At 35.5% G+C, this 57671-nt stretch carries 58 protein-coding genes and 1 pseudogene (1 of these 59 only partly in view); 40 read left to right on the plus strand and 19 right to left on the minus strand.

The features are described 5' to 3' along the window. The 10 genes from PQF83_RS00330 to PQF83_RS00375 all read left to right on the plus strand — a co-directional run. Window positions 1-591: the 3' portion of a lipoate--protein ligase gene (locus PQF83_RS00330; protein WP_000897258.1), read on the plus strand. It extends 399 nt beyond the left edge of the window; 591 of the gene's 990 nt are visible here — the last part of the coding sequence; the start codon falls outside the window, past its left edge; its stop codon occupies window positions 589-591. A 254-nt stretch (window positions 592-845) separates the two neighbouring features. After that, window positions 846-1274, plus strand: a complete 429-nt coding sequence (locus PQF83_RS00335; protein WP_000832616.1) for a hypothetical protein — start codon at window positions 846-848, stop codon at window positions 1272-1274. A gap of 161 nt (window positions 1275-1435) precedes the next feature. Further along, window positions 1436-2968 (plus strand): fatty acid--CoA ligase family protein, encoded by a 1533-nt coding sequence (locus tag PQF83_RS00340; RefSeq protein ID WP_001055184.1) that lies wholly within the window; start codon window positions 1436-1438, stop codon window positions 2966-2968. A 112-nt stretch (window positions 2969-3080) separates the two neighbouring features. Next, complete coding sequence (locus tag PQF83_RS00345; RefSeq protein ID WP_000435472.1) at window positions 3081-3332, plus strand: hypothetical protein; 252 nt, start codon at window positions 3081-3083, stop codon at window positions 3330-3332. A gap of 89 nt (window positions 3333-3421) precedes the next feature. Further along, window positions 3422-4447 carry an S-layer homology domain-containing protein gene (locus PQF83_RS00350; protein ID WP_000592110.1) on the plus strand — a complete coding sequence of 342 codons (1026 nt, stop codon included), beginning with the start codon at window positions 3422-3424 and terminating at the stop codon, window positions 4445-4447. 263 nt (window positions 4448-4710) lie between these two features. After that, on the plus strand, window positions 4711-5196 hold the full coding sequence (locus tag PQF83_RS00355) for a barstar family protein (protein ID WP_001217227.1): 486 nt from the start codon (window positions 4711-4713) through the stop codon (window positions 5194-5196). A gap of 181 nt (window positions 5197-5377) precedes the next feature. Then, window positions 5378-5623: a hypothetical protein gene (locus PQF83_RS00360; protein ID WP_000282232.1), complete on the plus strand. Its 246-nt coding sequence runs from the start codon at window positions 5378-5380 to the stop codon at window positions 5621-5623. A 43-nt stretch (window positions 5624-5666) separates the two neighbouring features. Then, window positions 5667-6191: a hypothetical protein gene (locus PQF83_RS00365; RefSeq protein WP_001008519.1), complete on the plus strand. Its 525-nt coding sequence runs from the start codon at window positions 5667-5669 to the stop codon at window positions 6189-6191. Between the two features lie 115 nt (window positions 6192-6306). Next, a complete protein-coding gene (locus PQF83_RS00370; RefSeq protein ID WP_000382051.1) occupies window positions 6307-6909 on the plus strand; it encodes a hypothetical protein in 603 nt (200 codons plus the stop codon). A 168-nt stretch (window positions 6910-7077) separates the two neighbouring features. Next, on the plus strand, window positions 7078-7728 hold the full coding sequence (locus PQF83_RS00375) for a hypothetical protein (RefSeq protein ID WP_001037221.1): 651 nt from the start codon (window positions 7078-7080) through the stop codon (window positions 7726-7728). 101 nt (window positions 7729-7829) lie between these two features. On the opposite strand, the gene cytK2 is transcribed toward PQF83_RS00375, so the two are convergent. Next, window positions 7830-8840, minus strand: coding sequence for a beta-channel forming cytolysin CytK2 (gene cytK2 / locus PQF83_RS00380; protein ID WP_000830619.1), 1011 nt, complete (start codon window positions 8838-8840; stop codon window positions 7830-7832). 315 nt (window positions 8841-9155) lie between these two features. Between cytK2 and PQF83_RS00385 the strand changes: the two genes are divergently transcribed. Both PQF83_RS00385 and PQF83_RS00390 read left to right on the plus strand, forming a co-directional pair. Beyond that, window positions 9156-10262, plus strand: coding sequence for a metallophosphoesterase (locus PQF83_RS00385; protein WP_000793754.1), 1107 nt, complete (start codon window positions 9156-9158; stop codon window positions 10260-10262). 213 nt (window positions 10263-10475) lie between these two features. Further along, window positions 10476-11453, plus strand: a complete 978-nt coding sequence (locus tag PQF83_RS00390) for an HD domain-containing protein (protein WP_000587044.1) — start codon at window positions 10476-10478, stop codon at window positions 11451-11453. A 40-nt stretch (window positions 11454-11493) separates the two neighbouring features. Here PQF83_RS00390 and PQF83_RS00395 read toward each other — a convergent pair whose 3' ends face one another. Both PQF83_RS00395 and PQF83_RS00400 read right to left on the minus strand, forming a co-directional pair. Further along, the gene (locus PQF83_RS00395; RefSeq protein ID WP_000501930.1) at window positions 11494-12612 is read right to left on the minus strand and encodes an anti-sigma factor; all 1119 of its coding nucleotides are present in this window, start codon (window positions 12610-12612) and stop codon (window positions 11494-11496) included. Window positions 12613-12617: 5 nt separating this feature from the next. Then, window positions 12618-13103: an RNA polymerase sigma factor gene (locus tag PQF83_RS00400; RefSeq protein WP_000823993.1), complete on the minus strand. Its 486-nt coding sequence runs from the start codon at window positions 13101-13103 to the stop codon at window positions 12618-12620. Window positions 13104-13240: 137 nt separating this feature from the next. Between PQF83_RS00400 and PQF83_RS00405 the strand changes: the two genes are divergently transcribed. After that, entirely contained in the window at window positions 13241-14143 is a 903-nt protein-coding gene (locus tag PQF83_RS00405) for an AraC family transcriptional regulator (RefSeq protein WP_000446822.1), read from the plus strand. 360 nt (window positions 14144-14503) lie between these two features. Here the strand turns inward: PQF83_RS00405 and PQF83_RS00410 are convergent, their stop codons facing one another. Continuing rightward, window positions 14504-16246: a sensor histidine kinase gene (locus PQF83_RS00410; protein ID WP_001010473.1), complete on the minus strand. Its 1743-nt coding sequence runs from the start codon at window positions 16244-16246 to the stop codon at window positions 14504-14506. Between the two features lie 9 nt (window positions 16247-16255). Then, window positions 16256-16960: a response regulator transcription factor gene (locus tag PQF83_RS00415; protein WP_000272688.1), complete on the minus strand. Its 705-nt coding sequence runs from the start codon at window positions 16958-16960 to the stop codon at window positions 16256-16258. Between the two features lie 141 nt (window positions 16961-17101). Between PQF83_RS00415 and PQF83_RS00420 the strand changes: the two genes are divergently transcribed. From PQF83_RS00420 to aceA, 11 genes are all read left to right on the plus strand, one after another. Further along, complete coding sequence (locus PQF83_RS00420) at window positions 17102-17950, plus strand: CPBP family intramembrane glutamic endopeptidase (protein WP_001067975.1); 849 nt, start codon at window positions 17102-17104, stop codon at window positions 17948-17950. A gap of 24 nt (window positions 17951-17974) precedes the next feature. Then, on the plus strand, window positions 17975-18313 hold the full coding sequence (locus PQF83_RS00425; protein WP_000651701.1) for a hypothetical protein: 339 nt from the start codon (window positions 17975-17977) through the stop codon (window positions 18311-18313). A 25-nt stretch (window positions 18314-18338) separates the two neighbouring features. After that, complete coding sequence (locus tag PQF83_RS00430) at window positions 18339-18638, plus strand: hypothetical protein (RefSeq protein WP_001006054.1); 300 nt, start codon at window positions 18339-18341, stop codon at window positions 18636-18638. A gap of 11 nt (window positions 18639-18649) precedes the next feature. Then, on the plus strand, window positions 18650-18838 hold the full coding sequence (locus PQF83_RS00435; RefSeq protein ID WP_000949419.1) for a hypothetical protein: 189 nt from the start codon (window positions 18650-18652) through the stop codon (window positions 18836-18838). A 134-nt stretch (window positions 18839-18972) separates the two neighbouring features. Next, on the plus strand, window positions 18973-20238 hold the full coding sequence (locus tag PQF83_RS00440; RefSeq protein ID WP_001233284.1) for a M48 family metallopeptidase: 1266 nt from the start codon (window positions 18973-18975) through the stop codon (window positions 20236-20238). A gap of 95 nt (window positions 20239-20333) precedes the next feature. Further along, entirely contained in the window at window positions 20334-21236 is a 903-nt protein-coding gene (locus tag PQF83_RS00445; RefSeq protein WP_000469094.1) for a DMT family transporter, read from the plus strand. An 84-nt stretch (window positions 21237-21320) separates the two neighbouring features. Next, window positions 21321-21992, plus strand: coding sequence for an S-layer homology domain-containing protein (locus PQF83_RS00450; RefSeq protein ID WP_001208790.1), 672 nt, complete (start codon window positions 21321-21323; stop codon window positions 21990-21992). A gap of 411 nt (window positions 21993-22403) precedes the next feature. After that, window positions 22404-23063 carry an S-layer homology domain-containing protein gene (locus tag PQF83_RS00455; protein ID WP_000739931.1) on the plus strand — a complete coding sequence of 220 codons (660 nt, stop codon included), beginning with the start codon at window positions 22404-22406 and terminating at the stop codon, window positions 23061-23063. A gap of 339 nt (window positions 23064-23402) precedes the next feature. Continuing rightward, on the plus strand, window positions 23403-24062 hold the full coding sequence (locus PQF83_RS00460; protein ID WP_000726287.1) for an S-layer homology domain-containing protein: 660 nt from the start codon (window positions 23403-23405) through the stop codon (window positions 24060-24062). A 189-nt stretch (window positions 24063-24251) separates the two neighbouring features. Beyond that, on the plus strand, window positions 24252-25841 hold the full coding sequence (gene aceB, locus PQF83_RS00465; protein WP_000107307.1) for a malate synthase A: 1590 nt from the start codon (window positions 24252-24254) through the stop codon (window positions 25839-25841). A 23-nt stretch (window positions 25842-25864) separates the two neighbouring features. After that, entirely contained in the window at window positions 25865-27142 is a 1278-nt protein-coding gene (aceA, locus tag PQF83_RS00470; protein ID WP_000787354.1) for an isocitrate lyase, read from the plus strand. Window positions 27143-27325: 183 nt separating this feature from the next. Here the strand turns inward: aceA and PQF83_RS00475 are convergent. Then, window positions 27326-27448 (minus strand): annotated as a pseudogene (locus PQF83_RS00475) (aminoglycoside phosphotransferase); the annotation flags it as partial. Window positions 27449-27784: 336 nt separating this feature from the next. On the opposite strand from PQF83_RS00475, the gene cspA reads away from it, so the two are divergent. After that, complete coding sequence (gene cspA, locus PQF83_RS00480; RefSeq protein WP_000301522.1) at window positions 27785-27988, plus strand: RNA chaperone/antiterminator CspA; 204 nt, start codon at window positions 27785-27787, stop codon at window positions 27986-27988. A gap of 200 nt (window positions 27989-28188) precedes the next feature. On the opposite strand, the gene PQF83_RS00485 is transcribed toward cspA, so the two are convergent. After that, window positions 28189-28392 (minus strand): hypothetical protein, encoded by a 204-nt coding sequence (locus PQF83_RS00485; protein ID WP_000412673.1) that lies wholly within the window; start codon window positions 28390-28392, stop codon window positions 28189-28191. A gap of 307 nt (window positions 28393-28699) precedes the next feature. Beyond that, the gene (locus tag PQF83_RS00490) at window positions 28700-28885 is read right to left on the minus strand and encodes a hypothetical protein (RefSeq protein WP_000659565.1); all 186 of its coding nucleotides are present in this window, start codon (window positions 28883-28885) and stop codon (window positions 28700-28702) included. Window positions 28886-29169: 284 nt separating this feature from the next. Here PQF83_RS00490 and PQF83_RS00495 point away from each other — a divergent pair, with 284 nt between their 5' ends. From PQF83_RS00495 to PQF83_RS00535, 9 genes are all read left to right on the plus strand, one after another. Further along, window positions 29170-29751 carry a competence protein ComK gene (locus PQF83_RS00495; protein WP_000444431.1) on the plus strand — a complete coding sequence of 194 codons (582 nt, stop codon included), beginning with the start codon at window positions 29170-29172 and terminating at the stop codon, window positions 29749-29751. Window positions 29752-30126: 375 nt separating this feature from the next. Next, window positions 30127-32412 (plus strand): sensor histidine kinase, encoded by a 2286-nt coding sequence (locus PQF83_RS00500; RefSeq protein ID WP_000789329.1) that lies wholly within the window; start codon window positions 30127-30129, stop codon window positions 32410-32412. Window positions 32413-32456: 44 nt separating this feature from the next. Continuing rightward, the gene (locus tag PQF83_RS00505) at window positions 32457-33116 is read left to right on the plus strand and encodes a response regulator transcription factor (RefSeq protein ID WP_000573661.1); all 660 of its coding nucleotides are present in this window, start codon (window positions 32457-32459) and stop codon (window positions 33114-33116) included. Window positions 33117-33385: 269 nt separating this feature from the next. After that, window positions 33386-33967: a hypothetical protein gene (locus PQF83_RS00510; RefSeq protein ID WP_000727686.1), complete on the plus strand. Its 582-nt coding sequence runs from the start codon at window positions 33386-33388 to the stop codon at window positions 33965-33967. A gap of 603 nt (window positions 33968-34570) precedes the next feature. Then, window positions 34571-35164, plus strand: coding sequence for a TVP38/TMEM64 family protein (locus PQF83_RS00515; RefSeq protein WP_000347516.1), 594 nt, complete (start codon window positions 34571-34573; stop codon window positions 35162-35164). Window positions 35165-35220: 56 nt separating this feature from the next. Continuing rightward, the gene (lepB, locus tag PQF83_RS00520) at window positions 35221-35784 is read left to right on the plus strand and encodes a signal peptidase I (RefSeq protein WP_000751900.1); all 564 of its coding nucleotides are present in this window, start codon (window positions 35221-35223) and stop codon (window positions 35782-35784) included. Between the two features lie 116 nt (window positions 35785-35900). Continuing rightward, window positions 35901-39416: a helicase-exonuclease AddAB subunit AddB gene (addB, locus tag PQF83_RS00525; protein WP_000058573.1), complete on the plus strand. Its 3516-nt coding sequence runs from the start codon at window positions 35901-35903 to the stop codon at window positions 39414-39416. Next, a complete protein-coding gene (gene addA, locus PQF83_RS00530) occupies window positions 39413-43138 on the plus strand; it encodes a helicase-exonuclease AddAB subunit AddA (protein WP_086405318.1) in 3726 nt (1241 codons plus the stop codon). Before addB ends, addA begins: the two co-directional genes overlap by 4 nt. Window positions 43139-43150: 12 nt before the next feature. Next, window positions 43151-43438 carry an RNA polymerase alpha subunit C-terminal domain-containing protein gene (locus PQF83_RS00535; RefSeq protein WP_000255720.1) on the plus strand — a complete coding sequence of 96 codons (288 nt, stop codon included), beginning with the start codon at window positions 43151-43153 and terminating at the stop codon, window positions 43436-43438. Between the two features lie 104 nt (window positions 43439-43542). On the opposite strand, the gene gerPF is transcribed toward PQF83_RS00535, so the two are convergent. The 7 genes from gerPF to PQF83_RS00570 all read right to left on the minus strand — a co-directional run bounded on the left by gerPF (window position 43543) and on the right by PQF83_RS00570 (window position 45804). Next, window positions 43543-43758: a spore germination protein GerPF gene (gene gerPF / locus PQF83_RS00540; RefSeq protein ID WP_001141566.1), complete on the minus strand. Its 216-nt coding sequence runs from the start codon at window positions 43756-43758 to the stop codon at window positions 43543-43545. Between the two features lie 42 nt (window positions 43759-43800). Continuing rightward, a complete protein-coding gene (locus PQF83_RS00545) occupies window positions 43801-44187 on the minus strand; it encodes a spore germination protein GerPE (protein ID WP_000902335.1) in 387 nt (128 codons plus the stop codon). Between the two features lie 15 nt (window positions 44188-44202). Beyond that, window positions 44203-44397 (minus strand): spore germination protein GerPD, encoded by a 195-nt coding sequence (gene gerPD / locus PQF83_RS00550; protein ID WP_001052802.1) that lies wholly within the window; start codon window positions 44395-44397, stop codon window positions 44203-44205. A gap of 6 nt (window positions 44398-44403) precedes the next feature. After that, window positions 44404-45018 (minus strand): spore germination protein GerPC, encoded by a 615-nt coding sequence (gene gerPC / locus PQF83_RS00555; protein WP_001070747.1) that lies wholly within the window; start codon window positions 45016-45018, stop codon window positions 44404-44406. 67 nt (window positions 45019-45085) lie between these two features. Then, a complete protein-coding gene (gerPB, locus tag PQF83_RS00560) occupies window positions 45086-45292 on the minus strand; it encodes a spore germination protein GerPB (RefSeq protein WP_001012508.1) in 207 nt (68 codons plus the stop codon). 14 nt (window positions 45293-45306) lie between these two features. Further along, window positions 45307-45528: a spore germination protein GerPA gene (gene gerPA, locus PQF83_RS00565; RefSeq protein ID WP_001111188.1), complete on the minus strand. Its 222-nt coding sequence runs from the start codon at window positions 45526-45528 to the stop codon at window positions 45307-45309. A 96-nt stretch (window positions 45529-45624) separates the two neighbouring features. Further along, window positions 45625-45804, minus strand: coding sequence for an aspartyl-phosphate phosphatase Spo0E family protein (locus PQF83_RS00570; protein WP_000462840.1), 180 nt, complete (start codon window positions 45802-45804; stop codon window positions 45625-45627). Between the two features lie 244 nt (window positions 45805-46048). Between PQF83_RS00570 and PQF83_RS00575 the strand changes: the two genes are divergently transcribed. After that, window positions 46049-46951, plus strand: coding sequence for a fumarylacetoacetate hydrolase family protein (locus PQF83_RS00575; RefSeq protein WP_000945298.1), 903 nt, complete (start codon window positions 46049-46051; stop codon window positions 46949-46951). Window positions 46952-46987: 36 nt separating this feature from the next. Here the strand turns inward: PQF83_RS00575 and PQF83_RS00580 are convergent, their stop codons facing one another. After that, window positions 46988-47272 (minus strand): hypothetical protein, encoded by a 285-nt coding sequence (locus PQF83_RS00580; RefSeq protein ID WP_000926869.1) that lies wholly within the window; start codon window positions 47270-47272, stop codon window positions 46988-46990. A gap of 110 nt (window positions 47273-47382) precedes the next feature. Then, a complete protein-coding gene (gene rocD, locus PQF83_RS00585) occupies window positions 47383-48573 on the minus strand; it encodes an ornithine aminotransferase (RefSeq protein ID WP_000616655.1) in 1191 nt (396 codons plus the stop codon). Window positions 48574-48723: 150 nt separating this feature from the next. Between rocD and PQF83_RS00590 the strand changes: the two genes are divergently transcribed. Next, window positions 48724-49089, plus strand: coding sequence for a YisL family protein (locus PQF83_RS00590; protein ID WP_000233491.1), 366 nt, complete (start codon window positions 48724-48726; stop codon window positions 49087-49089). Between the two features lie 60 nt (window positions 49090-49149). On the opposite strand, the gene PQF83_RS00595 is transcribed toward PQF83_RS00590, so the two are convergent. Beyond that, a complete protein-coding gene (locus tag PQF83_RS00595; protein WP_000616053.1) occupies window positions 49150-49704 on the minus strand; it encodes a DUF2777 domain-containing protein in 555 nt (184 codons plus the stop codon). Window positions 49705-49942: 238 nt separating this feature from the next. On the opposite strand from PQF83_RS00595, the gene asnB reads away from it, so the two are divergent. The 3 genes from asnB to katB all read left to right on the plus strand — a co-directional run bounded on the left by asnB (window position 49943) and on the right by katB (window position 54464). After that, window positions 49943-51790 carry an asparagine synthase (glutamine-hydrolyzing) gene (gene asnB / locus PQF83_RS00600; RefSeq protein ID WP_000333979.1) on the plus strand — a complete coding sequence of 616 codons (1848 nt, stop codon included), beginning with the start codon at window positions 49943-49945 and terminating at the stop codon, window positions 51788-51790. Between the two features lie 188 nt (window positions 51791-51978). Then, window positions 51979-52938 (plus strand): ferrochelatase, encoded by a 960-nt coding sequence (gene hemH, locus PQF83_RS00605; protein WP_000727370.1) that lies wholly within the window; start codon window positions 51979-51981, stop codon window positions 52936-52938. Between the two features lie 59 nt (window positions 52939-52997). Beyond that, window positions 52998-54464 (plus strand): catalase KatB, encoded by a 1467-nt coding sequence (gene katB, locus PQF83_RS00610; RefSeq protein ID WP_001069173.1) that lies wholly within the window; start codon window positions 52998-53000, stop codon window positions 54462-54464. 274 nt (window positions 54465-54738) lie between these two features. Here katB and PQF83_RS00615 read toward each other — a convergent pair whose 3' ends face one another. Then, window positions 54739-55971 (minus strand): ammonium transporter, encoded by a 1233-nt coding sequence (locus PQF83_RS00615; protein ID WP_001091646.1) that lies wholly within the window; start codon window positions 55969-55971, stop codon window positions 54739-54741. Between the two features lie 213 nt (window positions 55972-56184). Between PQF83_RS00615 and PQF83_RS00620 the strand changes: the two genes are divergently transcribed. Further along, complete coding sequence (locus tag PQF83_RS00620) at window positions 56185-57486, plus strand: alpha-amylase family glycosyl hydrolase (RefSeq protein ID WP_048520013.1); 1302 nt, start codon at window positions 56185-56187, stop codon at window positions 57484-57486. Window positions 57487-57671: the final 185 nt, after the last annotated feature.

Genomic DNA, 57671 nt, shown 5'->3' on the forward strand with positions numbered 1-57671 from the left:
GGTAACGCGCAGTTCTCAACGAAAGGTCGTATGTTCAGTCACGGTACGTTACTATTTGACTCTGAAATCGATCACGTCGTATCAGCACTGAAAGTAAAAATGGATAAGATCCAATCCAAAGGAATTAAATCAATCCGTAGCCGCGTTGCGAACATTACAGAGTTCCTAAACGAAGAAATGACGACAGAAGAGTTTAGACAACTTCTTCTAGAAACAATTTTCGAAGGAGAAACAGAAATTCCAACGTATGAATTAACAGAAGAGGATTGGAAAGAAATCCATAAACTTTCTGAAGAGCGCTACCGCAATTGGGACTGGAACTACGGAAAATCTCCGAAGTTCAACTTACAACATTCACACCGCTTCCCAGTTGGACAAGTTGACGTTCGTCTTGAAGTGAAAAAAGGAACAGTAACAGAATGTAAAATTTACGGTGACTTCTTCGGTTCACTAGATGTGCATGACATTGAAGAACGTCTAACAGGCGTACAATTTGATAAAGATGCATTCACTGCAGCTTTAGAAGGCGTAGATATCGCACGTTACTTCGGTAATATTACAACAGAAGATTTCTTACATTTGTTCTTCTAAAAATAAGGGAGGCTACCGTAACTGGCAGCCTCTTTCTTTTTGCGTAGATTGTCATGTTTTGTCGGTAAGTTGATATATTTAAAAAATCGCTGATATATTCCGGGTTACGACCGATATATTTAGAAAATCGCTGATATATTTCGAGTTGCGCTGATATATCTGAAAAATCGCCGATATAATTTTATATACGATAAAATCACAGGACATCTGCCTCTTATAAAAGAATATACATATTCAAAAGGAGGCGGATCGAAATGAAAAGAGTAATGTACGTTGTATTATTGCTCAGCTTCGTTATTGGAATAGCAGCTTGTAACGATGAAACTTCCTCAAGTCGCATACTTTTATCGATCGGAAAACCAGCGAAAGATAATGTTATATATTTTACGCATACAGATAACAGACGAAAGATACAGGAAATACAAGACATGTTTCAAAATAAGAAGTGGAAAAGAAATGAAACATTCAGCACTGTTAATAAGACACCAGATGTCGTCTTTTCAATAGATGAAGACAATGCAGGGTTACCGGCACTATATGTTACGGTGTATTTTCATGAAGATGGAGCGGACGCGATTAACTTGTTTGGAGAGCATACGACGTTAAATAAAGAGGAACTTACTAAACTTAGAGAAAAGATGAGTGCATATTATCCTAAAATGATTTTTGGTCTAGTTTCATAAATTACTTGCAAATGAAATTCCCTTATCCTTCCAAAGTAAATGAAGAGGAGGTGATCTGTTTATATGCAGTTAATGGAATAACACTTGCCACTTTAATTTTCTTTTAATATAATTAATTTAGAATTTTTAAATATTCTAAATTTTATAAAGGTGGGGTTTGTGTGAATCTCGTTCAATCTTTGGCTGAAACGGCGAAAAAGAAGGGGGATAAACCGGCTTATATATTTATGGATCAGTCGGTCTCATATGACCAATTAAACAAAATGGTCACAAGGTTTTCTAGCAATTTAGCAGAAATGGGCATTGGAAAAGGGGACAATGTTGCATTAGTTGTTGGAAATTCACCACATTTTTTGGTCGGTTTATACGGAACAATGAAAGCGGGAGCAACTGTTATTCCAGTTAATCCAATTTATACAGCAGACGAAATGCATTACATTTTACAAAATGGAGATGTAAAAACAATTATCGTACTCGACGTCCTTCTACCTGTTATACAATCTCTTACAACAAGACTTCCTTCACTTGAAAACATCATCATATGCGAAACCTCATCAGATTTTAACCATACAGAAACCGAAAAAATGAAAACGTTTACTACAATGATAGGGGCTGGAGATTTAACTTACGAAGGCCCAGAACTAGATGAAGAAGATGTAGCGGTTATTCTATACACTTCGGGCACAACTGGAAAACCGAAAGGCGCTATGTTAACGCATAAAAATTTATATAGTAATGCGAGCGATGTGGCATCGTATTTACAATATACGGCTGATGATCGCGTCGTTGCGGCACTGCCAATGTTTCACGTATTCTGTTTAACAGTGGCGGTCAATGCACCGATTGTGAACGGGGCAACGATTTTAATGTTACCGAAATTTAGCCCGAAAGAAGTATTCCGTATTTGCCGCACGTACGAACCGACAATTTTTGCCGGTGTACCGACAATGTATAATTATTTATATTTATTCGAAGAAGCAAGCGCAGAAGATGTGAAGACGCTTCGCCTTTGTATTTCAGGTGGTGCTTCAATGCCTGTTGCTCTTCTGCAAAACTTTGAACAACGTTTTGACGTTATCGTTTCAGAAGGATACGGTTTATCAGAAGCATCACCAGTTACTTGTTTTAATCCACTAGATCGTCCGCGTAAGCCAGGGTCAATCGGTACAAATATTTGGCATGTAGAAAATAAAATTGTAAATGAACTTGGGGAAGAAGTACCTGTTGGTGCAGTTGGGGAATTAATTGTTCGCGGGCCTAACGTTATGAAAGGATATTATAACGCACCAGAAGATACAGCTGCGACATTAAAGGACGGCTGGTTGTATACAGGAGACTTAGCGAAAATGGATGAAGAAGGTTACTTCTATATCGTTGATCGCAAAAAGGATATCGTCTTAGTTGGCGGCTATAACGTATATCCTCGTGAAGTAGAGGAAGTATTGTACATGCACGAATCAGTGGCGGAAGTTGTCGTAATCGGTGTTCCTGATGAAAACTTAGGAGAAGCAGTGCGAGCGTACGTCGTTCTGAAACAAACGAACGTAACAGAAGAAGAACTGATGCATTACTGCACATTACATTTAGCAAAATATAAAGTACCAAAGAGTATTGAATTTTTAACAGAACTGCCGAAGAATACGACAGGCAAGTTGCTGAGAAGAGCTTTGAGAGAAAAAGCGATGCAAGTTTAAATATAGGGGCAACCATCTTTATGAAGATGGTTGCCTTTCTATTTTTTAGCATTGGTTAAGCTATGGTGCCATATATTTAAACCGTAATATGACTAATAAGGAGGAGATATAAGTGGAACAGAAGGAATTACGTTTACGGCGAGTGCAGTATCTTATTTGTGACATTATGGATGAAATGAATGCTGAAAGTGAGAAGAAAAACTTAGAGGTTTTGCAGCAAGTCATTGATCACCTTTCAGGAGCGATAGGTGATTTAGTTGATCCATCAAGCTCGTATTCTATCGATTATTTAGAACGGAAAGTTCATACAGCGCATTATTTACTTTTTAAAAATGAGCGGAAAGCGTACTTATGTAGGAAATAATAGTATTATTTTTATTTGACATTGATAATCATTATCAATATGATAGTTGTGTTAAGTATATTTATATAAAGGGAGATGTCATATTGATAATGATTAAGAAAAAATATATGAATGCATTTGTTATAGCAGCAACGTTAGCAGTTCCATTTAGCGGTATGATGGCACCGATTGCGAAAGCAGAAGCGGTAGTAGAAATGAAAGCAGCTAGCAAATTAGCAGATGACACGTATGACGTTATTTTAAAGACTTATAAAGATCAAACGAATGATACATCTGTTGCGTCTACATATTTAAAAAATGCAAAAGTAACCATTCAAGGTGATAAAAAAATCGTTACGTTAACAGTTCAAGATAGTAGCTATTTCCAGTATCTTAGAGTAGAAGATACGAATAAAGTAGGGACATTCCATGATGTAAAAGTAATTTCCGAAGATAAAGCAAATAACGGTACGAAAGTTGTTCAATTTGAAATTGATGAGTTTTCGAAAAAATATAATATGCAAATGCATATATTAATTCCAGCAATTAAATATGATCATACATATCAAGTACAGTTTGAAATCGATGCGAGTGCAATTGAACAGAAGCCTAAATTCTCTGACGTACCAGCATGGGCACAAGAATCAGTTCAATATTTAGTAGATAAAGAAGCAGTACACGGTAAGCCAGATGGTACATTTGCACCAGCTGAAAATATTGATCGTAGTTCCGCTGCAAAAATAGTAGCAACTGTTTTAGGATTAGAAATTAAGAAAGATGCAAAGCCATCATTCCCTGATGCACAAAATCACTGGGCAACGCCGTATATTGCTGCTGTTGAAAAAGCAGGTATTGTAAAAGGTGATGAGAAGGGAAACTTTAATCCGAGCGGGTTAATTAACCGTGCATCAATGGCTTCAATGTTAGTAAATGCATATAAATTAGAAAGAAATGAAAATATAAAACTACCGAAAGAATTTGCTGACTTAAACAATCATTGGGGGGCGAAGTATGCCAATATTTTAATCCAAGAAAAGATTTCAATTGGAACAGATAATGGCTGGGCTCCAAATAAAGCGGTAAGTCGTGCGGAAGCAGCACAATTTATTGCGAAGGCGGATAAGTTGAAGAAATAAATGAAATAGAATGAGAAATGAAGGCGCACAACGTTCACTTTTGTGAATGGATTGTGTGCTTTTTTATGTGTCAATTATTGATAGGATAGTGTAGAAGATAATATTAATCCGTTATTAGTGGAAATGGACCTCGGCAATATGTATACTTTACAGGTGCGTATGTCTAGCAAAGGATTGTAATTGGTCAAAATAGAAAAGCATATTATACAAAAAATCATTATAAAACTTTTGTTCAATTACCACGTAAAAAGGATGATAAGATCATGCGAATTGATAATAAAATAAAATCGTTAACTCCTCCATTTATACATTTACTATTTAATCATTCTAAACATTTAAGAATAGAAGAGAATATCCAATTAATATCTATTGATGGTAGTAAATGTATGGATATGAATGGGTTATTTAGCGAATTCTCAAAGAAAATGAATTTCCCAGATTATTTCGGTGGTAACTGGAATGCTTTTGATGAGTGTATAAACGATTTAAGTTGGTTAACATCTGAGCAATATGTAATTTTGATTAGTAAAACAGATAAATTGTTGGTGAATGACAATGAGAATTTTGAAGTGTTAATAAACATATTGTCTGATACGTGTATGGAGTGGGCAGAAGGTAGGGAATATGGGGAGTTAATAACTTTTCCAACCCCTGTTCATGTGTTTTTTTGTTGTATAGATAATAAAGAGAAACATATAATTGAGAGGTTTAAGTCCACAGGCATAATTGAATTTGATATTATAAAATAAATTTGCAGTTATAAAAAAACATTGTGGTAGTAATCACAATGCTTTTTTATAACCATCCCTCTAAATATTACAGGTTCATAATATTTTAAAATGTAGCTAGTAATTGTTGAAACGTATTATAAGATGAAAAGAGGAATCTCTTTGAGGAGTTCGCCGTTGTTTATAGAAAGGAAAAGTCAACTTGTATAATTTTAAGCAGGATACAAAAGAATTATTGCAGCAGATAGTAAGGAGAAAGGCACCTGAACTATTATGGATTGTAGATTGTAAAGACTTTCGTATGTTAGAAATTGAAATCATCCATGAGTTGAGAGACATTTTGGCAGATGAGTTAATTGAAAAAGGCTTTGATGAACAGGATAATATTAATGATTTTGGTAGAGTTTTAGAGGAATGGATTGATATATTTGGAGATTCGCTTGAATAATACTTTGCGCTTTATAGCTTAGAACTGAATAAGGAGGACTAAAATGAACTTTGAATTCAAAAAAGTTCAGTGTATAGAAGATAGTAATATATATCGGGTGAATGATTTTACTGATATATATGAAACGGATTTACATAATAATGATGATTTTAATATTGATAATTTGAATTTGCTTTTTCAACAGAGGATTCGTCAATTCATTATACATGTAAGTAAATCAGAAATATTACATTTTAAAAAGGAAGTCGATTCTAAAAAAATTTTTTATAAGATGCTAGACTTTGGCAGGGATAATGTTTTCTTTGTTTTTGAATCTATACAAAAGAAAGAAGTACTTTATATTATCAAATTATTTTATAGTGTAAGTATAGAAAACACGTTAGCTATAATTTGTTTGGGAGAAAAGGTTGATATTAAATTTAAGAAATTAAATCAAAATAAGATTATAGAGTATGTAATGGGGAATTGTTTTGTTCCGAAAATTACATTAGTCCCCTCATCGGCGTGTGCATTTATTCAATATGATGGTGCATTATTAACAATTGCTAGTAACAATTTAGAAATATAGAAAAAGAGTAAGGATGGATAAAGATATTAGAGAGAAGAGTGAATATAAGCTCTTCTCTCTTTATATATGCCAGGGTAATTTAGTCGTAAATAAAAATTGTTTTTAAGGAGAAAACATGGACACATACATCGAAATACACAAACCTGCAACAGAAAAGAACGACTATTTTCTAGTGTTAGATGAACATGATAATTTTGAAAATGATAAAATTTTAAATTTGTTATCAATAATTAATAGATATATAGTTGATGTGGATACAAGCATGGAACAATTTATGAAAACAATGATGTCGAAATTTCATTTATATATTTTAGTGAATTGTGAAGGGGTTCAAGAGGAATTAACAAAGGTACAAAATTACGTTTTTGAAAAAGAATTAAAAGAGTTAAATTGGAGAAAATCCACTGTAAAGAGCACAATTTTAATAAACCAGTATGATCCTGCAACTGATATTTTCGATGTGATTTCTCCTGTATGTATGGAAGGGAGCCTCATGTTCCTTTTCTCTGAGAAGGAAGTAAACGAAAATGAGTTAGAGAGTATCATAAAACATATAAAATTTGAGCAATCAAGAGTATATTTTAATAAAGAAACAATTGAACTGGCTGGGGAAATGGGGTATATAGTAGGGCATTTTGAAGATGAGTATTATTTAGTATCTTTACGTTCGGAAAAGCAAGTATTTGTTTGTTATGCGGAAGAACGTGTTATGGACTAAAATCAAAGCAGCAACGCATGAAACAAGTTCAGCCTTTATGTACTTCGCCTTATAAACTCTCCAACCTGGGTTGTTAGATAGTATTCACCTGTTATACAAGACGGATCATAATGAATGATTAAAAGTGAAGTAGACTTATTATGTAATTTATAAAGCGGAGGCAAATATATGAATAAATTAGGGTTTAGAGTTATTCGCGGAGAAGAGGGATATGGTCATTATTTTGGTGGAGACACTTGGAAACTTCCCATATGTCCACAATGTAATGAACAAGCGCATCAAATATTTACCTTTGATTTGAATGATTCTAGATTAGAGGAACTTAAGACAGATGAATTAAGAGAGTTGCCATTGATCACTTGTTTAAATTGTTCCTTATATGAAGATATACAAAATTTCAAAATAAATATAATGGAACGTTCTATACATACCGTTACTCAAAGTGAGATGTTTAATTGGAAGTATGAATTAATTGATAAAATACCAGTTCCTTTGCCGAAATATGATATGAAATTAATAACGATGGAGAATTATGATGTCCCTTGTGATGAAGATGAAAATGATCAAGCTTTTGATGCGATGGGAAGAGATTATATTTGTAGAATACTTGGAGCGCCCCTATACATAGACGATTTTATAGAGGCAACGTGTCCTTGTTGCTCGAAAAATATGAACTATGTGGCTATGTTGACCGGAGAAGATTATGGGAATGAAGGGGGACTTACAGGAGGAATAACTTTTCAAATAGGAGAGAGTTTTTTATACTTTTATCTATGTAAAGAATGTCTAATCATACAAACTTCCATGCAGAGCGCCTAAGTTTGTTCCGTAGTATTAAAAGTTTTATTTTAATGTGAAGAGAAAGAATTTGTTATTTAAATAAAAACCGAACCACCATCTAAATGGCGGTTCGGTTTTCTTTATTTTTTCTCTACTAACTTTTTATTCTTCCAATCTAGTGTAAACGATTTATTAAATGTTTTTTGATCAACATCTTTTACGTTGTTTCCAACCCAGTTTGCAGTTCCAAATGTGTAGCCTGGACGAAGTTGGTAGTCGTCGGCGTGTTTCGTATAAGCGACTTGTAAGTTAGATTGGTCTGTATTTTTTTCAGAGATAACAACAGCGATCATACCAGGAGAGAAACCGCTATTTGTTAATGCTGGAAGTTGATCCATCGGTATTAAATTACCTTTTGCATCAGATTCATATAGATATGTGCGAGAGTACATGAACAGTTGGTTTCCATATAAAGAATGGTAGGAATCACGTGTGTAAATCCCCCAGTTTTGATTGTTATATCCGTTAAAGAATACGTTCCATTTTACGTTTTTATTTGTTTGGTCAATTAAATTTGTTTTATAGCTTGTTTGTTTATAGCTTACAGAGTCAGACCAAGTTATTTGACCAGTTGCGCCAGCTTCAGCGCTAGGGCCATTTGGCGTTGCAGAAGCTTTAACAGAACCACCAAGTTGATATGATACACTAGATGTTACAGTCGTTTCTTCTACAGCATTTGTAGGTGCTACGTTAAAGAAACGAGCGCTATTATCTTGAAGATTAAAGGCAATATCATATTGTGAAGGATAGCGTAATGTTGCACTAGCGCCAGGGATTGGGTAGTTATCAATAGGCGCACTACTTATAGTAGGATTTGCTTTTAGAAAACTACCAGTTGTATTAATAACGGCAATCTGTTTATCAGCGCTTGGATCATCGATGAAAGTTACCTTTAAAGACATTGTCATATTATCAGTTTGATCATTATTAAATGTATTATAGCTCGTATGTGTTTTTGCATTTTGTCCGATATCTGTTACAACTTGTGACGTCGTTTGAGCGTAAGCAGCAGGTGTTGAAAGCACTAAAGCGCTACTAGCAAAAACAGCGGATAATGCTAAACATTTTAAATACGTTTTAGAACGTTTCATACAATCACTTCCTTTTATTTTTGTCGATATATGTCGTATTTCATTTATATCGTAACATGAAAATAAAGCGGAAGGCATGATTATGCATAATTGCATAGGTGAGTTTTGTATAATGAAATTTTATGAATTTTTATCAAGAGAATCGTCGCTGTATTGTTTATATATTCCTCCTCATCAACTCCCCCAACCTGCGTCGCAACAAACGCAATATCACTAAACAATTAGAGGTTTTTATTGTGAAGATCATTGTGCTTAATATTTACGCTATAAGTGCATAACAAGATATAATAGAAGAAATGAATAAGGAGGCTAGTTGTGAAGAATCTTCGTTATCTCAATATATTTACGATATTAATTATATACACACTACTTATGCTCTACATAGGCTGGAACGGCTGGGTTTGGCTTCATGCCGTATTTGGCTGGGAGTCTTGGGGATATTACGCTTTCATAGTTGGCTTCATTTCGTATGCGTACATTCTCGTGCAAGTGTTTAAGTTTTTGCCTTTCCTACGAACAATAGGTTCGATTTGGTTTGCGGTTATACAATACGCGCTTATGTTATTACCATTAGCTAATATTACAGTCTTTCTTTTACAGTTTTCAGTGGAGAAAGAAGCGGCAATTATTTGGACAGGGGCGGTTGTGTTAGCTGCATTTATTTTTATCTTTGCGTACGGAGTATTTAATGCATATAGCCCGGTAGTAAGAAAGTATGAGGTGCACATTCCGAAAAAAGTAGAGGGACGTAAAAGCTTACGCATTGCGATGGCTTCTGATATGCATTTCGGTAAATTATCTGGCGTTTCGCATTTGAAAAGGCTTGTTCGTCATGTAAATGAAATGGAGCCGGATATTATTTTACTGCCAGGTGATATTATCGATGATCATCCAGGTGTGTTCATTCAAAAAAATATGGGACATATTATGAAACAAATGACAGCTCCACTAGGCGTATATGGTGTGTTAGGAAATCACGAATATTACGGGCGAGCAGTTCCAGAATTCCTGCAAGAGATGGATAAGATCGATATTCGCATTTTATTAGATGAAGTAATTACAATTGAAGATCAGTTTTATCTCGTTGGAAGAAGAGATAAAACAGAGCGAGATCGCCAAAGTTTTGAAAATCTAATGAGTACAGTAGATAAAACGATGCCAGTTATCGCAATGGATCATCAACCATTCGAGTTAAAACAAGCAGCGGATGCTGGCGTAGATTTACTATTATCCGGTCACACGCACCGCGGACAAATGGCACCAAACCATATTGTAACGAGAAGAATGTACGAACTAGACTGGGGATACGCACAAAAAGGTGCATTTCACGCAATTGTTTCTTCAGGCTTCGGATTTTGGGGACCACCATTAAGACTTGGAAGTAGGTCGGAGATTGTGCAGGTGGAGGTTACGTTTGAATAAGTGTATGTAATAGAGAGCTAATGGCTCTCTATTTTTACAAATAAAAAAGGCTCCATATAAGGAGCACTCAATAAAAATAAATGAATTAAAACAAATAACAGACATGTATAATATACAACACTTATAATTGAAAATCAATATATTTGAATTTAATATTTTGTTGGTGTCGATTTCATAAAAGAGTTACGATTATAAGATAAAGGGGGATTATAAGTGATCATATCAGACGTGCTATACGGAGAATTTGAAGTGGATCCAGTAGTAGAAGAATTAATTGTAAGTAAGTCTGTGCAAAGGTTAAAAGGTATTCATCAAACTGGCGCAAGCTACTTAATAAATGAGGAATGGAATGTAACGCGCTTTGATCATTCAGTTGGTGTTATGTTGTTAGTGAAGAAACTCGGTGGTTCAGTAGAAGAACAAATTGCAGGTTTACTGCATGATGTATCACATACTGCTTTTTCTCATGTGATTGATTACGTTTTTGATAATAGAAATGAAAGTTATCATGAAGAGATATTTAGTTCTGTCGTGAAAAACTCAGAAATTCCAGCGATTCTTTCAAAGTATGGTTATAACTATGAAGAGATTTTGTTAGATGATTCGAAGTGGACATTACTGGAAAGGTCAGCGCCAGAATTATGCGCAGATCGAGTGGATTATACGTTACGAGATATGTATACATATGGGTATATTTCTTTAGAAGAAGCTCACAGTTTTTTAGAAGATGTAATTGAAGTAAACGGAAAAATGGTCCTTCAAAATATCGAAATAGCAGAGTGGTTTACAGAAACGTATTACAAAGAAGTCATCGATTTCTTTATGCAACCAATGAATATTTATGGAAATGATATGTTAGCAAAAACGCTAAAGTTAGCTCTACACAAAAAGGTTATTCATGCAGATGATTTTCTTCTTGAAGATGATGAGCTAATTTCGAAATTGCAGCAATGTAGTAATCCAGAAGTACATGCTTTAGTAAGCAAAGTTCATCCGAATGTAAAAGTAAAAGAAGATAAAAACGATTATGATTTGTATCAGAAAAATAAAGTACGTCTTATTGATCCACCGTTACTTTGTGAGGGGGAAGTCGTTCCATCGTCTGTTGTGTCAGAAAACATAAGACAGATGAGTGATAGCGCTTATGAAAAAGCGGTGAGAGGGATGTATGTGAAAGTGATTTCGGATTAAAAAGGAGAGCATCACTCCTAGATGCTCTCCTTTTCCCACATCACTGATCAAACCAATTCCAAACCTCAATATCTCCAAGAGTCGCATAACGAACGTGAGGCGAGTTTTGTAATTTTAATAACTCTTTCGATGGTCCGGTAATGACGATCCCGTATACTTTTACACCGTTCTCTTTTACATACTCATAACGCTTATCTAAGTTCAGCTCTTTTTCAGGAGTCCAAGTAGTTTTACTTACAGTTTCTTTATGTGTAGAAAGAATACGCATCATTTCGATTACTTCATCTTCTTTTGTCTTCGGTCGTTTTGCTTCATTATCAGGGAGATTTATATGTTCTGAAAATCCGATAACCTCTCCGCCATGTAGGATGAAATCTTCTTCATCTATTCTTTCTTGCCCTGTGTCTAAAGCGTACCATATAGGAGTGGGCGGCATTTCTTGTGCTTCAAATGTGCTATATAGAATGGATGCTAATTCTTGTAAAGTGTAAGGTTTGTCAAAAGATATCGCTACTTCTGCAACGGTGCCCTCATGTATCTTTCCGAGTGTACTCCAAACTTTTTTAGAGATTTCTTTCAAATGATCATCTTGCTTTATTTTTGGATGAACAAAGGAAAGTTTGTTGGAATAGGGTTTATTTGCCCATGATTGATTTGTGTCAGTTACAGATGATAAGAAGCTACGCGTTGTTACTGTACCAATTGGCATTTCTTTTTTACCGACCGTTTTAACTAAATTCATTTCAATTTCTGTACGGAAAAAGGGTTTAATCTTTGTACTGCCTCCAGTGGAACGACTATTTGGAATTGTTGCTTCTAGTGCGAGTGCTGGGATTTCATCTACTTCGACTAACTTTTTCATATTATAGAAGTAAAGAGAAGATGAAAAATGGCCGACAAAATAGATTGCAATACAAACGGCAAGGACAAAACTAACGGTTTGCCAACGTTGTTTCCATTTTATTTTCCAAAACGGAACTTTCAGGTTTTGTGGTGGTAGTTTTTTCTTTATTGTTTCACTTTTTGAAAGCAATTGATCTAAGTAAGCCTCGCATTCTTCACATGTCTCAATATGACTTTCCAACAGTTTCTGTTCATCATGCGTGAGCGTTCCGTTTTCGTACTTCTCCCATAGTTTTTTAAATTCTGTACAACCCATCCGTATCACTCCTTTATGCTTTTCATTTCTTTTCGACCACGGTGTAATTCAATTTTCACTTTCGCTAGTGAGAGACCGGTCATCTCTGCTATTTCTTTATATGAGAATCCGTAGTAATCTCGTAGTAACAGAACATTTCGTCTTTCAAGCGGAAGAGAAGATAAACCTTCTAACCAACTAGCAATCTCATGTTTTATGAAATAAGAGTGCTCTGTACTTGGCACGTTTGGTAAATGGAATTCTGTAATTGTCGTCGTTTTATATTTTTTCTCTTTTCGATACCAATCGATAAAGGCGTTGTAGGCAATTGTAAATAACCACGGTCTAATTTCTTCGCCTTTGTAATAGTCAATATGGACGAGCATGCGGTAAAAGGTTTCTTGCATGAGATCTTCAGCAAAATGGGAATCTCCGGTTAGGGAGAGAAGATAGCGAAATAAATCTTGCATATGTTCTGAGTAAATTTCTTCTAATGATTGTTTACGTTTCACTACATTTCCCTCCCTTCATACATAACAACGAAAAACATATAAAAAAGTTACAATTTTTTATGGAATTATAGTAAAAAACGTCAAGAATTGGATAAGATTCTCTTTTATCATAATACATATAAGGCGGGTGAACAGAGATGGAAAGCTATGAAACACAAATTCAAAGGTCCATTGATTATATCGAGGAAGATGTAATGGAAAAACAGACGCTGCGTAAGTTAGCTCGCATTGCAGGTTTTTCTGAGTCGCATTTTCATCGTGTATTCCAGGCGTTAGTAGGTGATACGGTAATGGAGTATGTTCGGAAGAGGAGGTTAGCCCGGGCAGCTTATCAACTCTCTCATACGGATGAAAAAATTATTGATATCGCATTTGAACATGGCTTTCAATCTCACGAAACGTTCACGAGAGCCTTTAAAAAATTATTTCAAATGACACCGAGTGAATATCGAAAGCAGGAAATAGAAACACCGATGTATTACAGCGTGAATGTAAAGCAAAGAAAATTAAATCCGTATTTAGGAGGCATACAAATGGAATATCGTATTGTAAATAAACCGGAATTTTTAGTGGCGGGTTATGAACTGAAGACGACAAGTAAAGAAGGGAAGAACCATCAAGACATTCCAGCATTTTGGCAAGAATATTTACAAAAAGATCTTGGAACGACAATTCCGAATCGTAAAGATACGAGCCAATGGGTAGAGCTTGGATTATGTACTGATTTTAATTTAGAAACAGGGGACTTCACTTATATTATCGGAATGGAAGTCACAGACTTTGAAAATGTACCAAATGAAATTGCAAAGCGCACGTTCCCGGCAGCAACATATGCGGTATTTACAACGCCGAAAGTTCCTCATGAAGAAATGGTATCGTCTATTCACCAAACGTGGAATGCAGTATTCTCAGAGTGGTTCCCGCATTCAGGATACGAACATTGCGGCGTTACAGAGTTTGAATTATACGATGAGCGTTGTCACGAAGATAAAAGTGAGTTCGCTCAAGTAGAGCTTTGGATACCGGTGAAGAAGAAGTAATAGAGTAAGAGCGAATCATTGGGAGGTGGTTCGCTTTTTTATTTCGTGAAATTTCAATTGGTCTGGAATCGTTGTTTTTCAGGAGCTTTGCATATAAGATGGGGTGCTATAGTTGTTGATTTTTGTCGATAAGCCGATATATTTAGAAAATCGCTGATATAATTTGAGTTGCGCCGATATATTTAGAAAATCGCTGATATAATTCGAGTTGCGCCGATATATTTGAAAAATCGCCGATATATTCGCAAAATCGCCGATATAATTTCATATACCGCTAAAACAACTCAGAAAGATGGTCTATATCATTTCATATACCGCTAAACTCTTCCAAAAAAGAAAAGACGCCACAAAGCGCCTTTTCTACGAACGAAACGGAAACACAAGTATAATCGTCGTTCCTTTTCCAAGTTCACTATCAATAGAAATCGTTCCGTTATGAGCATGAACGAGCTGTTTTGTAATGGCGAGGCCAAGTCCAGTTCCAATGTTGCTTTCTTCTGTATTTGTTCCTCTGTAATATCGCTCAAATAGAAGCTCTTTCGTTTTATCATCCATTCCTTTTCCGTTATCTGAAATAGAGAGTGTAAATGAAGTAGCGTTTTGCGAAAGTTTTACGATGACATTAGTCGTTTCATTATTATGTTTTACAGCGTTTGCGAGTAAGTTTTCAATAATACGCTGGAACCATTTTTCTTCAATGAAATATTGAATTTTATTTGAGCTTGGTACGAATTCAATATTTTGATTTTGAAGTGTCGGATTATTAATGAATTGTAATAATACTTTTTGGACGAATTGATTCATTTCAATGTTTACATGCTGCGCAGGAAGACTGTTATTTTTTAATTGATACGTTAAGCTTAAGTCATCAATTAGTGTGGTCATATATTGAGATTTCTCTTTCATAACGCTGCCAAATTGCTGAATGTCACGATCGGTCCAGTTATACTGTTTTGATTCTAGTAATAATGCGTAGCCGTATATAGAACTTAGTGGTGTTTTTAAATCGTGCGTTAGACCAGTAATCCATTCTTCACGTGTTTGCTGCAGTACTTGCCTCATCGCATCATTTTTTTTGAGTGTAATAGAAAGGTGCTCTAGTGAATTTGTAACATCACTAAATAAGCGGAATGACCATTTTTCTTTACCAGATTTCCTGAACCTGATAGGTTTTCCTTTTTTACTAACAGGCTCTTCGTACTTTCCACCAGCTATGTTTTTAAGCCAGCGCATCGCATGTAATAACGGTTTTCCAAATTTATTACCGTACCAAATAGAAAGAATGACTAAATAAACAAATACGATAAGAAGGATTAATCCGCATCCGATTAGAAACTTTTTAGCAAATACATCGTCTATTTCATCATCTGGGTAGTAGTACTCATTTTTGGCAGTTACAACGAGAAGATGATTGCTATTTGTGTCGTAAAAGCTAGACGTGTTTTCTTTATGGTTCCACGGTTCCTTTTCGCTAAGAGCAGCTTGTATGACAGAAAACGTTTTTTTCTTTCCATCTGGATAGGAGAATACTTCTTCGCCGCCACTATTAAAGATTTGAAGAGTAGCCTTTTCTTTAGAAAGTAACTGTTTTTCTTCTTCTGTTAATGCGAATGAATCTGTAGATACAGAAGGGTGCTCTTTCTGTATCGTTTTCAGTAATACATTGCTTTTTAACATACCGCCGTAAATAACAAGTACGTTTTTTTCTTCTAATTCAATTTCCCAATATGTAAATGTATAAGGACTTTCTATGTGATTCTGTATATACGAGAATAAAGATGTTTTCGTATAAGATGTCGGTACGTCATTTGGCGTATTAAAGTGATAGAGAACTTTTCCGTTTTCCTCTACAACTTGAATCCAATCATTTTTCTCTTTAATTAAGTCTTTTACTTCAGCTTTTAACGAAATATTGCCATCTTCTGAAGAGATGTATCTTGCAATCATAAAATTTTCAGCATCTGGAATGTTTGGTTCGTATGAAGTACTCGTAACAAGAAAAATTAAATACGTGAATGCAGTTACTACAGCAATCAGTAATGTAACTAAAACAAATACGTGTTGCATGATAAACTGGATAATAAGTCGTTTATTAAAGTTCATATCGTCACCCTACTTTGTAATGAACTTATAGCCAAGCCCGCGAACGGTTTTTATATATTCTGGTTTACTTGGGTCTTGTTCGATTTTTTCACGTAGTTTTCGAATGTGGACCATAACGGTATTGTCATCGCCATTATAGGCAGGTGCTCCCCAAACTTTCTCGTATATTTCTTCTTTTGAAAATACGTAGTTCGGATTCTCGCAAAAGAAGAGTAATAGCTGAAATAGCTGGGCGGAACATTCGACAACACGCCCATTTACTGTAAGCTCTGCGGAATATCGATCAATTTTAAATCTACCAAATGAACTGGATTGTGCTTTTTGTTCGTGTGGCATAACTTGCTTCATATGTCTTCGGAGTTGTGCTTTCATACGAGCTACCACTTCAAGTGGATTAAATGGCTTCGTAATATAATCATCTGCACCGTGTGAAAATCCAGATATTTTATCTAAATCAGATGTTTTAGCTGTGAGGAAGAAGATAGGACAATCTGTTTTTTGACGAATGATTGGACAAATATCAAAACCAGATTGTCCAGGAAGCATGACATCTAAAATAATTAAATCGTAATCGTTTTGCTGAGTGAGAGATAAAGCTATTTCAGCGGATGTTGCAGTTGTAATATGAGAAAAACCTTCTTTTTCAAGAATGGTAGTTAGTAATTGTAAAATTGCTGTTTCATCATCAACGAGCAAAATATTTGCTTCATACATAAAAAATCCCTCCTAATTTCCTCGAATATCATATCATCTTTCGGTAACTTATGGAATTTTTAAGGAAATTTTAAGGTTTTCTTTCTCAAAAAATTAAGAATCAAATGATATGATAAAAGTAACATAGGGGAGGAGATGAGTGTGAATCCGTTTCAAACGATGCGAGCTAGATATTTTTTAATTGTATTTGCACTATTAACTGTAGTTGCAAGAGCCAGTAATGAATTGATAGAAAATACATTTCATATGCAAAATTCTACTTTTATAAATATTCTTATATTCTATATCCTGCCGATTACGTGGATTTATTTTGAGTATAAAAAACACCGTGTTTCATTTTCATTATTTATTAATAGAAATGAAACATTTAACCTGGTGCAAGTTTTATACATTACGATCATGTTATGCGTGTTTAGTTATGGATATCTTATTTTGTACATGTATAGCTTTGCATGGATTACACCGACATTTATTATGAACGCATTACGCGAACCGATTATGGATAGCACTGGAGGATACGTTTATCAAGTTATTATGGTCGTATTCATCGCACCAATTATTGGGGAATTTGTTTTTCGCGGATTTTTACTGCAACGCTTCGCAGCAAAATGGGGAACGAGTATAGCAATCATTGTTGTAGCAATATTGTTTGCATTGTTACATGTTGATTTCCTAGGTGCAATTGTATTTAGCGTTGTACTATCAATCGTATATATTCGTACGAATAGTTTACTCATGCCAATCGCTATTCACATGTTAAACAATGCATTTGTAATCGGTGCTTCTTTTTTAATAAATAAAGAAGAGATAATGAGTTTTACAGATTTCTCAAATTATACGACGTTCTTTCCAGGACTTATTATTTTTATAACAGGATTAAACTTAGTACTCATCTTTTTATTTGTTAACCGCAAATATTGGAGTAAAGAAATGCCCGCTATATATGTAGAGCAGGAAAAAAGCTTTTCAGACGTAGTGGGGAGTAAATGAGATGAAAAAGACGATTGAAAAATATTGAAAGATATTATAGATGCTACGTCTATTACAGATATATGTGATAAAAGCGTTTGTCATTGGCTGCAACCTGTAGTAGATACGATTGTGTTTCCGGAGTATTACTTATTTTCTAGTACTCATGTAAAAGAAAATATTATTTCTCTTCTCATTGTGTTAGGGGTTTTACTACTATTTGGTCTAATTGTAGAAGAAATGATGAAGCGCATCTTCAGAAAAAATGAAGAGAAGTATATGTGGATTCATAAAATATTCGGGAAAGTAATAGTGTCTTTCCTTTTGTTTTATAGTATGAAAATAATCATTTACTTTATAGCTTTGAAACATCATTCATTCTAAATTTGAAAGGGATGTATAAAATTATATGAATGAAACAATATCATCAAATAAGTTTTTTTATTTGATTGTGCTGAGCATAGTACTAATAACGACAGTCAACGTTATTCTTCGCTGGGAGGAAGCTTATTTCTTTATGTATTTAGCGCTTCATTTGTTAGGAATTCTATGTATCAGTGGCGGCGTAGTTGCTGAAAAAAAGAGTGAAGAAAGCGTTAATTATATGTGTGTGACCGGCCTTATTTTACTTTTAGCTGTACAAGGGATTATGAAATATAGTTCTTTTTCTCTGCAAGATTTTAGCTTATTAATGGATGTACTTCCTTAAGGAGGTACGTTATGTTATCTAAGAAGCAAATAGGATATGTACTAGTTTTAATTGGATTTTTTACGCTTATTGTAACGACGTTATTTTTTCAGGACTATGAATATATACGCTATATAAAAGGCGCTGGTTTAATATGCTGGGTTGTAAGTACGTTTCTTATCCCAGATTATGAACCGAAGAAAGCGTCTAAAGGTAGGTAAAACTCTTCTATTTGTAGAAGAGTTTTTTTATGTAAATAAAAGGATCTCGAGCAATTCGCGTAATAAGCTTGTTCTAATTTAGCACGTACGAACTTACAATAATAATAGACAGGCAGCATAGAGGAGGGAATAGCGTGAGGAAGGTTATCGGGTGGTCGCTTTTTTTGTACGTTGGGTTTGCGTTATTTATATATTGGTATTTATTTGGATGGAATCATGAACTAATTCCTGACATGTACAAAGGAACGAGTGCAGATCCAGAAACGTTTATGAATGCAAGAGAGCTTACGCTAAGCCAAGATTATTCGCGCGTGAAAAATTTACTGTATTTTTTAGCGACGCCTCTTGAATGGATTATTTTATTATTTGTACTTGTGCTCGGTATTTCAAAAAAGTTTGAGAAATGGTCGAAGGAAACGACGAAAATAAGTGTCCTGCAAGTTGCGATTTATTTCTTTTATTTATCACTACTTACAACAGTTCTTGCCCTGCCGATGCAATGGATTAGCCGAAAAGTTTCTGTTGATTACGGCATTTCAACGCAAAGTACACAAAGCTGGATAAAAGATCATGTTATCGGTTTTTGGGAGAGCTATGCGACGATGTTAATTGTAGTTACGGTTCTTCTATGGCTTATTCGCAAATTCCCGAAGAGATGGTGGTTAGCAGGGTGGGCACTCTCTGTTCCGTTTACAATCTTTTTAACATTTATACAGCCTGTCGTGATTGATCCACTTTATAACGACTTTTCGACGCTGAAAAATAAAGAATTAGAAACGAAAATTTTAGCGATGGCAGACAAAGCCGATATTCCAGCGAAACATGTATATGAAGTCAATATGTCGGAAAAAACGAATGCGTTAAATGCATATGTAACAGGAATAGGACTTAACTCGCGCATTGTAATGTGGGATACAACGCTAAAGCAATTAAAAGATAAAGAGATTTTATTTATAATGGCTCATGAAATGGGGCATTATGTTATGAAACATATATATTGGGGCGTTGCGAGTTATGTGTTGCTATCGTTTATAGGGATGTACCTCATTAGTCGTATTATCAATATGTGTATTCGAAAATGGGGGGATACGCTGCAAATGTCAAAAGCAGCATGTTTCTCAATTTTACCTTTATTTTTCTTAATTTCTTCTGTCCTCTCTTTTGCATCACAGCCAGCAACAAACTATGTTTCTCGTATAGAAGAACGAGCGGCAGATCAATACGCTCTAGATATGACGAAGGACGGGAAATCTGGTGTAAAAACGTTTCAATATTTATCAAAAACGAGCTTAAGCCAAGTAAATCCGCCTGCGTTAGTAAAGTTTTTCTTATATACACACCCACCAATTTTTGAAAGAATTCATACGTTTGAACAATATGAAAAGGAAAAGAAGCGGTAGTGTACTGCTTCTTTTTTTATGCGTTATTCGAGTTTTGGAAAATTATAGTGTATAATATATGGAATATTCAGTGAAATGTTTAGGAGGTTAATATTTTGTTTCATTCAAAATCAATGCCGGCTATAAAAATGATCCTTTCGATGTCTATTTTCGGATCAATTGGATTTTTCTCTGTTCAAACAGGTTTACCGTCTTTTGAATTAGTATTCGTTCGTTGTATTTGTGCGACTATATTTTTAGCATTATGTTGGCTCGTAACAGGACAATATAAAAGTGAGCAATGGAATAAAAAAGAAGTCATGCAAATATTAGCATGCGGTGTATTTCTCGTTTTTAACTGGGTATTTCTATTTAAAGCATTTGAAGTTATGTCGATTACAATTGCGATTTCAGTTTATCATCTAGCACCCATTATCGTATTAATGATTGGTAGTATTGTATTTAAAGAGAGACTTACAATGTTTGCTGTTTTGTCCATTGTTATTTGTTTTATCGGTACAGTGTTAGTGGCTGGAGTAGATGGAAGTCTATCACTTGAAAAACTGATGTCATCTGGCATGGTATGGGCACTACTTGCGGCACTATTTTATGCTTTTACCACTTTATTAGGAAAAGGAATTCAGCATACGAGCGCCTATGCGATGACATTTTTACAAACATTTTTAGGTATATTTTTATTGCTACCATTCGTAGACTTTGGCAAGTTTCAAGGGTTAACAGAGATGAATTGGATGATGATTACAGCGACAGGTCTTATACATACGGGATTTGTATATTACTTATTTTTTGACAGTTTAAGAGATTTATCGACGAGATTAATTTCTGTATTAGTGTTCTTAGATCCTGCGGTTGCAATACTATTAGATACAGTCTTTACCGGGTTTAGACCGACTAGTATGCAAATAGTAGGAATTGTTCTTATATTTGTAGGAATGGCATTTACTTTTCGAAAAACAAAGGGTGAAAAAATAGTAGTAGAAGAAAAATTATATTCTTAATTGTAAATAATTAGTTCGAAATAAATTTATAATTTTCAGATTTATTATATAATATAATTTGCAGGGAAATAAAGGAAAAGGTAGATGAGAGAGATGAAAAAGCTAGTAAAGATAGCGACATCGTTAACACTAATGGGAGGAATATTTGTAGGTGCAAATGGTGTGTCTGCAAATACAGATGTCGTCCAAAAATCTAGTCCTGATATTATGATAAAGTTTGATGATGTAACAACAGATCATTGGGCGTATGATGAAATTACAAATTTAGTATATCATCGCATTATGTATGGCTATGGAAATGGTAAGTTTGGGACAGAAGATCATATAACACGTGAACAAGCGGCAGCAGTATTGTACCGCGCACTTCATGTAAAAAGAAGTGCGACTATTGGAAATCCATATGGAGATATTAGTACGAAATCAACCATGTTCCCTTACGAAATTTTACACTTAACAAAGATTGGCATTTTTAAAGGCGACGAAAATGGAAATTTCCGTCCGAAAGATACACTGACTCGTGCAGAATTAGCACAAATTTTAACGAAAGCATATGAGTTGAAAACAAAGCATCCGCATACATTTACAGATATACCAGAAAATCATTGGGCAAGGGATGCAATTAGCGCATTGCAGTCTAATAAAGTAGCGGTAGGAACGGGAGATGGCAAGTTCCAGCCTGAAATGCTCGTTACACGCGGACAATTTGCGAAGTTTTTACAACGATCAATTGATAATTCTCCAGGGAAAATGGAATAGATAGAGAGAAAGCTCATAATGTGTAGAAGAGGTATCTTCCGCTCATTATGAGCTTTTATTAATAGAGAGGTTACTATTGTCGTATGTTGTAGGTAAGTCGATATAATTGCATTTTTTGTCTAGAAAATGAACTCTTAAAACGTGAAGGATTTCTTTTGAAAAAAGTAGAATATTTATATTATAGAAACACCTTTACATGAATACAGGAAAGAAAATTAGTTTGCGTACAATTCGGTATAAAAATTGAAATTGAGAGCGAATTGGCTCTCCTTTAGTAGTGATTTTCACAATAATAGATTTTTTAAATGTAATATATTGCATAAATGGTGCAAAGGCAACATATGTAATATTGGAAAGGATTTCAGTCTATTATTTTCCGTTTTTTAAAATGGAGGTAAAGGGGAGAGGGCAATGAAGAAGAACATGTTACGTATAATGGCAACGATGACTATTATGGGCGGCTTGTTTGTAAGTACGAATGTTCCCAACGTAAAAGCAGAAGAATATCCAGAAATGATTGTGTTTGATGATGTTCCAGTAAACTACTGGGCATATGACGATATAATGGATGTAGTATACAATAAAGTAATGTTAGGGTATGGAAATGGTAAGTTTGGTGTAGGTGATAATGTAAAGAGAGAACAAGTAGCAGCAGTGCTGTATCGTACATTGAATTTGAAAAGGGAAGGACCTTTAAAAAATCCATACAAAGATATTTCTGAGAGAGCAACAATGTTTTTAGATGAAATTTTAGTATTAACAGAGCATGGTATTTTTAAAGGTGATGAAAAAGGAAACTTTAGACCAACTGCACCAGTAACACGCGCAGAAATGGCACAAATTCTTACGAATGCATTTACATTTGAGGTGAAGAAGAACCATACATTTAAAGATGTACCAAATAATCATTGGGCAAAAAATGCGATTAGTGCACTACAGTCTAATCATGTCATAGTAGGAACAGGAAATGGGCAATTTGAACCGAATAAAGTTGTAACACGTGAGCAATATGCAACGTTTTTAAATAGAGCTGTTTTTTATTTTCCAGTAAAAGATGAAGATTATGAATGAAAGTTAAAGTATAAGGACGTTTAAATTATATTGATATAATATATATTAAGAAAAAAGCGCGGGAATTCCACGCTTTTTTCTTATTTAAAATTATTTGTAATTATATTGATTTTCTATTCGTAATTTAATTTTCCAACTTTAGTGGATAAGAAGAGATTGAATAAAGTGACTTTTTATTGTTTAAATATACGTTTTAGTAACTTTATTGTTAATCAAGTGTAAATAAAAGCATATGAAATATAGTTCATAAATTAGACAAAAATCACATGGAAATTATATTGTTACGCTTCCATTAATTCTTTATATTAGAAAAAAATATGTTTTTAGGGAGAGAATACTGTGAAGAAAAAGTTTTTAAAAGTAGCAACAGCTTTAACAATTATGGGTGGAGTGGCATTTAGTGCTGAAGGGACAATAGCAAAAGCTGAATTAGCTGCAAAGCCACAACAAGCAAGTCAGGCATTCTTTAAAGATGTACCAGCAGGACATTGGTCTTATGAAGCAATTCAAACTTTAGCAGAACAAGAAATTATGCTTGGTTATGGAAATGGTGTGTTCGGTTTTGGACATAACGTAACACGTGAACAAGTAGCCGCTTTAATTTATCGCACAATGGATTTCAGTGAAGTATTCGAGGAAGGCGATATTCTTGAAAATCCATATAAAGATATTAATGAAAGATCAACAATGTTCTTAGAAGAAATTTTAGTATTAACAGAATTGGGTATCTTTAATGGTGATGGAACTGGAAACTTTAGACCGAAAGATACATTAACACGTGCAGAAATGGCACAAGTGCTTACAGTAGCATATGAGTTAGAAGTAAAAGAAACAAAAGGATTTAAAGATGTACCAAAAGGACATTGGGCAGAAAATGCGATTAATGCAGTAGGTTCAAATGGTATTTCGGTAGGAGATGGAAAGGGTAACTTTGCTCCAAACATGAAAGTAACACGTGAACAATATGCGCAATTCTTATTTAAAACAATTTTTGAATAAATAATAGAACAAGAAGCTGGTGTTGTATAACACTGGCTTCTTTTTTATGTGTAATACCGGTGGAAGAATACAGTTTTACAAAAAAACAATTAAATTTTCAAAAAAAACTTCCTTTTCTGAAGATTTGTTATATAATATAAAACATAAAATCAAATCTGTTATAAAACAGTTTAAGAAGGGGATGCTAATATGTCGACGCAAACTTCACGGGTTACATTGCCCGGAGAAATGTTGCCAGCGTACAACGAAATATTGACACCTGAGGCGCTTAGTTTTTTGAAGGAACTACATGGAAATTTCAATGAGCGCCGCATAGAACTTTTACAAAAGCGTGCGGAGAAACAAAAGAGGATTGATGCAGGGGAGTTTCCGAAGTTTTTAGAAGAAACGAAGCACATACGTGAAGCTGATTGGACAATTGCTAAATTGCCAAAAGATTTAGAGGATCGCCGCGTAGAGATTACTGGCCCAGTAGATAGAAAGATGGTTATTAACGCTTTAAATTCAGGAGCACATCTTTTTATGGCGGATTTTGAAGATTCGAATTCACCAACTTGGGAAAATGCGATTGAAGGTCAAATAAACTTACGAGATGCAGTAAAGGGAACGATTTCACATAAAAATGAAAACGGAAAAGAATATCGTTTAAATAGTAAAACAGCAGTATTAATTGTGCGTCCAAGAGGATGGCATTTAGAAGAAAAACATATGCAAGTTGACGGAAAGAATATGTCTGGTAGCTTAGTAGATTTTGGACTTTATTTTTTCCATAATGCGAAAGCTCTTTTAGCAAAAGGCAGCGGTCCATACTTTTACTTACCGAAAATGGAGAGCCATTTAGAAGCAAGGTTATGGAATGATGTTTTCGTATTTGCTCAAAAATATATCGGTATTCCAAACGGAACGATTAAAGCCACGGTGTTACTGGAAACGATTCACGCTTCGTTTGAAATGGATGAAATTTTGTATGAGCTTAAAGATCATTCTGCTGGATTAAATTGCGGAAGATGGGATTATATTTTTAGTTTTCTAAAGGGTTTCCGTAATCATAATGAATTTTTACTTCCAGATAGAGCGCAAGTCACGATGACGGCGCCGTTTATGCGCGCGTATTCTTTGAAAGTCATTCAAACGTGTCACCGTCGTAATGCACCAGCTATTGGAGGAATGGCAGCACAAATTCCGATTAAAAACAATCCAAAAGCAAATGAAGCTGCTTTTGAAAAAGTGCGTGCTGATAAGGAGCGCGAAGCTTTAGACGGTCATGACGGGACTTGGGTTGCCCACCCGGGACTTGTGCCAGTCGCGATGGAAGTATTTAATCACATTATGAAAACGCCGAATCAAATTTTTAGAAAACGTGAAGAAATACATGTTACAGAAAAGGATTTATTAGAAGTACCAGTGGGAACGATTACAGAAGAGGGTCTTCGTATGAATATTAGCGTAGGCATTCAATATATCGCATCTTGGTTAAGCGGACGGGGAGCAGCACCAATTTATAACTTAATGGAAGATGCGGCAACAGCGGAAATTTCTAGGGCACAAGTATGGCAATGGATTCGCCATGAAGGTGGAAAATTAAATGATGGCCGTAATATTACACTTGAATTAATGGAAGAGCTAAAAGAAGAAGAGTTAGCAAAAATAGAAAGAGAGATTGGTAAAGAAGCCTTTAAGAAAGGGAGATTCCAAGAGGCGACAACGTTATTTACAAATCTCGTTCGGAATGATGAATTCGTACCATTTTTAACATTACCGGGTTATGAAATTTTATAAAAAATGAAAAGGGGATGGAACAAATGAAAAACGAAAGAATCGAGAAATTACAAGAGAGCTGGGAGTTAGATACGCGCTGGAAAGGGATCACACGTCCATATTCGGCAGAAGATGTAATTCGCCTGCGCGGGTCAATTGATATCGAGCATACATTAGCGCGCCGCGGTGCTGAAAAGCTTTGGGCGTCGCTTCATACAGAAGATTACATTAACGCACTTGGCGCATTAACAGGAAACCAAGCGATGCAACAAGTAAAAGCTGGGTTAAAAGCAATTTATTTAAGTGGATGGCAAGTAGCAGCAGATGCAAACCTGTCTGGACATATGTATCCAGACCAAAGTTTATATCCAGCAAACAGCGTACCTGCTGTCGTAAAACGAATTAATCAAACACTTCAACGTGCGGATCAAATTCAGCATATGGAAGGAAGCGGTGATACAGATTATTTCGTACCAATTGTAGCAGATGCAGAAGCTGGATTTGGCGGACAATTAAACGTATTTGAATTGATGAAAGGTATGATTGAAGCGGGTGCATCAGGTGTGCACTTTGAAGATCAATTATCTTCAGAGAAAAAATGCGGTCATTTAGGGGGAAAAGTATTACTACCAACGCAAACAGCGGTACGTAATTTAATTTCGGCACGCCTTGCTGCAGATGTAATGGGTGTACCGACAATTATCGTTGCAAGAACTGATGCGGATGCAGCTGATTTAATTACGAGCGATATTGATCCGGTTGATAAGGCGTTTATTACAGGAGAAAGAACACCAGAAGGATTTTACCGTACGAAAGCAGGTCTTGACCAAGCGATTGCACGTGGTTTAGCATACGCTCCTTATGCAGACCTCGTTTGGTGTGAAACATCTGAACCAAATTTAGAAGATGCAAAACGATTTGCGGACGCAATTCATAAAGAGCATCCAGGGAAATTGCTTGCATACAATTGTTCACCTTCATTTAACTGGAAACAAAAACTAGATGAGAAAACAATTGCGAGCTTCCAAAAAGAAATCGCATCTTACGGTTATAAGTTCCAGTTCGTAACACTTGCTGGATTCCACTCATTAAACTACGGCATGTTCGAATTAGCACGCGGCTATAAAGAGCGCGGCATGGCAGCATACTCTGAACTACAACAAGCAGAATTCGCAGCAGAAAAACACGGCTACTCTGCAACTCGCCATCAACGAGAAGTAGGAACAGGTTACTTTGATGAAGTAGCACAAGTGATTACAGGTGGTACTTCATCAACGACAGCATTAAAAGGATCTACAGAAGAAGCACAATTTACGAAATAAAAGGAAGGGGCCCCTTTTTGAAGGGTGCCCCTTATTATTTTTCGCACGATTCGAGAGTAAATAAAAATATATCGACGATTTTCTCGATATATCTATCATAACTTAAAATATATCAACGATTTTTCCAATATATCGACGATTCGACAAAGGATATCGACTTACCGACAAAAAAAGACAATATGATCAAATCCACTCAGCTCCATGATCACGAATAAACTTCATATCTTTTTCATAATGCTCTAAATGTCCTTCATCAATCATTCTTTGGAAATTTACGTCGCCTTCGTTTGCTTTTCTTTTCATATAAATGTTGTCAGATTACATTTTAACACTTAGAAAAAGGAATAAAGTGGCATTCGAAAGATTTGTTTATTTTTATTCAAATAAGATATTGATAATTGCATACGTGATTTAATTTGTCAGTTATTTTCAAAAAAGATTGTACATTTTATTTTAATGTGCTATGATAATGTCAGTTGAATAGTTAAATTAAGCAATCCATATATTATCAAGTGCTGAAAACGAACGAGAAAAAGTATGTGAGAACTAGTTTATGTTTCGTATTTGATAATGTGTGGATTCTTTTTTTAGATAGGAAAACTAAAAAATTAAAAAAATGTATTTTCTTAGGAGGAAATAATTATGGCAGTAACAGGACAAGTAAAATGGTTTAACAACGAAAAAGGCTTCGGTTTCATCGAAGTTCCAGGCGAAAACGACGTATTCGTACACTTCTCTGCAATCGAAACTGAAGGTTTCAAATCTCTAGAAGAAGGTCAAAAAGTTAGCTTCGAAATCGAAGAAGGTAACCGTGGACCTCAAGCTAAAAACGTAATCAAACTATAATTTTATAGTTGATGATGGAAAAAAGGATGGCTAATGCCATCCTTTTTTTTAGGTTGTGGAGAAAGTTTTCCCAGAGCCTGTTTTTATATCTAAATCTCTTTTTCTATGTTACAACGGGTGAAAAATTATCTGGAATGCGTATTAGTTTCTGTAGAAGAATTAGTTCAGCAAGAGCATTTGCTGCGTATGATAGTAAATAACTATAAATTTGTATTCTCTGTTGAAATGGGGAAATCTTTTCCAGATAGACCTTGAGTATCATCTTTTTTGTTAGCATTGTTATTAGAATTTTGTTCGTCTTGAGATAATGTTTCTAACATTTGTTCTTGCTCCTTACTAGGGGTATTCAGAGCATCTGATGGGACGCTATTAATCTGTTGGCTTAATAGACTTTTTTTCTCCATATTATACAGCTCCTTTTTGGAATTAGATAAAAAACGAATGTAATCATAAATAATCACTTACATATTTTGTGTTTTGAAGTGGAATTATATACAAAACTTATATTGCAGATTTAACGAGTTAAAAAGTTGCTAGTGATTTATAAAGGTGAAGTTCTTAATAAAAATGGGTAACACGTACAAGTACTTTTTAACGTAGTGGATAATTTTTTATATGTAATAATATTAGAAAATAAAGGGGATACAGGGACACTCGGAAGAAATTATGAATATGAAGAAGAGTAAAAGGTTTTCCAAAATAGAAAGCCTTTTACTCTTCTTTTTCAACTTTTTTCTTCGCGCTTTTCTTACATTCAGAGCATTTCGATTTACGAAAAGGCTTTGCAAAAAATAATAGAATGAAAAATAAAGCGAATATAATGCTAGCTGAGTTGTTCACGATCACAATGCTGCTATTTTTCATGTGAATCGTTGGTTGCATTTCTTTTTCTTTCATAGTGGACCTCCATATATTGGATTTTTATTTTAATTATAGCAAAGTTAATTGTCTTAATGATGCGAAATGAGGAAGTAGTTGTAAATATTTATAGGTAGTATAAATAGATTTTGTATAGGTTTATTATTATAAAAATAATATATTTTTATTTTATAATTTAAAAGGTATTTGACAAATAATAAAGTATTGTAAAAAAGCGGAATCTGTAAGCCATTTCCTTTTCATAGATGCTAAAATTATACATGCAGCTGCTAATATAAATAGAAAAAAGGAGATAGTGGAATATGGAAAGTAAAGTAGAACGCTACGTCGAAAACTATGTTGTAAATAAAAATACAATGGCCTTACTTCCTGTAATTCTCAGTGAAAAGAAAATTGTTACGCGAGTTGTTGAAGTGCAAGACTCTTTTTTCGTATTTCAAAAACCTCTAGATATTATAGAAAGAAGTTGTCGCAAGCATGGTTCTAGTTTCTTAGGCAGAAAAGAAGGAACGAAAGAGTTAACTCACATTACACATAAAGCACCAATTGCAATTAGTCCGACCGATCAACTTTATTTTTTCCCTACCTATTCGTATTCTAGAAAAGAGTGCGCGTGGTTATCTCATTTTTATATTGAAAGCAATAAAGAATTAAAAGATGGAAACCTTATTATCCGATTTATAAATGGCTTTGCTGTGAAGTTAGAGATATCGAAAACTAGTTTTGAAAATCAACAAAATCGTACTGCGAAATTGCGAACGGAGTATGAAGATCGTAGGAAAAAACAAGGGAATCCTTGCTTTAAAGAGGTTGATCAAAGGGATGAATCAACATTAAGACCAGCTTATGAGAGAGTGTATGTTGTTAGAGAAGAGGATGTGTAAAAGGATTTTAGAAGTAGTTTAAAATGTAGTATGGGGTCTTTTAATATATGCGTCTTTCCGAAAAAAGCATTTCGGAAAGACGCATATATTTTTCGGGAGAATATATATATATTTATAATATAATATTAAAAGAGATTATATCGATTTCAAATTATAGAATTAAAAAATAGAAAGTGGGTATTAATTATGAAAAAAGTTAATTATAATTTATATTTCAAGTATATGACTTCTAGCTTTGTTGTATTAGTAGTGGCGCTGCCTACACTGCGTAATATGTTATGGCCATAAACAAATGCAGTTCTGAAAAGGAGTTATATTGATAGCTCCTTTTTTTGTTGTATACTCGGCAAGATTTCTTATTCTGGGAGGGTTTTGATGAAAAATATCCATAGTTATAAAAAAGAAATAAATTTTATACTTATTTCTTTTTTATTGGTAGTTTATTTTTCGACTATTATTGTTAAATATCCAATGCTGGGAATTGAAGTAGAGAAGATAGATGGAAATTATCAAATAGTAGATTTGGATGATGATAAATGGGCTGCAAAACAAGGAATTAAGAGGGGAGATATTATAAAGAATTTAGATAGAGAACCCCCGGAATTCAATTCATCTGTAAACATGTTTTCTAGAGTGGAAAAGGTACAAACTATTCATGTTCAACAAGGTGAAACTGAAAGGAAATATAATGTAATGTATGAAAAGGGTGATAAACAATTTACATATCATTTGTTTATGCCGTTGTTATATTACTTAATATTTATTAGTAGTTGTCTATTTATAATAATTTATAACGGTAGAAAAAATAATAATTGGTCTAACTACTTGTTGCAATTCCTTACATTGTTTAGCCTGACATATATTAGCTCAATTGCCTATGGGAGAATGGATGTATTAGGTATGATTGTTATGTCAAGTAGCTTCAATTACTCCCTAGTGTTATTCCTATTATTTTTAAATGCGTATTTTAACAATAGGAATGAGTGGATTATCAATGCTAAAACCCTTAATTTTCTGCAAAAAACTGTAATTATTCTATTAATATCAACGAATGCACTGCGGTTTTTTTATAATAGATTAGGTTCATTAATAAACGGAATTACCTTTTTAATATTGTTATTTACTATAATGTTTCTCTTAGTGCGCTTTATTTTTCGGAATAAACAAAATGTAAAATTGGAGTTTATTAAAGCTATTATTATTAGTTTTTTGATTTCTTTAATACCGTTTATATTCTTTTTTGTTATTCCCAGCTTATTTTTAGGGAAAGAATTAATAGAATTTGAAATATCTATAATATTTTTCTTATTCATCCCAACTTATTTTTTTTATTTATTGATTTCAAGGGATTTATTTGATGTGAATTTTATCATTAGTAGACTTAAATATTACTTATTTATATCATTGATTGTTTCAGGATTAATATTGATAATGGAAATAATTGTTTTTGACAAGAAGTTTGAGTTGGAAAATGTATTAGATTTTATTCAAGTAAATATTGTTACTTTTATTTTTATTATTGTGAGTTATTATTTTAAAGACTATTTAGATTTTAAGTTTCGTAAGATCTTATATGATCATAAGAAAATTTATTCAAATAGTTTAAATAGATTTCTTCATCAAGTGAAAAGTGAGTACAAACAATCTGATTTAATAAAAGTAATTAAACGAGAGTTTATAGACGTATTAGCAATAAAGGAAATAATTTTTCTACAAATTAATAATGTCAACCAAGAGATAGAACCTATTGAGGGAAAAGTGTCGCTAAATTATGAGGTGTTAAAAAAAGTAAAGTGGTGCGAATTCACAGTAGGATCCGTGATATGGATAGAAGGATATTTTATCGTTGTGGTTTCAGATTTAAATGCAAGTAAAGTAGTATTAATTTGTGATAGAGAGAGTTTAAGTATTGACGAAATTTTATGGTTGGAAACAATTTCAAATTATATCCATTTGCAATTTGAAGCTACTAAAAAGTTAGAAGATTTTATGGATGAAATATCTCGTGAAAATTCAGAAAAAGAGTATGTCAATCGATTTGCTCGTTTATCTTTAATGATAAGTGAAAAGGAACGAGGGGATTTGTCTCGGGATATTCACGATGGCGTTTTACAAGATCAGTTACGTTTGTATCGAAAAATGGAAGGATATAAAGAATTATTTGTAGATGAAAAAGTAGTAGAAGTATTAAATGAAATCAAGGAGGAATTAATGGATCAAATATATATTGTTCGAGAAACATGCAACAATTTAAGACCTCCATTTCTAAAGGAGTTAGGTTTGCAACAATCACTTCAGCGATTGTTTAAAAAGATAAGTTTTGAGGCGAATTTTCATTTGAATTATGACATTCAAGAAAAGTTTAATATGAGAAATTTAGAGTATGAAAATGCTATATATAGAATTATACAAGAGTTGTTAAATAACGCATTAAAGCATTCGCAAGCTTCTGTTGTATATCTATATGTGTTCGAGGAAGCGGAATCGATTTATCTTGTATATAAAGATGACGGTATCGGAATGAAAACAAGTGCATTAACTGAATCCTATACAACCATGGGAATATCAGGGGTTGTTACTAGGGTGAAAAGCTTAAATGGAGAAATAAAAATAAACTCGAATATAGGTCAAGGATTAGAGATAGATATTAAATTTAATTAAAGACTATATGTGATTTGCAAAAAATTGTTAATAGGAGTATGAAAATGATAGAGGTTCTTATTATAGATGACCATATGGCTGTTGGAATGGGAACAAAGGCACTCATAGAAACAGAAGATATTTGTGCAGATGTTTTGTTTGACAGTGCTGAATATTTAAGTTGTATTACTAAAAAAAAATATGATGTTTATTTAGTGGATTTATTTATGCCTAATTTAAATGGGTTGGAAGTTACAAAGGGGATTTTAAAGCATGATCCGGATGCTGCTATAATAATTTATACAGGTTTTGACATAGAGCCGCATTTCAATCTACTTCTAGAAAATAATATTTCTGGAATTATCAGTAAGACGGCGTCTAAAGAACAGATGATAACTACGATTCGTTGCGCTAAACGAAAAGAAGTGGTTATTCCATTAGGCTTATTTAGGCAATTGCGAATTCAGCAGTTTTCAGCAAAATCATTGTTACAATCTGAAAAAACAAATGAACTTCCTATTACTTTAACTCAAAGAGAGCGAGAGATTTTAATTTTTGTACAGCAAGGAATGACTAATAAAAATATTGCACTAACGTTGAATTTAAGCCAACGTTCTATAGAATATACGTTAACGGAATTATTTAATAAGTTAAGAGTATCTTCTAGAGTAGAGGCTGTAGAGAAAGCAAAATCTCTTGGGATATTATCTAAAATTAATTTGTAATATATGTAATAAAAGATCAAAAATTTAGTTTGTTGAAATAACCTTCAATCACTTCTTTTTCTTTTTTACAAATTCACTCTTTTATTCCCTTTATTATGATGTAGAAAAGTAAATTTGTCTTTTTCCGAAAACTGTATTTCGGAAAAAGACAAGAAACTCTTCGTATGAAACTTGCATTGTTTTTAATATAGTTATGTATAGAAACCAAGATAAAGTAACTTGGTACATATTAAAAACGACGTTATGTCAGTTTAATTGGGGGAATTGTGATGAAAAAGAAACTATTTAAAGGTACAGCGTTAATGCTGTCAGCTGCAATTTTAGGTGGAAGTCTAGCAAATACAACTTCTGTAAGTGCGGCAGAAATTAATCCACCAACTTATTCATTAGAAGAGAAGGCTGAAATGGACAAAGCATTTAAGGTGTTAAGTGTTATTGAATCAATTCCTGATAGTGTATTAGCGGAAGGTAGTGATTCTGTAAATCAGTGGATGGCGGAAAATAATTATGATGGTTTATTCCAAGTTATGGATGCTGTCGAAAATGATGAAGCTGTAGCATATGGGGTAGCAGGTTGTGTTTCAGCTGTCGGGATTGCAGTGCTTTCTAATGTATTCTCAATTACTAAGCTTACAAAAATTAAAAGTGCATTACAAGCGCTAGGTGGGGCAAAAACATTTGTGAATAAATTGATTCCAGCATATAATGCTGCTAGAGCTAGTGGACAAAGTAAAAAAGCAGCTGCAACTTCTGCAGTGAAAAAAGCAGCAAGTGCAGCGGGACCAGAAGCTAAACAAGCGTTGCTAGAGTTCTTTGCTTTAGGAAGTATTTATTCTGCTTGTTTTGAATAATGATATAGGAGTGAAATATGACTATTATCAGTACGATTTTCTTCTTTAGTTTTTCAGTATTTTTTGTAATTCGTTACTTAAAATTAAAAAAGACATACGATTTATTAATGATATTTGTAAGCTTGTATGCAGGGATTATGAGTGTGGAATTAATAAGTTTAAGTACAACGGTATCATATGTTTTAGATACCATAGTTATTGTTCTAGTAATAATTTCTGTAATTCTTTTTCTTAAAGATAAAAAGAATTATTAAATTTTATTATTAAAATTATATTGAAGTTCAAAAAGAGTTTGACCCAAAAGTAGCTGAATAGCTACTCGGGTCAAACTCTTTTTTATTTATAGGGTGTATTGTTGATATAAAATAGCATTATGCACAGCAAATTTATTTTTGAAAAATACTGATTGTCACTATGTATATCATTCCTTTCTAAATATTGTCGAATATTGATAGATTATCATAGCATAATAATGAAGGAATTCTCATGAAAGATATGGAAACTTAATAATTACATCTCCATATGTCGTATCTACCATTTCCTCTTTCATATAGGCAATGATACAGTAGAGGTAGTACTTAGAGTAAAGGGGTAAAGTGTAGAATGGATTTTCAGACGATCAAAGAGTATTTTTCACCAGAAAATATGGATCATATTGTTGAAAGCTATAAAGCGTTCGGACCACTTCTTGGTATTGGGCTACCGATGATAGAGGCGCTAATTCCAGCATTGCCACTTATCGTATTTGTACTGGCGAATGCTGTTGCATTTGGATTTTGGCTCGGTTTTCTTTATTCTTGGCTTGGATCAGTAATGGGTGCCTTACTTGTCTTTTTCATAATCCGCCATTTTGGCCGAAGTCGTTTCTTTTCTTTTGTAAATAAGCATGAGAAAGTACGAAAGGCAATGGGGTGGATTGAAAGGAAAGGGTTCGCACCGATTTTCGTCATATTTTGTTTTCCGTTTACACCATCTGCGCTTATAAATGTTGTTGCTGGTCTATCTCGCATTAGTGTAAAACAGTTTGGCCTTGCGCTCGCGTTCGGAAAGCTTGTGATGATTTTTATTTTAACGTATATCGGTCATGATTTAATGTCATTTATTCATAATCCGGTGAAATCAGTCATTGTAGCAATTGGTATTTTTATTTTATGGTATGTCGGTAAGAAAATCGAAGTAAAGTTAGAACTACATTAAGAATAGTCTTCTTTGTAAAGGAAAGCTTCATTATTAAAGGATAAGGGGAGAAGCGGATGAAGAAAACTTTGAAAAAAGAAGGCATAGAGTGGATACGAACAATTTTAATTGGTGTATTATTAGCTGTATTTTTTCGAACGTTTTTCTTTTCAACGTACGTTGTAGAGGGGAAATCAATGATGCCGACATTGCAAGATGGCAATATGCTCGTTGTAAATAAGGTGAGTTATCAAGTGGGGGACTTGAATAGGTTTGATGTTGTTGTATTTCATGCGAACAAAAAAGAGGACTACGTAAAACGAATTATCGGTTTACCTGGGGATCATATTGAATATAAGCATGATAAACTATATATAAACGGACAATTCGTGGATGAACCTTATCTAGAGAAATATAAGAAAGAGATAAATGGACGACAACTAACAGGTGACTTTACGCTAGAAGAGTTAACGAAGGAAAAAACGGTGCCACCTGGATATATTTTTGTAGTAGGTGATAACCGCCTCGGGAGCTGGGATAGTAGACATTTTGGTTTTGTAAAAGCTGATACAGTTGTCGGTAAAGTTGATTTACGATATTGGCCAATTCAAGAGGTGCAAACGAATTTTTCAAAAGGTTGATATAATAGGTAGAAGTATAGAAAAAGACAAACTACTCCGTTTGTCTTTTTTCGTGTCCTATAATACAATTATAGTAGCAAACTAACGTTCGTTATGTAAGTGAAAGGTGGGGTTACATGTCACTTCGATTTGTGATTGGTAGAGCGGGAAGTGGAAAAAGTACACTTTGTTTACACGAAGTGCAAGAAGAGTTAAAGCAGCGTCCAAGAGGGGGAACAATATTATATCTTGTGCCAGAACAGATGACATTCCAAACGCAGCAGGCGTTAATTGGTAGTGAGGATGTTAGAGGTTCTATTCGGGCACAAGTTTTTAGTTTTTCACGATTAGCGTGGAAAGTATTGCAAGAAGTTGGCGGAGCGAGTCGTCTTCACATTGATGAAGCGGGCGTACATATGTTACTTCGTAAAATTGTAGAGTCTCGTAAAGATGGATTATCGGTATTCCAAAAAGCAGCGGAGCAAAATGGTTTCTTTGAACATCTTGGCAGTATGATTGCGGAGTTTAAACGATATAACGTGACGCCATCAAACGTATATGAAATGTGGCAACAATTAGATGCACATAGTAGCAGTGCTGAACAAAAGCTATTAGCGAATAAAGTGTATGACTTACAGTTATTATATGATGATTTTGAACGTGCTTTAATCGGAAAGTACTTAGATTCAGAAGACTATCTGCAATTGCTAGTGGAAAAGCTTCCGCAGTCTGAATATGTAAAGGGAGCTGAAATTTATATAGATGGCTTCCATTCGTTTTCACCGCAAGAACTAGAAATTGTAAGACAGCTTATGATTTGCGGTGCGAGAGTGACAATTACATTAACGATAGATGAAAAAACGTTAGCGCAGCCAGTAAATGAACTAGATTTATTTTATGAAACGACGTTAACGTATGAAAAAATAAAACAAGTAGCGCGTGAAGAGAAAATAGAAATTGAAAAAACGATTCCGCTTATGGAACAACCGCGTTTTCATTCTCCAGCATTAGCGCATTTAGAAGCTCATTATGAAGCGCGTCCGAATGAGAAATTTAACGGGGAAGCAAGTGTAACGATTCATACAGCCGCGAATTTACGAGCTGAAGTAGAAGGCGTTGCTCGTGAAATTCGTAGACTTGTGGCGGATGAAGACTATCGTTACCGAGATATTGCAGTTCTTCTTCGTAACGGAGAAAGTTATTACGATGTAATGCGGACTCTATTTACAGATTATAATATCCCGCACTTTATCGATGAAAAACGCCCGATGTCACATCATCCGTTAGTAGAATGCATTCGTTCTGCACTCGAGATTATTAGCGGGAATTGGCGTTATGATGCAGTATTTCGCTGCGTGAAAACAGAGCTTTTATATCCATTAGACGTAAGAAAAGAAACGATGCGCGAAGAGATGGATGAGTTTGAAAACTACTGTTTAGCGTACGGTGTACAAGGGAAAAGATGGACTTCTGAAGATCCGTGGATGTATCGCCGCTATCGTTCTCTTGACGATACGGACGGGATGATTACAGACAGTGAACGTGAAATGGAAGAGAAAATAAATCGATTGCGTGACGTTGTAAGAACGCCTGTTATTCGTATGCAAAAAAGACTGAAGCGTGCGGGAACGGTTATGCAAATGTGCGAAGCTGTTTACTTATTTTTAGAAGAGCTTGACGTTCCGAAAAAATTAGAAGCATTACGTATTCGTGCAGAAGAGAGCGGAGATTTCTTATTTGCGACAGATCATGAACAAGTATGGGAAGAAGTAATGAGTCTTCTTGATACGTTCGTTGAGATGCTTGGCGAAGAAAAAATGTCACTTTCTATGTTCACAGACGTTATGTCGACAGGTCTTGAGGCGCTTCAATTCGCAAACATTCCGCCGTCATTAGACCAAGTGTTAATTGCGAATATTGATCGTTCTAGATTATCAAATGTGAAAGCAACATTCGTCATTGGAGTGAATGAAGGTGTGATTCCAGCAGCACCGATGGATGAAGGTATGCTTTCTGATGAAGAAAGAGATGTTCTTAGCGCTGCAGGTATTGAACTCGCACCAACGACGAGACAAACTTTATTAGAAGAACAGTTTGTTATGTACCAAATGGTAACGAGAGCAACTGAGAAATTATACATTTCATGCCCGCTTGCAGATGAGGAAGGAAAGACGTTACTTGCTTCTAGCTTTATTAAGAAAATAAAAAGAATGTTCCCTGATGTGAAAGATACATTTATTACGAACGACGTAAATGATTTATCACGTTCGGAACAAATTTCATATGTAGCAACACCAGAAGTAACGTTGTCATATGTTATGCAGCAACTTCAAACGTGGAAGCGATATGGATTTGAAGGCAACTTAGACTTTTGGTGGGATGTATATAATTTCTACGTTACTTCAGATGAATGGAAGCAAAAAAGTAGCCGCGTATTATCAAGCTTATTCTACCGAAATCGTGCGCAAAAGCTAAGTACAGCTGTAAGTAGAGATTTATACGGAGATAAAATAAAAGGAAGCGTTTCTCGTATGGAATTATTTAACCGTTGTGCGTACGCTCATTTTGCGCAGCACGGTTTATCGTTAAGAGAGCGTGATATTTTCAAACTGGATGCGCCAGATATCGGAGAGCTCTTCCATGCAGCGCTGAAGAGAATTGCAGATAGGCTATTACGTGAAAATCGTACTTGGGCGGATTTATCAATAAAAGAGTGTGAGCATCTTTCTACTGTAGTAATAGAAGAAATCGCACCGTTATTACAAAGACAAATTTTATTAAGTTCAAACCGTCATTTCTATTTAAAACAAAAACTACAACAAATCATTTTCCGTACGTCAATCATTCTTCGTGAACATGCGAAGTCTAGCGGTTTCGTACCAGTTGATCTAGAAGTGCCATTTGGTATGGGCGGTACAGGATCACTTCCGCCAATGGAATTCTCCTTACCTAATGGTGTGAAGATGGAAGTAGTTGGCCGTATTGACCGTGTTGATAAGGCAGAAGATGAAAAGGGAACATTCCTACGTATTATTGACTATAAATCAAGCTCAAAAGCGTTAGACTTAACGGAAGTGTATTACGGATTAGCACTTCAAATGTTAACGTATTTAGATGTTGTTACTTCAAATGCGCATACGTGGATGAAAAAAGGCGGCACGGCATCACCAGCTGGTGTATTGTATTTCCACATTCATAACCCAATTGTGGAGGTAAAAGGTGACGCATCTGAAGCAGAAATTGAAAAGGAAATTTTAAAGAAATTCAAAATGAAAGGTCTCGTACTAGGAGATGCTGACGTTGTTCGTTTAATGGATAACAAACTTTCAACAGGAAGCTCTGATATTATTTCTGCTGGTCTGAAAAAAGACGGTAGTTTTAGTGCGCGTTCAAGTATTGCCAGTGAACAAGAGTTTAACGTCCTGCAAAAATACGTACACCATACGTTTGAAAATATCGGGAAAGACATTACAGAAGGCGTTATTGATATTGCTCCTTACAAAAAGGGGAATAAAGCGGCATGTACGTTCTGTAACTTCAAATCTGTTTGTCAGTTTGATGAATCACTTGAAGATAACCAATTCCGTACGCTAAAAGATATGAAAGATAGCGAAGCGATGGAGAAAATTAGAGAGGAGGTTGGCGGAGAATGATAGAAAATTGGCCTAAAAAACCAGAAGGTAGTCAGTGGACAGATGACCAGTGGAAAGCGGTTGTAGCGAACGGACGTGATATTTTAGTCGCGGCAGCAGCAGGATCAGGGAAAACAGCAGTATTAGTTGAACGTATTATTAAAAAGATTATTAATGAAGAAAACCCAGTCGATGTCGACCGCCTGCTCGTTGTAACATTTACGAATGCAGCGGCGCAAGAGATGAAAAACAGAATTGGGGAAGCGTTAGAAAAAGTATTAATTGATGAGCCGGGCTCTCAGCACATTAGAAAGCAGCTGAGCTTATTAAATAAAGCTTCCATTTCAACGATCCATTCATTTTGTTTACAAGTCATTAGAGGATATTATTACATGCTTGATGTTGATCCTCGTTTCCGCATTGCGAATCAAACCGAAAATGAATTGTTAAAAGAAGAAGTGCTAGATGACATATTAGAAGAAGAGTATGGGATAGAAGATAATACGATATTCTTTGAACTCGTTGATCGTTATACGAGTGACCGTAGTGACGATGATTTACAACGTATGATTTTAGCGCTTCATACAGAATCAAGAGCGCATCCAAATCCGGAAAAATGGCTTGATAAATTAGTAGAAGCATATGATGTGGAAGGAAAGACAATTGAAGATTTAGTGTACGCTTCCTACTTATTAGAAGATGTGAAATTTCAACTTGAAACAGCGGAACAGCATATTCGTAAAGCGACAGAGCTCGCAATGCTTCCTGACGGTCCAGCGCCTCGCGTTGAAACCCTGCAAGCAGATTTAGTTTTACTTGGAACGTTATCATCAGCTGCTCGTGAGTCATGGACAAGCGTGTATGAAGCGATGCAAAACGTATCGTGGCAAACGTTAAAGCGTATTAAGAAAAGTGATTACAACGAGGATGTTGTAAAACAAGTAGACTCCCTTCGTAATAAAGCGAAAGATGAAGTGAAAAAATTACAAGAAGAGCTATTTAGCCGTAAGCCTGAAAGTTTCTTACGAGATTTTCAAGATATGCATCCTGTATTAGAAAAGCTTGTTCAGCTCGTAAAAGTATTTACAGAACGTTTCCAAGCGATGAAGCGAGATAAAGGAATGGTCGATTTCACAGATTTAGAGCATTTCTGTTTACAAATTTTAAGTGAACAAAGTGAAAATGGTGAAATGAAGCCATCAGCAGTAGCGCTTCAATATCGTAATAAATTTGCTGAAGTATTAGTCGATGAATATCAAGATACGAACTTCGTACAAGAATCAATTATTAAATTCGTAACGAAAGATTCTGAGAGTGAAGGAAACTTATTCATGGTTGGTGACGTGAAGCAGTCGATTTATCGTTTCCGACTAGCAGAACCAGGATTATTCTTAGGGAAGTATAAACGTTTCACGCAAGAAGGATTAGGCGGCGGAATGAAGATTGACTTAGCGAAAAACTTCCGTAGTCGTCATGAAGTGTTAGCAGGTACAAACTTTATTTTCAAACAAATTATGGGCGAAGAAGTTGGGGAAATCGATTACGATGCTGACGCTGAATTAAAGCTAGGTGCTAGTTATCCAGAAGGTGAAGATGTAGCAGCTGAACTATTGTGCATTCAGCAAACAGAAGAAGAAGTAATAGACGGTGAAGAAGGTGCGGAAGTAGAAAAAGCACAGCTTGAAGCACGTCTTATGGCGCAGCGCATTAAAGCGATGGTTGATTCAGGTTATGAAGTGTATGATCGTAAAACGGATAGTATGCGCCCTGTACAATACCGCGACTTCGTTATTTTACTTCGCTCCATGCCGTGGGCACCGCAAATTATGGAAGAGTTAAAATTGCAAGGAATTCCAGTATACGCTGATCTTGCGACTGGTTACTTTGAAGCGACAGAAGTAAATATTATGATGAACGTATTCCGCGTTATTGATAATCCGATGCAAGATATTCCGCTTGCAGCAGTACTTCGTTCCCCAATCGTTGGATTAAATGATGAAGAACTTGCAACGCTTCGTGCTCATGGGAAGAAAGGATCGTTTTATGAAGTAATGAGCTCATTCTTAAAAGGGGCACCGCTTGAAGAAGAAAAAGAACTACATGATAAATTAGAGTGGTTCTATAACTTATTACAAGGATGGCGTGAATTTGCGCGCCAACAGTCTCTTTCTGATTTAATTTGGAAAGTGTACGGTGAGACAGGTTATTATGACTTTGTCGGTGGTTTACCAGCTGGAAAGCAAAGGCAAGCAAACTTGCGTGTACTATATGACCGCGCAAGACAATATGAAGCAACATCGTTTAGAGGACTATTCCGCTTCTTACGCTTTATTGAGCGTATTTTAGAACGCGGTGATGATATGGGTACGGCGAGAGCTTTAGGTGAACAAGAAGATGTCGTTCGCATTATGACAATTCATAAAAGTAAAGGACTTGAGTTTCCAGTCGTATTTGTCGCTGGACTTGGTCGTCGCTTTAATACACAAGACTTAATGAAGCGTTTCTTACTGCATAAAGACTTCGGTTTTGGTTCGCAATTTATCGATCCTCGTAAACGAATTAAATATACGACATTATCACAACTTGCAATTAAGCGTAAAATGAAAATGGAATTAATCGCGGAAGAAATGCGCGTCTTATACGTAGCGTTAACACGTGCAAAAGAGAAGTTAATTTTAATTGGAACGGTTAAGGATGCAACTAAGGAAATGGAAAAATGGCTGGATGCGAGAGAGCATAGTGAATGGTTATTACCAGATCATATACGTGCCGGAGCGTCTTGCTACTTAGACTGGATTGCACCTTCATTATATAGGCACCGTGATAGTGAAATACTTCTTGAATTAGGACAAGGAAGTGTTCCAGATGAAATTTATGGGTATGACACTAGCTGGAAAGTAGAAGTTGTTGACGGTAACACGTTACTCGCGCCAGAACCGGTTCAAGAAGAGAAACAAGAATTGTTAGAAGCACTTCGTGAGAAAAAGGCCGTTCCCCTGCAAAGTGAACGGAAAGAAGAGGTGTACGATAGATTAATGTGGAAGTACGGATATGAGGAAGCGACATCTCATCGTGCGAAGCAATCTGTTACAGAAATAAAGAGAAATTATCAATCTGAAGAAGGTAGCGATAATGCCTTTATTAAAAAATTACGTGCACCAATTAGGACACGTCCTCGTTTTATGGAGAAAAAGGGATTAACATATGCAGAGCGCGGAACAGCAGTACATGCCGTTATGCAGCATGTTGATTTGAAGAAGCCGATTACAGAAGAAGTGATTCGGGAGCAAATTGCTGGAATGGTAAATAAAGAATTATTAACATTCGAGCAGGCGGAAGAAATTGCGATTGAAAAAGTAATTTCATTCTTTGATAGTGACCTAGGTAAAAGGGTATTAGCGGCGAAAAGTGTTGAGCGTGAAGTACCATTTACGATGATGCTTGCAGCAGAAGAAGCGTATCAAGATTGGCAAGGGCAGAGCGGGGAATCCATTCTTGTCCAAGGGGTTATTGACTGCATGATTGAAGAGGAAGATGGTATTACTTTAATCGACTTTAAAACGGATACGATTGAAGGGAAGTTCCCAGGTGGATTTGATCAAGCGAAACCAATTTTAGAAGAGCGATATAAAGTCCAGCTTTCGTTATATGCAAAGGCACTTGAGAAAAGCTTACAACATCCTGTGAAAGAGAAATGTTTATACTTCTTTGATGGTAATCATGTTATAAAAGTTGAGGAATAGAGGGGCTTGCAAATGGTAACGGAAAAAACGTTAAGAACGTGTGAAAAAGGACATGAGTACTATAAAAGTAGCGATTGTCCAACTTGCCCAACCTGTGAGAAAGAGAGAACGCCAAAAGAAGGGTTTCTTTCCCTTCTTTCAGCGCCAGCAAGAAGGGCGCTAGAGCATCATGGAATTCACACTGTAGAAGAACTCTCAAAGTATAGTGAGAAAGAAGTTTTAAAACTGCATGGTATGGGACCTGCGTCGATGCCGAAGCTTAGAAAGGCTTTGGAGGAACAAGGATTATCATTTAAATAAAAAGAGTGCTATGCTCTTCTAGAAGAAATAGAAAAGAGTCCATCACGTTAGATGGACTCTTTTACTATCTACCTATAAAGAGTAATTACAGGGCAACTGTTTGATTAAGCTGTTCCAATCTGGTCTTGATCCGCCACATCAGAATCAAACGTATTTGTTGCACTAACACCGTTAAAAGTATTCACGACAAATCCAACATTGGAAGCTCCAGATCCATTATAAGCTTTCGTATTTTCTTTCGGAGAAACGTTATAAAAATCCCCTAAATTGAAAGAACCATTACTGTTTTGCACGACGAGATTTCCAACAACAGAAGGCATACCATCCACCTACTTTACTAAACTTTGTAATTACTATATGAATTATTGTGCGGAAGGTTCATCTGTAATATATTGGCGAATTTGCATAATACGAGAGTTATTAAAAACATAATCAACATTTCCAATTTGAAATCCACCAGAGTTTAAAAGTGTGCGCAATTCAACGTTATTCACTTCAATAAAAGGACATTCATTTACAATGTTTAATTTTACATCTGTCGTTCGTTTCGGGATTGTAATGTATTCATCTGTAAAGATTTCAAATGCATCTAAGCGACCTTCGTCTTTTATATAACAAGGGAATTCCCGGTGAACGGCAAGAGCTCTACTTTTTAATTCCATTTGATTGGCATCTCCAACTTGAAATACGGCAGCAATCCCTAACGAAACAATAGAAACATTTTGGACAATAGACACGTGATGTAACATAATTTCTCAGTCTCCTTAACCTGGAGTAGGAGGGACATCTGTTACTAATGGCACAAATGGACCCTCTGTAACAGTTTCAAACGGCGTATCAAGAATAGAAGATAGAATGAGGAAATTTGCATCCCCAATTAAAAAGAGTGCGGACGACGATACACCGTTCATTTTAATCTGTCCGACTTTGAACTCGCGGTTTACAACGTTAAGGTTCATACATACTTACTCCTTTCGGAAATTGCCCGGTATGTGTTGAATAAAAGAGAGGAAGGCTTTGTCGATATCATGTTTCATAGCTTGAATAATGATATCTCGTAAATAATCTGGATCTGTTGAAATCCCTTCATGTGATTGTGCTTGTGATAAATAATAAGGAAGTCTATGCTCCATCTGTTTCTTTATGTCGTCAACCATCATTTGTCGATACATTTCATCGAGCGGCGTTCTCTCTTCCTGTTCAAAATGGAGAATTCGATTATATGCTTCTTCATCTAAGTAACGATGCATTTCCTGAAGGATACCTTGGTAAAAGTCTGGGTTTGTATCTGTTTCAGGATTGACCTTCAAAGTTTCCGTGTCAACTTGAAAATCCTCAATTTGTTGTCCTTTTGTTGAAAATGGATTTAATCCAATATTTAAAGTGCCATTTAAATTTTCTACTTTTAATTGATCGAATTTATATTCCACTTTTCCTATAGAAGAGGAGGGGCGACTTTTTAATTCATTAAGCTCTTCTTGTAATTGACGAACTTGATCTTCTAAGTTAAGAATGGTCGCTTGTTGTGCTTGAAGAGCTTGTTGAAGTTGGTGTAAGTAAGTATATATATCTTGATTCATTTGTGAAACCTCCTTTTCAATAGGGAGGGTAAATATATTCCTACTATATATTTATGACAAGGATGTCTTAAGAAGAACTAGTTGATGGTTTGATAGAAATAATTTGTCCTTTCGCTTGTAATGGGCGAAGGGGTTCTGTAAATCCGCCAGTATTTGAGAATTTAGATAGGGCTTTAATACTTCCGGCAGTACCAATCTGGAATACAGAAGAGGTTGTAATGCTATCAATTTTAATACTGTTAATGATGATGCTTTGGTTTACATAAAAATTCAATACAATCGCCCCCTTTAAGTTGAACCAATTATCGCTTGATCAACAACATCTGAATCATTAACAGTCGTTGCGCTTTGATAATTGTAGACAGAAACGTTATCTCCAACATTAAAAGAGCCGGCCCCAGCGAAAGCGCGTGAATAACTAATAGGCCTAATCGCAAATACATCTCCAATATGAAAAATACCACTTGATCCAATATTAACGATACGAATATGTCCGACCATAGCTGGCATACAAAACACCTTTCGTTTTTAAAATTTTCTTTTCTACTATTGTATGGGCGTTTTTAATAAAATGTGTGTTTTTTTGAAATAAAAGAAACACACACGTTATTGTGTGTGTGTGTCGAGTGTTTGATTAGGGTGAAAATCCGTATGTACATGCCAAATTGCATTTAAGAGCCTGTCCAGTTCTTGGCTACAATCCACTGTTTTTTGAGAAGTCATTCCGTAGCGTTCAGCAAAATAAATCATTTTTTCACGTTTTTTTTCAATCGCTTGCTCAAACATTGAAATCGGCTCCATCTCTAAATGAAATTTTTAGTATATATGTAGTACATATTATACAAAAAAAACATAAAAAAGAAATGCATTCGCTAAAAAAAGTAAAATTTCTACATTTTATGCCAAATGATAAAGGAGTAACGAATCGGATATGAGAAGAATATTGTAAAAATTAGCGTGTATGAGAAGGTTTTTTTCTTACAGATGCGAATACAATTAAAAGGTATGAGTTTTAGGATGGAGAGTGGAAATGTTGCGTTTGGTAACGGCGAAAAAAGAAGAAAAGGTATTTGTAGGTATTGTGGATGAAGAAGAAGAAAAGGTATTGCACTTAAGAGAAGCGCAAAGGCAAAAGGGAGAAAAGGTTACAATCCCTATTACAATGTTAGAATGTATTGAAAGAGGAACCGAATGTGTTGAAAAAATGTGTGAAATTGTCAATTGGGCGAAGGAAAATGAAGGAACGGCGTATTACCCGTTAACTGAGGTGAAAATATTAGCACCAATTCCAAGGCCAAGAAAGAATATTCTTTGCGTTGGAAAAAATTATCGTGAGCATGCGATGGAAATGGGCGGCGTAGAGTCAATTCCAGAAAATATAATGATCTTTACGAAAGCACCAACGACAGTGATTGGAATGGATGAAAAAATTAATAGTCATCCCCACGCAACAAATGAATTAGACTATGAAGGGGAACTAGCTATCGTCATTGGTAAGCGAGGGAAACAAATAAAAAAAGAAAAAGCGCTTGAGCATGTTTTTGGTTATACCATTATAAATGATATAACTGCTCGCGATATTCAAAGGAAGCATAAGCAATTTTTCCTTGGAAAAAGTTTCGATACATTTTGTCCGATGGGACCGTATTTAATTCATAAATCGATGGTTAGTGCGCCAAATGCGTTACACATTGAAACGGTAGTAAATGGAGAAGTAAGACAAACTTCAAATACAAATAAAATGATTTTTTCAATAGAAGAAATCATTTCAACGATAAGTAAAGGAATGACATTAGAACCAGGAGATATTATTGCAACAGGAACCCCGGCTGGTGTTGGAAAAGGTTTCACACCACCGAAGTTTTTGCATGCCGGTGATGAAGTAGTTGTTACAGTAGAAGGAATTGGTACTTTGCGAAATGTAGTGAAGTGAAGAAAAGAGCTATCTTATTAATAAGATAGCTCTTTTCTATGGTCTTGGGTGATAGAGGTAATCGATAACGGAAAAAGTGTAAAGACCAATGACTGCAAGTGTACAAATGCCAAATAGTATAACCGTAAGTGCGCTTTTTTCGCGTCCAAAACCAATGATAGTAAGAATAACAGTAGTCCAAAATGATGCTTTCAGTAGTGTGAATGTAGTGGGAGTTGAGTAGTGACTAAGCGATGTTACGGAAACTAGGAAGCCAAAGAATGTAACTAAAAGAAAAGTTGTAGCTAAATAGTTAATATGTTTGCCGTATCTTAATAACATATCGCACCTCCTTTATGAATTTAAAATACAGAAAATTACAATTTTATTTTAGTATAAATCAATATAAAATGAAAGAGGTTGTCCCAACATGTAGGACAACCTCTCTATTATTACGATAATACAGCTTTAATTTTTTGGAATGCCCACTCTAAATCTTCTTCAGAGATTACTAGAGGTGGTGCGATACGAATTACGTTTTCGTGTGTTTCTTTACATAACAGTCCAGCTGCTTTTAGTTGTTCACAGTAAGGGCGAGCTGGCTCGTTTAATTCGATACCGATAAATAAACCTTTACCGCGAACTTCAGTAATCATTGGGTTATCGATTTCTTTTAATTGTCCAACTAATTTTTCACCTAATTGAAGAGAACGCTCTGTTAATTTTTCTTCTTCTAACACTTCAAGAGCTGCGATAGAAACAGCACATGCAAGTGGATTACCACCGAATGTAGAACCGTGAGAACCTGGCTCAAATACCCCTAAAATGTCGCGGTTTGCTGCAACGCAAGAGATTGGGAATACGCCGCCGCCAAGCGCTTTACCAAGTATGTACATGTCAGGAGTTACACCGTCCCAGTCACAAGCAAATACTTTACCAGTACGGCCTAAGCCAGTTTGGATTTCATCTGCTACGAATAAAACGTTTTCTTTTTTACATACTTCAAGAGCTTCTTTTAAGAAACCAGCTGGGGGGATGTTAATCCCTGCTTCACCTTGGATTGGCTCTAAAATGAATGCAGCTGTGTTTGGTGTAATAGCAGCTTTTAACGCTTCTAAATCACCGTAAGGAATTACAACGATGCCAGGAAGCATTGGACCGAATCCGCGCTTGTACTCTTCGTTTGAAGACATAGAAACAGCACCCATCGTACGTCCGTGGAAGTTATCTTCACAAACGATAATTTCAGCACGGTTTGCTTCTACTTTCTTCACATCATAAGCCCAGCGGCGAGCTGTTTTAATTGCAGTTTCAACAGCTTCTGCACCTGTATTCATTGGAAGTACCATTTCTTTATTAGTTAGTTTCGCAACTTTTTCGTACCAAGGACCTAATTGATCGCTATGGAAAGCACGAGAAGTTAACGTAACACGATTAGCTTGGTCAATTAAAGCGTTAATAATTTTTGGGTGACGATGACCTTGGTTTACTGCCGAATATGCACTTAATAAGTCCATATAGCGGTTTCCTTCAGGATCTTCTACCCAAACGCCTTCTGCTTTAGAAATAACGATTGGAAGTGGGTGATAGTTATTTGCCCCGTATGTGTCTGTAAGTTCGATAATATCCTTAGTTTGAATCATGATTGTTCCCCCTTTTGTTATTACAAGAAGTTTGTAAATACTCTAAATATTATAGCATTTAAATGTAAAAAAGCGAAACATTTCCTGAAAATAAATGAACATGTTATCATATAGAGTGAAAAAGTGTGAAAAGAGGAGGTAAGGGATACGATGGTACATATGCATATTACAGCATGGGCGTTAGGTTTAATTTTATTTTTCGTTGCGTATTCACTTTATTCAGCAGGAAGAAAAGGGAAAGGTGTACATATGGGGCTTCGTCTTATGTACATTATCATTATTGTGACAGGTTTCATGTTGTACATGGGTATTATGAAGACTGCAACAAGTAACATGCACATGTGGTATGGTTTAAAAATGCTAGCTGGTATTTTAGTTATCGCTGGAATGGAAATGGTTCTTGTGAAAATGAGCAAGAACAAGGCAACGGGGGCATTCTGGGGATTATTTATTATCGCGCTTGTAGCGGTATTTTATCTAGGACTGAAATTACCGATTGGTTGGCAAGTATTCTAATAAAGAAAATAAAACCACCTTATAATCTCAAATGTTTGGGAGATAAGGTGGTTTTTTATTTTATGTTGCATCGATATGCAACTCTTCTCCGTTTACTTTCGTAAAACGAAACATATTTTTATTTGACGTAGCGTGACGAACGAAATGGTGCTGCAGTGTACAAATCATCTCTTCGTTATCAAATAAAAGAATATTTACTCCTTCGCATGCTTCCTCTTTCGGTAAAAAGGATAAATAATTATGACAATACATGCAATCATATAAAGAGTAATGAAGTGATTGCAATGCCTCTGTTAATAAGGCGAAGACAGAGTCAGGTAATTCCTCAAGCCATTCTGTATAGCTAAGGAGTAATTTTTTACGAATGCGTATCATTTCCCCATTTTGCAAATGGTGCTGTTCGTTGGCGATTTGTAATATATCTTGTTCATAGAAACGAGCCGGTAGCCAGTTGTTGTTATATAAAATTTCAAATCCATCTTCGGCAATATCTTCTAATAAAAATGCTTCCTCATTTTCATCATCAAAGAATACCCATTCATTGTTTATATATTCTACATTACCGACCGTATGAGCGCGAGGCTGGTTATATAAAATATGTTTACGTTGTATCATACACGATTTCTCCTTTTGAAAAGTAGTTATTCCTGTTATAGACAGTTCGTGCATTCTTTATAACTAGACACATCTACACATAGGTGGGCATACAATAAAACACGTTTTACTGAGTGAAAATGCTATTCCGTATATGGATAGTAGGTTATCGTCAAGTTTTTCATTTTGTAATCCGCACCTCTTAGGGTGGGGATTACTGCACGTTCAAGAAAAGAAATAAGATGGAAGGATGATTTATATGTGCGGGATTACAGGATGGGTGGATTATAAACGCTCATTAGAAGGAGAACGGGACGTCGTTACGAAGATGGCTGAGACGTTAGCGAAGCGTGGCCCAGATGATAATAAAGTTTGGATTAAAGGCAATGTCGCATTTGGGCATAAACGGTTAATCGTTGTTGATCCTGAAGGTGGTAAACAGCCGATGACTTGTTTAAAAGATGAAGCAAATTATGCAATTTGCTATAACGGCGAACTGTATAACACGGAAGATATTCGAAAGGAACTATTAAGAAGAGGATATACGTTCAAAGGTCATTCTGATACGGAAGTACTATTAGCATCGTATATGGAATGGAAAGAAGAATGTGTCGATCATTTAAACGGTATATATGCGTTTGCTGTATGGGATGAACAGAAAGAACAAGTGTTTATTGCGCGCGATCGATTAGGGGTAAAACCACTATTTTATAAATATGACAGTGGGCGATTACTATTTGGCTCAGAGTTAAAAGCGATATTGGCGCATCCAGATGTGAAGGCGGAAGTGACGTTAGAAGGATTATCTGAAATATTTGGCCTTGGACCATCTAGAACGCCTGGCCACGGCATTTATGCTGGTATAAAAGAATTACGTCCAGGTCATGCGATGACATTTTCAAAGAACGGTTTATGCATATGGAGATATTGGAATGTAGAAAGTAAAAAGCATGAAGATTCCTTTGAAGAAACAGTAGAAAAAACACGATTTTTATTACAAGATTCGATTACAAGGCAGCTCGTTTCTGATGTACCATTATGTACTTTTTTATCAGGCGGTGTAGATTCAAGCGCTATAACAGCAATTGCTGCAAAAGAATACGAAAGATCGGGAAAAGGTCAATTACACACGTATTCGGTTGATTACGAAGATAATGACAAATACTTTAAAGCAAATGCGTTTCAGCCAAATTCAGATGCACCATTTATTCATTTGATGACGGAGACGTTTCAAACGATCCATCATCGCTGCGTCATTTCAAATGAACAATTAGCGCAGTATTTAACAGAAGCAGTACTCGTTCGTGATTTGCCTGGTATGGCAGATATCGATTCGTCATTATTATGGTTTTGCCGCGAAATTAAACAAGATTTTGTCGTCGGTTTATCTGGGGAATGTGCAGATGAAATATTTGGTGGTTATCCGTGGTTTTATAGAGAAGATGATTTACAATCGAGCGCATTTCCGTGGATGCGTTCTACAGAAGCGCGTGAACAATTGCTAAAGAAAGAATGGAGAAATAAATTAAATTTACAACAATATGTACAGCAGCGCTATGAAGAGTCCATTCAAGAAGTTCCTATTTTAGATGGGGAAAGTCCGCTAGAAGCAAAAAGACGCCAATTATTTTATTTAAATATGGTATGGTTTATGACAACATTATTAGACAGAAAAGACCGTATGAGTATGGGGGCGAGCTTAGAAGTACGCGTTCCATTTGCAGATCATCGGCTTGTCGAATATGCGTGGAATATTCCTTGGGAAATGAAAATGTATAAAAACCGCGAAAAAGGTCTATTGCGTAAAGCGTTAGAAGGGTTACTTCCAAATGAGATATTATATAGAAAGAAGAGCCCGTATCCAAAAACACATAATCCGCACTATACGAAAGCAGTAACAGTATGGATACAAGATTTATTAACAGATAAAGGCTCGATTTTACACGAGCTATTTGATAAAGAACAGCTGAGTGGATTAATTGAGTCAGGCGGCAGTGCATTCCAAACGCCATGGTATGGTCAATTAATGACTGGGCCACAACTTTTAGCTCATTTAGCACAAATTCACGTTTGGTTTAAAGAATATGGAGTAAATATTAAAGAATAGGAGAAAAGCGACTTACTTTATAAGTAAGTCGCTTTTTATTAAATAAATTGTCATATAAAATTCAAAATCATATTAGAGAAAATACTTATTTAGAATAATTATCTTTACGTACTTATTATTAGTTGTTATAATTGGAAACAAATGTTCTTGAAAAAGATTCTCATTTATAAAATTGAGGTGTTATATAGATGAAAAAGAAAAAAATAGGTTTACTCGTAATGGCGTATGGAACGCCGGATTCATTAGATGAAGTAGAGGCATATTATACACATATTCGTCATGGGCGTAAGCCATCAGAAGAAGCACTCCAAGATTTAATTGGACGCTATAAAGCGATTGGTGGAATTTCACCGCTTGCAAAAATTACGAAAGAGCAAGCGCATAAATTAACAGACTCAATGAATAATATGTTTACAGAGTATGAATTTAATTGTTACTTAGGCTTAAAACATACTGCTCCGTTTATAGAAGATGCAGTAGAAGAGATGAAGCGCGATGGAATTGAGCAAGCAATTAGTATCGTATTAGCGCCGCATTATTCTACCTTTAGCATTAAGGCATATAACGAGCGTGCAATTCGTCTCTCGGAGGAAATAGGTGGTCCTGTTATTGAACCAATTGAACAATGGTATGATGAACCGAAGTTTATTTCGTATTGGGCAGATCAAATAAAAGAAACATTTACAAAAATTGAAGATAAAGAGAAAGCGGTTGTAATTTTTTCAGCGCATAGTTTACCAGAAAAAATTATTGCAGCAGGTGATCCTTATGTGGAGCAATTGCAGCATACGGCGGATTTAATCGCAGCAGCTGCAAACATCCAAAACTATACAATAGGTTGGCAAAGTGCCGGAAATACACCTGATCCATGGATTGGACCGGATGTGCAAGATTTAACGAGAGATTTATTTGAAGAGCATAGATATAAATCTTTCATATATTGCCCAGTTGGTTTTGTGGCAGAGCATTTAGAAGTTTTATATGACAACGATTACGAGTGTAAAGTTGTGACGGATGAATTAAATGCTGCGTATTTTAGACCAAATATGCCGAATGCACAATCTACATTTATTGATTGTTTAGCTACAATTGTTTCCAGAAAAATGAAAGAAATAGTTGACAAAGAACTAATTTTGAATAATAATTAATTTATAATAATTTTAAATAAATAATAATTACTATGAAAGAAAGAGGAGGATCCCCCTAGATGAATCCAAATAATCGCTTAACAACAAACCAAGGTGCTCCGGTCGGAGATAACCAAAATTCTCGTACAGCTGGTCGCCGTGGACCGGTATTATTAGAAGATTATCATTTAGTAGAAAAATTGGCTCACTTTGATCGTGAACGTATTCCAGAGCGTGTTGTGCACGCACGTGGTGCAGGTGCTCACGGTGTATTCGTTACGAAAAATAGCATGAAGCAATATACGAAAGCAGCATTTTTACAAAATGAAGGAACTGAAACGCCTGTATTTGTTCGTTTTTCAACGGTTATTCATGGTCAAGGTTCTCCTGAAACAGCACGTGATCCACGCGGTTTCGCTGTTAAATTTTATACAGAAGAAGGAAATTACGATATTGTAGGTAACCATTTACCAGTCTTCTTCATTCGTGATGCAATTAAATTCCCTGATATGGTGCATTCTTTAAAACCAGCACCTGATACAAATATTCAAACACCAGATCGTTACTGGGATTTCATGACGTTAAGTCCAGAATCTACACATATGATGACATGGGTATTTTCTGATTACGGTACACCAGCAAGCTATCGTGAAATGGAAGGTTTCGGTGTACATTCATTCAAATGGATTAATGCGGAAGGTAAAATCGTCTACATTAAATATCATTGGAAGCCACAGCAAGGTGTACGTAACTTAAGTGCAAAAGAAGTGCAAGAAGTACAAGGAAAAGACTTCAACCATGCAACTCGTGACTTATTCGATGCAATCGAAAAAGGAAATTACCCGAAATGGGATTTACACGTACAAGTGATGCAACTAGATGAAATGGATTCTTTAGACTTTGATCCACTGGACCCAACGAAAGTATGGCCAGAAGATCGTTTCCCATTAATGGAAGTAGGGACAATGACGTTAAATCGTAACCCGAAAAACTTCTTTGCGGAAGTAGAACAAGTAGCGTTCTCTCCAAGTGCAACTGTAAATGGTATTGAACCATCTGAAGATAAATTATTACAAGGTCGTTTATTCTCTTATCCAGATACACAGCGTTACCGCCTTGGTGCAAACTACTTACAAATTCCTGTAAACTGTCCATACGCAGCTGTTCATAATCAACAACGTGATGGTGCGATGCAAATCAATCAAAACCCATCTACAATTAACTATGAACCGAGCCGTCATGCTGAAAATCCAGTTGAAGACCCAGCTTACCGCGATTCAACTATGAAAGTAGAAGGCTATGTATCTCGTGAGAAAATTGACAAACCAAATGATTTCAAACAAGCGGGTGAGCGTTACCGTTCATTCTCTAAAGAAGAGCAAGACAACTTAATTGCAAATTTAACAAATGACTTAAAAGACGTAAATGAACGTACGAAATTACTAGCTGTATGTAACTTCTTCCGTGCAGATCAAGAGTACGGTATGCGTTTAGCGCAAGCATTAAACGTTGATATTACGCAATATGTAGGAAATGCTCCGAAATAAATTGGAAAAGACGACTGTTATGAAACGGTCGTCTTTTTTGTTTATGTAAAGTTACACGCGGGTATTCTTCAGTTTCATTATGTCGGAATTTGTTGGTAAATCGATATATCGTGTCGAAACGTCGATATATTGAAATAATCGCTGATATATTTGAAAAATCGTCGATATATCCGAAGAATCGCTGATATATTTACAGGAATACTAGCTGGGGTATGCAGTGCCGATAAATGCAAAAAAGAGATGCAATCTACTATCAATAGATTGCATCTCTTTTTTAGTTCACTCGCTCAGTATATTCATAAGCTTTCTCTCCGTGCATTGAAATATCAAGTCCCATATGTTCCTCGTGCTCATCTACCCGGACAGGGAGGAAGAAGTTAATTGCTTTAATAATCGCGTACGTCATTATAATTGTGAACGCATATGTTGCGCCGATTGCTACAAGTTGTTTCAACAGCAGCGCGGCGTTCCCGTAAAATAATCCGTTAGCGCCATCACTGTTTACGGTGGTAGTTGCAAATAGTCCTGTCGCAATGCCGCCCCAAGTTCCGCCGATGCCGTGACATCCAAATGCATCGAGTGTATCGTCGTATCCGAATTTTGTTTTTAAGAAAAAGACCGCTCCGAAGCATAATACGCCGCCAATTGCTCCGATAAGAAGAGCTGAGAAAGGTGTAACGAACCCGCAAGCTGGTGTAATAGCGACTAGACCGGAAACAACGCCGCAAGCAGCTCCCATCGCGGTCGGTTTTGATTGGAAGAACCACTCTGAAAGCATCCAAGTTAATGCGGAGGCAGCGGCGGCTATATTTGTATTAATAAATGCAGTTAAAGCTACGTCGTTTAAAGATAATGCGCTTCCGACGTTAAAACCGAACCAGCCGAACCACAGTAAACCAGCGCCTAACATCGTAAATGGTAAATGATGAGGAGACGAACCGTTTATGTTTTTGCGTTTTCCAAGGAAAATAGCTAATACGAGGCCAGCCACGCCAGATGTAATATGAACGACATTACCGCCAGCGAAGTCTAATGTGCCAAGTTCTCTTAGCCATCCACCAACGCCCCATACCCAATGAGCGACAGGATTGTAAACGATTGTTGTCCACAGAAGGATGAAAATAAGGAAAGCTGAAAATCGCATTCTTTCGGCAAATGCTCCTGAAATTAGAGCGGGAGTTAAAATAGCAAACATGAGTTGAAACATCATAAATAAATTGTGAGGAATAGTAGATGAGTAGTCTGGATTTGGTGCGTAGGTAACTCCATTTAAACCGAACCAATCGAGTGTGCCGATAAGTCCGTGCCAATCTGGTCCGAATGATAAAGAATAACCAATTAAAATCCATTGAATCGAAACGATAGCCATTGCGCTATAACTATGCATTGTCGTACTGAGTACGTTTTTACTGCGAACCATACCTCCATAAAAAAGTGCTAATCCTGGTGTCATTAACATGACCATTACTGTCGCTACAAACATAAAAACCGTATCTCCTGTATTCATTCTCTCTCCTCCTGTAATGTTAGAAAAAATAACATCAATTTGTTATGTTTCATATCATATTCGAAATAAAAAGAAAAATCAACTAAAAATTCAGAAAATTTTATATGTAATGTTAGAAAACCTAACATGTATTAATTTGATAAGAATGAAATCAACGTATGCGATTCGTTCGGATAATTGGTATAATATTCTTACAATTAAAATACATGGGGGATGCGTGTGGGGAAAATACATACTAGGAAACTATTCATTTGTTTTTGTTTAGCTGTCGTTTTGTTTGTACCAATACATACATTTGCAGACGAAAAAAGAGAGTGGCGAGACGAAGTTATATATTCCATTATGATTGATCGTTTTAATAATGGGGAACCGAAAAATGACAAACAGTTAGAAGTTGGCAATTTAGAAGGATATCAGGGCGGAGATATAAGAGGTATTATAAAAAGAATGGATTACATAAAAAAAATGGGATTTACTACTGTTATGCTTTCGCCGCTTTTTGAAAGTGTAAAATACGATGGGTTAGACGTGCGCAATTTTCAGAAGGTAAATGAACATTTCGGAACAGAAAATGATGTGAAAGAACTTGTGCAAGAAGCTCATGCAAAAGGAATGAAAGTTGTATTTCAATTTCCGCTTGGAGAAAACGAACAACAAGTAATCGACTCGATGAAATGGTGGATCAAAGAAGTTGATTTAGATGCAAGTTATGTAATACATAGTGAAAAAAAATCGCCTGCTTTTTGGGATGATGTGCAAAAAGATATGCAAGTGATAAAGAAAGATTTTCGAGTTATGACAAAAGAAGATAGTGAATACAACGAAAAAATAGTAGATGCGTTTTCCAAAGCGGACGTATCGGTGAAACCTTTATATGATGTAAGTAAAAAAGACGGAGCAGCCGCTACATTTTTAGATAATCAAGATACAAAAAGATTTGCTCGTATTGCAAAAGAGAATATGAATTATCCACCATCTCGTTTGAAACTAGCTCTTACATATTTATTAACAACACCAGGTATTCCGAATTTTTATTACGGAACTGAAATTGCATTGGATGGAGGAGGTACGCCAGATAATAGACGATTAATGGACTTCAAATCAGATGAAAAGTTTATGCAACATATAACGAAACTCGGTGAGCTTAGACAAGCGAGACCATCTTTACGCCGCGGTACGTTTGAGCTTCTATACGATAAAGATGGAATGAGTGTACTAAAGAGAAAGTATAAAGATGAAGTGACAGTAGTAGCGATTAATAATACGAGAGAAACACAAAAAGTTGCTTTACCTGCAAGTGCGATTGGTGAAAAACAAGAGCTAAGGGGATTGTTAGAAGATGAAATTATAAGAGAAGAAAACGGAAAATTTTATCTCGTTTTAAAGCGTGAAGAATCAAATGTGTATAAAGTTAACGGGGAAACAGGTGTGAATTGGCTATTTATTTCTTTAATCGTCGGTGTGAACGTATTGTTTATTGCTTTTTTAATTGTGGTTAAAAAGAAGCGGAAATAAGGGGATATTCTCTTTTGTGTTCAATTAAAAGTGCGTGATGAGGTGAGATGTTCAAGTCTTCTTATCGTATTCGTAATTCTGTATTTTGGGGATAACAGTGACGATGGGGAATTTGTTCGGTGGGACAGGCTAAGGAGAAAACTTTCTCCCTAGTCTGTTTTTCTTTGAAGTAAGACTCTCACCTC

The sequence above is a fragment of the Bacillus sp. FF-1 genome (genome assembly GCF_028548245.1).
Taxonomy (GTDB): Bacteria; Bacillota; Bacilli; order Bacillales; family Bacillaceae_G; genus Bacillus_A; species Bacillus_A paranthracis.

Coding starts and splice junctions, on each gene's coding strand:
- PQF83_RS00335 (WP_000832616.1), top strand. CDS start 846: ATGAAAAGAGTAATGTACGTTGTATTATTGCTCAGCTTCGTTATTGGA.
- PQF83_RS00350 (WP_000592110.1), top strand. CDS start 3,422: ATGATTAAGAAAAAATATATGAATGCATTTGTTATAGCAGCAACGTTA.
- PQF83_RS00355 (WP_001217227.1), top strand. CDS start 4,711: ATGCGAATTGATAATAAAATAAAATCGTTAACTCCTCCATTTATACAT.
- PQF83_RS00365 (WP_001008519.1), top strand. CDS start 5,667: ATGAACTTTGAATTCAAAAAAGTTCAGTGTATAGAAGATAGTAATATA.
- PQF83_RS00370 (WP_000382051.1), top strand. CDS start 6,307: ATGGACACATACATCGAAATACACAAACCTGCAACAGAAAAGAACGAC.
- PQF83_RS00375 (WP_001037221.1), top strand. CDS start 7,078: ATGAATAAATTAGGGTTTAGAGTTATTCGCGGAGAAGAGGGATATGGT.
- cytK2 (WP_000830619.1), bottom strand. CDS start 8,840: ATGAAACGTTCTAAAACGTATTTAAAATGTTTAGCATTATCCGCTGTT.
- PQF83_RS00395 (WP_000501930.1), bottom strand. CDS start 12,612: ATGGGTTGTACAGAATTTAAAAAACTATGGGAGAAGTACGAAAACGGA.
- PQF83_RS00405 (WP_000446822.1), top strand. CDS start 13,241: ATGGAAAGCTATGAAACACAAATTCAAAGGTCCATTGATTATATCGAG.
- PQF83_RS00410 (WP_001010473.1), bottom strand. CDS start 16,246: ATGAACTTTAATAAACGACTTATTATCCAGTTTATCATGCAACACGTA.
- PQF83_RS00415 (WP_000272688.1), bottom strand. CDS start 16,960: ATGTATGAAGCAAATATTTTGCTCGTTGATGATGAAACAGCAATTTTA.
- PQF83_RS00430 (WP_001006054.1), top strand. CDS start 18,339: ATGAATGAAACAATATCATCAAATAAGTTTTTTTATTTGATTGTGCTG.
- PQF83_RS00435 (WP_000949419.1), top strand. CDS start 18,650: ATGTTATCTAAGAAGCAAATAGGATATGTACTAGTTTTAATTGGATTT.
- PQF83_RS00450 (WP_001208790.1), top strand. CDS start 21,321: ATGAGAGAGATGAAAAAGCTAGTAAAGATAGCGACATCGTTAACACTA.
- PQF83_RS00455 (WP_000739931.1), top strand. CDS start 22,404: ATGAAGAAGAACATGTTACGTATAATGGCAACGATGACTATTATGGGC.
- aceB (WP_000107307.1), top strand. CDS start 24,252: ATGTCGACGCAAACTTCACGGGTTACATTGCCCGGAGAAATGTTGCCA.
- aceA (WP_000787354.1), top strand. CDS start 25,865: ATGAAAAACGAAAGAATCGAGAAATTACAAGAGAGCTGGGAGTTAGAT.
- cspA (WP_000301522.1), top strand. CDS start 27,785: ATGGCAGTAACAGGACAAGTAAAATGGTTTAACAACGAAAAAGGCTTC.
- PQF83_RS00485 (WP_000412673.1), bottom strand. CDS start 28,392: ATGGAGAAAAAAAGTCTATTAAGCCAACAGATTAATAGCGTCCCATCA.
- PQF83_RS00490 (WP_000659565.1), bottom strand. CDS start 28,885: ATGAAAGAAAAAGAAATGCAACCAACGATTCACATGAAAAATAGCAGC.
- PQF83_RS00495 (WP_000444431.1), top strand. CDS start 29,170: ATGGAAAGTAAAGTAGAACGCTACGTCGAAAACTATGTTGTAAATAAA.
- PQF83_RS00500 (WP_000789329.1), top strand. CDS start 30,127: ATGAAAAATATCCATAGTTATAAAAAAGAAATAAATTTTATACTTATT.
- PQF83_RS00505 (WP_000573661.1), top strand. CDS start 32,457: ATGATAGAGGTTCTTATTATAGATGACCATATGGCTGTTGGAATGGGA.
- PQF83_RS00510 (WP_000727686.1), top strand. CDS start 33,386: ATGAAAAAGAAACTATTTAAAGGTACAGCGTTAATGCTGTCAGCTGCA.
- PQF83_RS00515 (WP_000347516.1), top strand. CDS start 34,571: ATGGATTTTCAGACGATCAAAGAGTATTTTTCACCAGAAAATATGGAT.
- lepB (WP_000751900.1), top strand. CDS start 35,221: ATGAAGAAAACTTTGAAAAAAGAAGGCATAGAGTGGATACGAACAATT.
- addB (WP_000058573.1), top strand. CDS start 35,901: ATGTCACTTCGATTTGTGATTGGTAGAGCGGGAAGTGGAAAAAGTACA.
- addA (WP_086405318.1), top strand. CDS start 39,413: ATGATAGAAAATTGGCCTAAAAAACCAGAAGGTAGTCAGTGGACAGAT.
- PQF83_RS00535 (WP_000255720.1), top strand. CDS start 43,151: ATGGTAACGGAAAAAACGTTAAGAACGTGTGAAAAAGGACATGAGTAC.
- gerPF (WP_001141566.1), bottom strand. CDS start 43,758: ATGCCTTCTGTTGTTGGAAATCTCGTCGTGCAAAACAGTAATGGTTCT.
- PQF83_RS00545 (WP_000902335.1), bottom strand. CDS start 44,187: ATGTTACATCACGTGTCTATTGTCCAAAATGTTTCTATTGTTTCGTTA.
- gerPD (WP_001052802.1), bottom strand. CDS start 44,397: ATGAACCTTAACGTTGTAAACCGCGAGTTCAAAGTCGGACAGATTAAA.
- gerPC (WP_001070747.1), bottom strand. CDS start 45,018: ATGAATCAAGATATATATACTTACTTACACCAACTTCAACAAGCTCTT.
- gerPA (WP_001111188.1), bottom strand. CDS start 45,528: ATGCCAGCTATGGTCGGACATATTCGTATCGTTAATATTGGATCAAGT.
- PQF83_RS00570 (WP_000462840.1), bottom strand. CDS start 45,804: ATGTTTGAGCAAGCGATTGAAAAAAAACGTGAAAAAATGATTTATTTT.
- PQF83_RS00575 (WP_000945298.1), top strand. CDS start 46,049: ATGTTGCGTTTGGTAACGGCGAAAAAAGAAGAAAAGGTATTTGTAGGT.
- PQF83_RS00580 (WP_000926869.1), bottom strand. CDS start 47,272: ATGTTATTAAGATACGGCAAACATATTAACTATTTAGCTACAACTTTT.
- rocD (WP_000616655.1), bottom strand. CDS start 48,573: ATGATTCAAACTAAGGATATTATCGAACTTACAGACACATACGGGGCA.
- PQF83_RS00590 (WP_000233491.1), top strand. CDS start 48,724: ATGGTACATATGCATATTACAGCATGGGCGTTAGGTTTAATTTTATTT.
- PQF83_RS00595 (WP_000616053.1), bottom strand. CDS start 49,704: ATGATACAACGTAAACATATTTTATATAACCAGCCTCGCGCTCATACG.
- asnB (WP_000333979.1), top strand. CDS start 49,943: ATGTGCGGGATTACAGGATGGGTGGATTATAAACGCTCATTAGAAGGA.
- hemH (WP_000727370.1), top strand. CDS start 51,979: ATGAAAAAGAAAAAAATAGGTTTACTCGTAATGGCGTATGGAACGCCG.
- katB (WP_001069173.1), top strand. CDS start 52,998: ATGAATCCAAATAATCGCTTAACAACAAACCAAGGTGCTCCGGTCGGA.
- PQF83_RS00615 (WP_001091646.1), bottom strand. CDS start 55,971: ATGAATACAGGAGATACGGTTTTTATGTTTGTAGCGACAGTAATGGTC.
- PQF83_RS00620 (WP_048520013.1), top strand. CDS start 56,185: ATGCGTGTGGGGAAAATACATACTAGGAAACTATTCATTTGTTTTTGT.